Raw genomic sequence first — 56,802 nt, 5'->3', positions numbered from 1 at the left:
GGGGTGACCACGGTTGGCACCGCCACTGTTTTTGGCGCAATTTCGGGGTCAAGCGCGGCCTCGGTTGTGTCGGTCGGCAAGGTAATGCACCCTGCGATGACGGCAGACGGGTATCCCAGTTCGTTTTCCGCAGGGATGATCACGTCGGTCAGTGCAATTGGTATAATTATCCCCCCCTCCATCCCGATGATCATCTACGGCGCCTCTGCCGAGGCCTCTATTCCGCGTCTTTATGCAGCGGGAATTGTGCCAGGTCTGATCCTTGCGATCATGCTGTCCGCCTACATCATGTTCCGCGCCCGCAGCGGTAAGTTCGGAACTGCCGAAAAGCCATCGGTGACGCAGATTTTTGCCACTTTGGGTCGTGCCGCATGGGCGCTTGGCGCGCCGGTTATTGTGCTGGGCGGCATTTACGGCGGGGTGTTCTCCCCGACCGAGGCAGCCGCCGTTGCCTGTGCCTATGCCCTTGTGGTCACACGATTTATCTACCGAGAACTGACTTGGTCCGAGATTCTGGATGCCGCATCTTCGACCGTGTTTTTCACCGCGCAAGTGTTGATCATTATCGCTGCGGCTGGGTTGTTTGCATGGATTCTAACGGTCAACCAACTGCCGCAAAATCTGGTGGCATGGATTGCCCAGATGGAAATTTCACCTTGGCAGTTCTTGCTGGCGGTGAACATTCTGCTGTTGATTGTAGGCTGTTTTATGGACCCGTTATCGGCCATTTTGTTGCTGACACCGCTGCTTATTCCGGTGGTCGACTCCCTTGGGATCGACAAGGTGCATTTCGGGATTGTGATGACGCTGAACCTTGCCATCGGCCTGTTCACGCCCCCGTTCGGGATCAATATTTTTGTGGCCCAATCCGTGCTGAACATGAAAACCGCCGATATTTATCGAGGGGTGATGCCTTTCTTCCTCGTCTTTCTGGCTGCCCTGCTTTTGATCACCTTTGTCCCTGCGATCACGCTGTGGGGCATGAACCTGTTCCTGTTCTGAAAGGCCATTATGTCACGTCTATCCAATCGTACCATTATCGTAACCGGCGCTGCGCAGGGCATTGGGGCAGTCTATGCCAAAGCCTTTGCCGCCCAAGGCGCACGGGTTGCTGTTTGTGATGTCACCGACCCAAAACAAGTGGTGGCTGACATTCAGCAAACCGGCCAGCAGGCGATGGGCGCGGTGTGTGATATTACCGACGCCAAGGCGATCGCGGATTTTGTTGCGGGGGTGCAAGACCAGTTCGGCCCCGTGACTGGTTTGGTCAATAACGCCGCGATTTTTGCCTCCCTGCGGCCTAAGCCGTTTGAACAGATTTCGTCCGAAGAATTCGACCGTGTGTTGCAGGTCAACGTGCGCGGCACCTTTGAAACGATCCGCGCCGTGATGCCCGGAATGCGGGCCGCGGGCTATGGCAAGATCGTCAATATCGCCTCTGGCACCCAGTTCAAAGGCACGCCCGGCCTGTTGCATTATACCGCCTCCAAAGGGGCGGTGATCGCGTTGACACGGGTTATTGCACGGGAAGCAGGGGCTGACGGGATCAGGGCGAACTGCCTGACACCCGGTTTCACCCTCAGCGACGGGATCGCGGGTGCGGATGAAACGGCGGCAATCAATAAAATGACCGTCGCCTCGCGGTGTTTGCCGCGGGACCAGATGCCCGATGATCTGAACGGCGCGGCGATTTTCCTTTTGTCCGCCGACAGTGATTTCATGACCGGCCAGAATATCGTCGTGGACGGTGGTTCGGTGATGAACTGATCCGCCCGCCCCTAATTGCCAGCCGTGAACGCGCTGGCCAGACCCTTACGAAAACAGGAACAGACTATGCCTCTCGCAGTATTTACGAAAAATTCGGAACCCAGACTTGGGAAAGTGTTCGACGCGGGGTTGATTGACCTGTCTGTGGCCGCGCCAAGCCTGCCGCAAACTGTAGTGGCGTTTTTAGAAGGCGGCGCCGAGGCCCGCGCGGTTTACAACGCAATCACCCCCGAAAGCGGGCCGCTGATCCCGCTGTCTGATGTTGTTTTGCAAGCGCCCGTGCCGCGTCCTGAAAAATACCTCGCCATCGGGATGAACTATGCAGATCACGGGGATGAGGCCCGCAAGCTGGGGATCGACGTGCCGCAGTACCAACTGTGGTTTAACAAACAAGTCAGCTGCATCAACGATCCGTTCGGGGATGTCGTGCTGCCCAAAGTATCCGAAAAGCTGGATTATGAAGTTGAACTGGCCATCGTGATCGGCAAAACCTGCCGCTCTGTCTCAGAGTCCGATGCTGCTTCGGTTGTGGGCGGGTATATGGTCGCCAATGATGTTTCAGCACGCGATTGGCAATTGCGCACCGGCACCATGACACTGGGCAAATCCTTTGACACCCACGGCCCGATTGGCCCTTGGCTGACGCTGCCGGATGAAATTGAAAACCCCCATGACCTGAACCTGCGCACGCTGGTGAACGGCGAACTTCGCCAAAACGGTAACACGCGCGATCTTATTCACAGCCTGTGGCAGCAGATTTCTTATCTGTCACAAGTGATGACCCTGAAACCTGGCGATATTCTGGCAACCGGCACCCCAAGCGGTGTGGGCGTCGCGATGGACCCGCCGCAGTTCTTGCAGGTTGGCGATGTGGTGCGTGTTGAAATCGACGGGCTGGGGCATCTGGAAAATCGGGTGGTCGCGGACCGCTGAAATACAGCCCAAACACAAAGGAGGAATGACCATGACCGACCAAGCAACCACTTGTTTTACCCAGACAATCAACGTGCAAACCTGGACTGGAAAGCTGGCCCGTGGCGGCAATGGTGATCTGCCAGTACTTTTGGCGATCCATGGTGGCACCTATAATTGTGATTACTTTGATGTGCCGAACTATTCCTTGATGGATCGTGCCGTAGCACAAGGATTCGATGTGCTGGCGGTGGATCGGCCGGGGTATCGCGGGTCAACTCCGCTGGCGGACACACCCACAATGATCGAGGCGAATGCAGCCATTCTGAATACCGATTTGCCCCTATTGCTGGTCCAGCTTGGATTGCAGGATCGTCCGGTTTTCCTGATCGGTCATTCTATCGGCGGGGCGATTGCACTGACCCTTGCAGCGCATCATTCGGGGTGGCAACTGGCAGGCGTGGCAGTGTCTGGTGTGGGGGATTTAACACCACCCGAAAGTGCCGAAAACTACGCCCATCTGCCGCAACAGTATTTTGTCGAACTGCCCACCCTGATGAAAGACACTTTGATGTTTGGCCCCTCTGACAGCCATGCCGCCGATATGCCAGCGGCAAGCCATATGGCCAATACGCAGGTTCCGCGATCCGAACTGCTGGACATAACCAGCGGCTGGCTGGACCGTGTTGCTGGGATAGCCGCGCAAATCGCGGTGCCTGTCCACTATCGGCAGGGCGAACACGAAAAGCTGTGGGTAAACGGGCAGGACAGGGTTGATGCCTTTGCACAGCTTTTTACCGCCAGCCCCTGGGTGGATGCAGCACTGGTCCCAAACGCCGGACATTGCATAGATTTCCACAACGCCGGTGCGAATTTCCAAAGCGCACAACTGGATTTTGCAGCCGCCGCACTGTCGAAGTGACAGGACTCAGGCCAGCGCCCCCGTTACCACTACTGAAAGAGAGTTCCCCGTGATCATCGACATCTACACCCATATCTTTCCCCAAGCCTATTTTGACAGTCTGACCCGCGAGACCAGCGGGTTGGGCAGCCTTGGCGCGCGGATGAAAGGGGTGCCCTCAGTCATCGACCTTGATGCCCGTTTTCGTCAAATGGATGCGGTGGGCGATTATCGCCAAGTGATCAGCCTGCCTGCGCCGACTTTGGAAGAAGTTGCCGATCCAGAACTGGCCACACGTCTGGCACGGATTGCCAATGACGGTCTGGCCACACGTCTGGCACGGATTGCCAATGACGGTCTGGCAGAACTGGTTGCCAAACACCCTGACAGGTTTCCGGCCTTTGTCGCAGCGGTTGCCTTGAACGATGTAGCAGGGGCGGTGGCCGAAGCGAAACGCGCAGTGGGCGAACTGGGTGCAAAAGGCATCCAGATTCACACAAATATGTGTGGTCGCCCGCTGGACGACCCTGAATTCCTGCCGATCTTTGACGCCGCTGCCGCCCTTGGGGTGCCGATCTGGTTGCATCCCACACGCAGCGCCGCCATGACCGATTACGCTGCCGAGCAAAAATCACGCTTTGAAATGTGGTGGTGTTTCGGCTGGCCTTATGAAACCTCAATCGCCATGTCGCGGCTGGTGTTTTCGGGCTTGTTCGACAGACACCCCAACCTGCGGATCATCACCCATCATCTGGGCGGTATGATTCCCTATTTCGACGGGCGGATCGGCTATGGGATGGAGGTTCTGGGATCACGAACGCCGGATGAGGATTACAGCAACGTCCTGCCTGCCCTGAAACGCCCGCATCTTGAATATTTCCGCGAGTTTTATGGCGATACAGCCTTGATGGGCGGTACTTCGGGCCTGCCAGCAGGGTTGAAATTCTTTGGCGCGGATCATGTGGTGTTTGCCACAGACACCCCTTTTGCGCCGATCCACGAAACCATTGCGGCCATTGATCAACAGAACCTCAGCGACACGGATCGCACAAAGATTTTCAGCGGCAATGCGGGGCGGCTATTAGGGATGGATTTCACATGAACATAACCTCAGGCAGCGTTTGCGCCCCCAAAAAACAACTGGCAAAAGTCTGCCGTCAAACCGTGATCGCGGGGCTATTGGCGGGGCTTCCCAGTCTTGGCACGGCGGATACGATTATTCAGAATGTCACGGTAATTAACACCGCAACGGGTCAGAAAACCCCCGAAATGTCAGTGGTGTTCGAAGGACCTGTGATCAAATCGGTGCGCCCCGTGGCAGAGGATAAAGGCGCGCAAACTGATACAATAATTGACGGCAGCGGCCTGTTTGTGGTGCCGGGGTATAATGACATGCACAGCCATGCGCTGACCTCGGGGGATGCTGAAACCAACCTGCGCGTGATGTTGGCCAATGGCATCACGGGATTTCGCCAGATGAGCGGATCACCCGAATTGCTGGCCAATCGGGCGCAAGTTGACAGCGTGGGGCCGGACCTGTTGGCCCTGTCTGGAGACATCTTGACAGGGGGCAATGCGCGCACAACGGAACAGGCTGTGGCTGAAATTCTGGCGCAAAAAGAGGCGGGTGCGGATTTCATCAAAATCCTGATTGATAACCCGCAGGTTTTTGTGGCCGCTTTGGACGCCGCGCAGGCCGAGGGCTTGCCGGTTGCAGGGCATTTCCCGCCCGGTGTTTCCGCAGAAACCGCCGCTGCCCACGGGATGGATTCAATGGAGCATCTTGGCCCCCGTGAATCCCTGCTGCTCAGTGTATCAACCCGCGAGGAAGAGTTTCGCACGGCAATTGCAAACACGCCGCCGCCACCCCCACCCGCTGCGCCGCCTACGCCCGAATTTTTTGCCCGCGTCATTGCCAATCCGATCCCCTTCACAGCGCCAGCGCAATTTGAACGTATGTTTGCCATGGCAGACAGCTATGACCCTGTAAAAGCGTTGAAACTGGCGCAGATGTTAAAGCAGAAACAGGTTTGGCAAGTGCCAACGCTGATCCGTTTGCGCACCATGAATCACGGCGACGATCCGCTTTATAGCCAAGACCCGAACCTGTCGTATGTCACCGATCGCCAGCGCGGTCTGTGGCAGGATATTGCAGACAGTTTCGCCACTAGAATTCCCGAAGGTGCAAAGCCCGCGCTGGATCGGATGTATGGCGCACAGATGCGTCTGATACGGCAAATGGCGGATGCGGGTCTGCCCCTGTTGGCAGGGTCGGATTACGGTGGGCAATGGCTGGTTGCGGGGTTTAGTTTGCATCAGGAATTTGCGGAACTGGCCAAGGCTGGCCTGACCCCCTTGCAGGTTCTTCAGGCATCAACCTTGAATGCAGGGCTGTTTTTGAACCGCGAAATCGGTCAGGTGGCGGCTGGAATGTCGGCTGATCTGGTGCTGCTGGACGCAGATCCGCTGCTGGATGTGGCCAATCTGGCGCGGATCGTCGGGGTTGTGGACTCTGGCCGCTATCAGGACCGTGCAGCCTTAAATGCGCTGTTGGAACAATGATTGCGAAAGCCGCCAATCCAGCGATGGGCTGGCGGTTTTCTCGTCGCAGGATGGATACGTCAGGCCGAGGCCATCAAGGCGACCAGCTTGTTCAGGCGTTCCCCGAAAGCGGCGATGAATTCACGCACGCTGTCATCGGCAACATGCCCCGCGTCATCAATCATGTCTGGCGACTTAAAAGTAATATAGGTTTCACCCGGCATCACAATCGCATGCTGAATGGCCAGAATCTGGCGCAAATGTTGCTGCCCGATAGCAGTGCCTATCCCCCCCGGAGAGGTTCCGGTCATGGCAATAACCTTGTCCTTCCAGATGTTTTCAGCTGGTGGTTTAGAGCCCCAGTCGATCGCATTTTTAAGCACTCCGGGAATGGAGCGGTTGTATTCCGGCGTTACCATACAAACCGCGTCGCACTGGCGGATCGCGTCTGTGAATGCGTTGACCGAGTCGGGTCGATTAGATTCAAGATCACCGTTGTACCACGGCATGTCTTCCATGGTGACAGGGGTGAATTGCAAGGAGTCAGGGGCCGTTGTTTCAATCGCGCGGGCCAGTTTCTGGTTGATCGAACCTGTGCGTGTGCTGCCCACAAGCATGGCAATTTTATATTTTGTCATCAAAGCACTTTCCTGTTGGGTGCCCGCGCAAATCAAGAAGCGATGTTTGAAAACCCCGCGTTTCAAAAGCAGGGTCTTGCAGCACATGCGCCAAAAAGGGGGCGCGCCCCTATCCCTGCACGGGCAAGTTTCCTGACTGATCTAGTGCGGTTGCAGGGATTGGTCAATAATAATACATTATATTATACTAAATCTATTGTTGCCTGCGCCGGGGCTGCTATAATTTCAACCCAGACACAGCCGAAAACAGCATTGCACCACGGGAGGAAGCAGCCATGAACACACAGAGCCATCAAACAGACTTCAACGATCTTTTTAATAAATTCCCCGGCGTGATGGTGGGCACAGAAGCCGCGCCTATTTACCATTTTTTCCATGCGCCCAATTCCATCTGCTCGCAAAAAGTGCGGGCGGTTTTGGCTTTCCACCAAATTCCCCACAGCTCTCATCTGCTGGATATATTTACGGGTGAAACCTATGATCCTGATTATGTTCGGATGCGGATGGTGGGCTGTGCCAGTCTTGGCGGGCCGATGGCGGATCAGCATCTTGGGACCACTTCGGTTCAATCCGGCGGCTGCGACGGCTGCGTTGTGCCAACTTTGGTTGAGGCCAGTACAGGCGCTGTGACGGTGGATTCCTTGCGGATTTGTCTGGCATTGGATGGCGGTGTTGCGGGTGATAAGCTGATACCTGCGGCTTTGAAAAACGCGATCCTGGGTGAATTGGCCGTGGTCGATGACTTGCCGAATTACCAAAATCTCGCGGTTCGGGTGGTGCCAAAAACAGCCCAGGACAATGCCTTTGCGGCCAGCAAAGTCGCACGGTGTGACGCTCTTTTGGCGACCCATGGGAACGATCCTGTGTTGCGCGCCGCGTACGCAGCAAAGCGCGCCAAAGAGCAATATGCCGCTGAAAAATTGTTCGACCAGCCCGCTTTAAAACAGGCCCGCCAAGCCGTTATTGACGCGCTGAATGGTTTGGAAAGCCGCCTTGCAGCTGGCACAGGCCCGTGGCTGTTCGGTGCCTGCGTGACCATGGCTGATCTGTTTTGGGGGGCGGAACTGATCCGCACCGAAGACGTGGGGCAGGGGCATTTATGGCAAGAAAATCATCTGCCAAATGTGGCTGCTTATTACGCGCGTCTGTGTGAAATACCAGCCTTGCAATCCGCCATTCTTAACTTTCCCTCAGCACGGCTTGCGCCGCAAAAACCCGCGGGTGTGTGATGCAAAATGCGAGTCTTTTACCTGTCCAAAGTACGAGACAAACCCGCTTTTACTCGGCGCAGCGGGATCGAGCTTTCGATGGAAGCGACACCGGGAACCTTGGTGAAAGATCCGGTCAGGAACCGTTCGAAATCCGCAGGCCCGCGGGTGGCGATGCGCAACAGGTAATCGCGGTTTCCAGTCATCAGCCAGCAGTCTACCACCTCGGGGAAACTGCGCACGGCGGCTTCGAATTGGGCCAATGCGTCATCCACTTGGCGGTCCAGTTTAACCGAAACAAAGACCGAAAATTCATAGCCCAAAGCGGCCTCGTCGATCAGGGCGGCGTAGCCTGTGATGATGCCGTCTTCTTCAAGAATCCGCAATCTACGGGCCACCGGAGAAGGGCTAAGATTGACCTGTTCGGCAAGGTCATTGATCGAGGCGCGTCCGTTGGTTTGAAGCGCGTTGATGATGCCGATATCGTAAGAATCCAGCTTGGCGATTGTCATTATGATTCCCTCAGTTCTTGACGATTATCACCATAGTTTATCCAGAATGGCGATGGATATAGTGAAAAACTTCAAAAGATTGGCTGTAGTGTCGCGCCAAATGCACCACCGGAAACACACAGAGGTTCGCTTATGACACATGCCGACACAGCCCATTTAAAGACTCTTGAAACCCGCCTTTTGTGGTTGTCCCACTGGATGATCCACCACGCAAATCACATTCGGCCCAAAGAGGACGGGATTAAGGTTGGGGGACATCAGGCCAGTTCTGCCTCTATGGTGTCAATTCTGACGGCGCTGTATTTTTCGGCGCTTAAGCCAGAGGACCGCGTGGCGGTAAAGCCCCATGCCTCGCCGATTTTCCATGCGATGCAATATCTGATGGGCAATCAAACACTGGAAAAGATGAAGAACTTTCGCGGCTTTGGCGGGGTGCAGTCCTATCCCAGCCGGACCAAGGATGTGGACGATGTGGATTACTCTACAGGTTCGGTCGGGCTGGGGGTTGCGATCACGGCCTTCGGTTCGATCGTACAGGATTATATTGCCGCAAAAAGCTGGGGCAGTGATCTGAAACTTGGCCGCCATGTGGCCCTTGTGGGTGATGCTGAACTGGACGAAGGCAATATCTACGAGGCCCTGCAAGAGGGTTGGAAAAACGATCTGCGCAATTGCTGGTGGATCATTGATTACAACCGCCAGTCCCTTGACGGTGTGGTGCGTGAAGGTCTGTTTGAACGGATCGAAAAGATATTCGAAGCCTTTGGCTGGACTGTGATCCGCATCAAATACGGGGCCTTACAACAGGCGGCTTTTGCCGAACCCGGCGGGGCTGCGTTGCGGGACTGGATCGACGCCTGTCCGAACCAGCAATATTCCGCATTGACCTATCAGGGCGGCGCTGTCTGGCGCAAACGTTTGATGGATGATCTGGGCGATCAGGGGCCAGTGACTGCGCTGGTGGACAGCCGCACGGATGACGAACTGGCCGCATTGATGGAAAACCTTGGCGGCAACTGTGTGGACACAATGGCACAGGTTTTTGCCAGCGTGGTCGATGACCGCCCCACCTGTTTTCTGGCCTATACGATCAAGGGTTGGGGCACGCCGATTGCAGGGCATAAAGACAACCACGGCGGGTTGATGACCAAGGCGCAGATGGCGGATTGGCAGACCCGCATGGGCGTGCCTGAAGGGGAGGAATGGGAAAAATTCGCGACCGTAGAGGATGTGTCAGGGTTGCAAAATTTGCTTGATAAAACCTCGTTTTTTGCCAATGGCCGCCGCCGCTATTCTGACAGCCTGCTTCCAGTGCCAAACATCGCATTGACCTCGGATCGCGAGATTTCGACCCAAATGGCCTTTGGTAAAATCCTCGACGATCTGTCCAAAGGCAGCAGCGATCTGGCAGAGCGGATTGTCACCATGTCGCCCGATGTGACGGGCACAACCAACCTTGGCCCTTGGGTGAACCGCCGCAAGCTGTTCGCCCGCAAGGCGCAGGCGGATGCCTTTATTGAACATCGCATACCGTCGACCGCGAAATGGGAATTCACCCCCGAAGGCCAGCATATAGAACTGGGCATTGCCGAGATGAACCTGTTCCTGCTGCTAGGGGCTGCGGGGCTGGCGGAATCCCTGTTTGGCAAACGTCTGATTCCTATTGGAACGCTGTACGATCCTTTTGTTGTGCGCGGCTTGGATGCGTTGAATTATGCCTGTTATCAGGACGCGCGGTTTATGGTTGTGGGCACGCCCTCGGGGGTGACGCTGGCCCCTGAAGGCGGGGCACATCAATCCATCGGGACGCCGTTGATCGGGATGAGTCAGGACGGGCTTGCCGCGTTTGAACCAGCATTCGCAGATGAACTTGCCGCGATTATGGAATGGGCCTTTGGCTATCTTCAGCGGGACGGTTCGGGGGAACCGGATGCGCGGACATGGTTGCGCGACGAAACGGGTGGCTCGGTCTATTTGCGCCTGTCCACCAACCCTGTGGAACAACCCACACAACGCCCCGATGAGGACTGGCGGCAGGGTGCAATTGACGGCGCGTATTGGCTGCGCAAACCCGGCCCGAACTGCGAGTTGGTGATTGCCTATCAAGGGGCTGTCGCCCCCGAGGCAATTCGCGCAGCAGGCACTATAGGCGAGCACCGCCGCGACATTGGCGTTCTGGCTGTCACCTCGGCTGATCGTTTGAATGCAGGCTGGACAGCGGCCCAGCGTGCGCGGGCCCATGGTCAGGCGGATGCCTCTAGCCATGTGGAACGGTTGCTGGAAACCCTGCCGTCCCATTGCCGTTTGTTGACCGTGATCGACGGCCATCCCGCAACGCTGTCTTGGCTGGGTTCGGTTCACGGCCACCAGACCATTCCGCTGGGTGTCGAACACTTTGGTCAGACCGGAACCATCACCGATCTCTACCGTCACTTTGGCATAGATGCCGATAGTATCATTCATAAAATCAACGGGTTAACTCCGGGGCGCAGAAGCGTGCCCAGATAACCCCCAAGTAAGGACTCCCTATGACTTTGCCCCTAATTTTCAGTTATCCCGGCGTCTGTTCGCGGGTCACAATGACAGCCCTTGAAGAGATCGGCGCGCCCTATGAGGACCGCTGGATCGACATTATGGCACAGGCGCAATATGCGCCGGACTATCTGGCGATGAACCGCAAATCCAAAGTGCCTGCACTGGCGGTAGGGGCGAAAACCCTGACGGAAAACGCAGCGATCCTGCACTATCTGCATCTGGAAAATCCAACGGCAAAACTGTTGCCTCGGACAGGGCAAGCCATGGACGATGCGCAAGGGCTAAGCGATCTTATCTGGTGTGGCGGCATGCTGCACCCGATGGTGCGCCAGATACGGGCGCCGCACAAATGGACCACTGCGACGGACCCTGCGCAAACCGCCAATATCCGCACCGATGGTATCCAGAAACTGACCAAGGAATGCGACTATATAGAAAGCCGCCTGTCTGGTGGTACGTGGTGGTATGGGGCGGATTGGTCGATTGTGGACACCTATCTGTACTGGGTGGTGGATACGGCGAAAAAGGGCGGTTTTCCCGCGGATAATTTTCCTGCAATTGCCGAACACGCCAGCCGCGTGCGGGCGCGTCCGTCGTTTCAGCGGATGCTGGAACGGGAAATTTCCGCGTTGACCAGCGCAGGGCTTTCCATCGACCCCACTAGCCTTTGATCAGACCGGAGAAGATGATGACACATGCACCTGCGTTCCGCACAACCCACTTCATCAACGGCCAATGGTCGCCCGAAAGTGACAACACGTTTGACGACTGTAATCCTTTGACAGGCGAAGTGATTGCCAGCATCGCTGCGGGGGGCCGTGCGGAAGGGGATGCTGCGGTGGCCGCGGCCCATGCCGCCTTTCCTGCTTGGGCCGCCATGACCCCGGGAGAGCGCCAAAGCCTGTTTCTGAAAGCCGCCGACATTACCGAACGCCGCCATGATGACGCGGTGCATTTGATGGCGGTCGAGGCGGGTACCGCCCGTGCATTTGCGTCTTTTCAGGTGCGTCTTTCGGCCAATCTGATGCGGCAGGCCGCGTCTTGGGGCTATCTGCCCTACGGGGACTTGCTGAAAAGTGACACGCCTGGCCGAATGGCTATGGTGGCCCGCAAACCGCTGGGCGTGGTGGCGGGGTTCACCCCTTGGAACGGTGCGTTTTATCTGGGCTGGCGCACCTTTGTGCTGCCGATGGCTTTTGGCAACACGGTGGTAATCAAACCCTCGGAAGAGGCCCCTTTGTCGGCGGGTCTGTTACATGCTGAAATACTTGAAGAAGCCGGCTTTCCCGCTGGCAGTTTCAATGTTGTGACCCATGCGCCACGTCAGGCCGAACCGATTGCGGATGCGTTTTTCGAAAGCCGTGCGGTGCGCAGCATCAACTTCACCGGCTCGGATAAAACCGCACGAATACTTGGCGCGAGGGCTGGGCAGACGCTGAAGCGGATGGTGCTGGAATTGGGTGGATTCAACCCGATGATTATCTTGGCGGATGCGGATCTGGACGAAGCCGCCAAGGCGGTGAATTTCGGGGCGTTTTTCCATCAGGGTCAAATCTGTATGAACACCCGCAAAGTCTATGTGGCGCGCGAAATCCACGATGCGTTTCTGGATCGTCTGGCCGCGCGTACCAATAGCCTAAAGGCCGGCGATCCGCTGGAAGCGGGCGTCGTGATCGGCCCGCTGATCAATGACCGCGCGGTGGCCCAGACCAAGGAACGTCTGGCCGAAGCCCTATCAAAAGGCGCGCGTTTGGTGACGGGCGGCAGCTGTGACGGGCGGGTTTTCCAACCGACCATTCTGGCGAACGTCCCCCAAGATGTGCTGGCCACCCAAGGCTGCGACGAAACCTTCGGCCCGCTTTTGGTGGTCGAAGCTTTTGACGATCCTGAACAGGCGTTGGCCGATGCGCAAGACACGCCCTACGGGCTAAGTGCAGCGATCATGACAGGCAATGCGGCAAGGGGATTGGACATGGCGCAGCGGTTTGACACAGGCATCGTTCATGTGAATGGCGCAACCATGGCCGGCGAGGCCTCATTGCCCAATGGCGGGGTGAAGGATTCAGGTTGGGGGCGTTCGGGCCACTATGCGGTTGAGGATTTCACAGAAATCCGTCTGACAACCGTCACCAGCAAACCGGGACACTATCCGTTTTAGCGGCCTGTCAAACACGGGTAATGCGCCACACCGCAAACCCGTAAATTCAGTCGCCGCGTCAAAAGGAATGCCTTGACGCGGCGATGCTGTGAAACGCGGCGCGGGCACGGTGTGGACACGGTGCCTTTCTTAGACAGGTATTTCATATCTGGGCTTTGTCAGGTTGTATTTTATGATTAAACCCACAGATCTTGCGGTGAACGATTTTAGTAAGGTTGAACTTCTTAGGTCGGCGTAAGGCTTTAAGGCCTAGTTATTCCCCTGCATTCCGGTCCATTGTTTTTGTGATAAAGGCTGCAAAGGGTTCGATGTTTTCTTCAACGCTGGCGGTTTCCAAACTGGCCATATAGGCGTCGCGGTCATTGACGTGGATCACCGTCCAAGGCCGCCCCGCCGCAGCCATCATCACATTCATCAAGAAACGCGCCATGCGTCCGTTCCCGTCAATATAGGGATGGATGAAAACAAAAATTAAATGGCCTAGAACCACCCGCACGTTGGCATCCTGTTCCGCGCGCAGCAGTTCAAAGAAAACCGGCATACATTCGCGCACCGCTTCGACGCCCATTGGCACATGCTGGGATTGGCGGATGTAGACAGGGGAGTTGCGATATCCCGCCAGATGGGAGGCTTTCAAGATGCCCGCTGCCACGGATGGTGCGAATAAACTGCGATACCAATCACTGAGATCAGCTTCGACGCTTTCGCCCGCGTCCCTGCCTTGCAAAACGGTGCGCACAGTTTCGCGCACCCGCTGAAAGGCCTCCCAATAGCCCCGCGCGGCAAGGGTGTCCTTTAATGCGCGGTCTTGGGGATCATCGTCAGGGTTCCAGTTGCCGTGGCGCACCTTTTCAATCAGGTCTGGTGACACCCGATAGCCTTCGATCGACAGGGAATGATAGGCATCGGTCACATAGATGTCGTCCATCGCTTTCAGATAGATATCAGGGTCGTTTGAAAGAGGCTGGGCTGGGGGCATCAGTGCGATAACCTGCGCGCGCATCTTGTCCCATTTCAATCGGATGCGATGCACATGGGGTGATGTGACCCGACCTGCATGGGCCACTTTTATGGACTGCGCGAATGGATTGACCTCTCGGACGTCATGATCCGCAGCTTTCATTGCCGACAGGATTTCATCGGCAATTTTCGGGCTGCCAATGCTGCGAAACGCACCTGAAAGACGCCCGGCCGCGCGGGTGTGCCCGCCGTCCAGAAGTTTGGCCAGAAGAGCCGAAGCATCCGGAATAATCGCCAGTACTGTGCGGGCTTCGGTTGCATTGTTCTTGAAGAACGCCTCTGGGACAGTGATAAGCGCGTCTTCCAACGCAAACAGACGCAACCCGTCCTTCAGCGTCAAGGCTTCGCCGTTTGCAATTGTCGTGCGGCTTTCAAAGAGCGAGGTGTTGTGGGGGAAATCGGTGTTCTTGTTACCAGCCTTCAAAGCCCGCACCAAAAGCTGCCGTGGCACAGTTGTGTCGCCTGCGTGCAGCATCAAAGATTGTTCTGGGGATAAGGACCAATCCTCCCCGAAGCGTTCCGTCAGATACTGCGCGCAAAATCCCCAAAATGAGGTATACCAAGCCGTGCTTTCCCCCAGCCGTTCATCGGGGCGGGAGGGAATGTACCAGCCCTTAATAATTTCTTTAAGAAAGCCTGCTTTCATCAACCGCTCACGATGGGTCCGCGAAAGATCTGCCGAACGTATGGCGACTTGTCCTGAATCTTGCAGCGCATTCAGGGCTTCAAGGGCGTCGGCGAGCTTTTCAGATATTGTTGCCATATCGGGTTCAATTTTTATGGTATTGCGCTGATCATTATTTATCTTTTAGAGCTGTACATATATTATCTTATTATGTCGATCACTATTTATCTTATTGCGCGAACTTTGTTTTCCCAAAGATATGAATTGTGAAGATAATTCTTATTAAAATCACTCAATCACCAAAGAAGGGATGGTCACCGACGGGGGCAGGTTCAGAATAAAAAGGATCGCTTCAATCACCTCGCGGCAGCAAAGTTGATGGTCTGGCAGGGCAGGGGCGGTCCAGGCCGGATCAAGGGGCGAAAGGTTGTCAAAGTCGCCAGGGAAAACGGCAGTGACCCGGACATTTGTGTCCGCCAGTTCATCTGCCAAGCCTTGCACCAGTCCTGCCTGTGCGAATTTGGCGGCTTTGAACGGCACTGACACGCTATCCAATGGCAGGTTTAGCAATCCGCTGGTCGAAACCACCATGTGAATGTCGGCACTCTGTCTTGCGACAAGGTTTGGCAAAAGATGGCGGGTCAGGATCAACGACCCGATGGCCGCTGATCCGATGCAGGTTTCAATTTCAATGTCGCTAAGGTGCTCCATTGGGCCGGACAACCACATGGCACCGTTGTGGATCACGCCATCCAGATCAGGATGCGCGCGGGCTAAATGTTGACCCGCAGCAGAACAACTGTCCCGATCGGCAAGATCACAGACAACCGTTTCAAACTGCTGTCCGCTTCTTTGCAGGATTGCGTCTGCTGTGGTTTGAAGTGCTGGTTTTGCACGCCCTAGCAGAACAAGCTGCGCCCCTTCGTCGGCCATGATGATAGCCAGAGCAGCCCCAAGCCCGCGCCCGGCACCAGTAATGGCATATTTCCGTTTTGAAATTCGCATTTTGATATCCTGAAATGGTAAAACTGGCTCTTTGATACGAGTTCAAGTTAACTTGAGGTCAAGAACAAATTTCACGCAAACATATTGCGATAGTCGCTTAAATGAACGCCGAACCGCCGTTGGAATGCCCGCCGCATGCGCTGGAGGTCGCCAAAGCCGCTGTCAACCGCCACTTGTTTTAAGGGCTGTTTCCCTGACAGAAGACTGCGGGCGTGATCGACGCGTACTTTTTCCACGAACTGGGCAGGGGTTTCATTGGTGTCGCGCTTGAACCGTCGGGTTAGCGTGCGCGCATTCATCCCCGCCTCCTCCGCCAAAGCCTCAAGCGTCCAATCCAGATGCGGGGCTGCTACGATCTTTTCAATAAGCTGGGTCAGGACCTCTCCCTTTGCGAATTGCCCTGCCAGATGGAACGCATATTGGCTTTGCCCGCCCGTGCGCCGCAGTTGCACAACAAGTTCACGGGCAACTGAAAGGGCCACGCTGGACCCACAATCTACCTGAATAAGAGCAAGAGCCAGATCAATGCCCGTGGTAACACCAGCAGAGGTATGAAACTTGCCTTGGGTGATGCTGATGCGATCTAAGTCCCAAGAAACATTAGGGTAATTTCGGGTGTCTTCTGCCCGTGACCAATGTGTCGTTGCACGGATACCGTCCAGAACACCAGCCGCTGCCAAGACTAAAGCTCCAGAGCAAACCGAGATCAACCGTCCTTCAGACCTTGCGCGGTTCTGGATGATGTGATGCAGAGAGCTGTTGTCGATCAATGCATCAACGCCCTGCCCGCCGGGGATCAAAAGGTCAGCACCTTTGGCAGCAGGGGCGAGTTTGGCATCTGCAATCAGCCGCATCCCACACGATGCACGCACGGGCTGCCCGTCAAGGGATAGAAAACGGGTCTGGTATCGGTTGTGACCCCCGAAATTCGCAGCTTCAAAAGCCTGCACCGGCCCCGCTACGTCCAACAGGTTCACCCCGTCAAAGAGTAGGATATCAATTTTACGGGGGCCGATGGAGTTGTCCATTTTTGATACTCAATTGTCATTTTAGACATAAACGTTCGGCCCTATAGATGAATGTGTCAACCCTGACAAAGAGGAATTTAACAAATGCCAATTGCGATGTTCAGCAGAAACGGGAATTTTATCGGCCTGCTTCTGGCCAATACAATTCTTGGGTTTGCTATGCCAATGTTGCTTATTCTGGGTGGCTTGACCGGATTGCTCTTGGCTCCGAATACGGCGCTGGTCACGCTGCCCGCTTCGGTTCAAACGCTTGCCGGATTGTTAGCCGCCGCGCCTTTTTCGGTGCTGATGGGACGATTTGGTCGTAGGGCAGGCTTTGCCGGGGGCGGTATATTGGCGCTGATCGGCGCGGGGATTGGTGCTGTGGCCCTGATCACGGGCAGTTTCGCTTTGTTGTGCTTGGGGCATTTTATTCTTGGGGCAGCGTTATCCTCGTTCCAATATTTCCGCTTTGCTGCCGCCGAGGTGGTCAGCCCTGACTGGCAACCGGTTGCGATTTCGCTGATGCTGACCTCAGGCCTAGTGGCCGCTATCGGCGGGCCGCAGATATTTATCATGGCCAAAGACGCGCTTGCGCCGATTCCATTGGCGGGGGCTTATCTGGCCCTTATTGCTGTGATCTGTGTTGGATTGGGGCCGCTGGCACTGGTGCGAATCCCAAAGCCACCTGTGGCGAAAACTGGCCCGCGTGCCAGACGATTTGCGTCCTTTGCCGTGTTGCGGCGTGGACCGGTGCGGCGGGCCGTTGCCATCGCGGCGATTTCCCAAGGCGTGATGATTTTCATGATGATCCCGACACCGGTTGCGATGTTGGGCTGCGGGTTTAGCGAAACTGTCGCGGGCGATGTGATCCGCTGGCATGTGGTTGCAATGTTCGCCCCAAGTTTTGTGACGGGATTTTTAATCAAATGGTTGGGAACAGAGCGTATTGCGATGTCAGGCTTGGTGATCTTGGGCATTGCTGCACTTGCAGCCGTGGCGGGCCTGTCTTCGGCGCATTTTTACGGGTCGTTGATTTTACTTGGGGTCGGATGGAACTTTAGCTTCATCGGGGCCACAAACCTGTTGGCCACTGCGGTCACAGATACCGAGAAATCAGCGGTGCAGGGGGTGAATGACACGATCATCGCGCTTGTATCAACGGTTTGCGCTTTCGCGGCGGGATTGGTCGTTACAGGGCTTGGCTGGGCGGTTGTCGTCCTTGCGTCAATTGGCATCATAGGTCTGGCACTTTGCGCGCTTTTGGTGCGCAGGGCAGCACCTGCGCCCGTTTGAGGCGATCAGCACCAGCATTTCATATCGAACGTAACTTATGGAAAACTAAAAAGGACAGCAACGGCTTGGCCATGAATGGTGTTGCACAAAGCGATTAACTTGGCACGATTTCGGGTTTTGCAGCCAATCTGGATATTGAAATGCCTGATAGTATGATCAGGTTTGTGCTGAAAGGCGCTGACGTGATGAAACGCGCGGGCCTTGAAACCGGCCCGCGCGTTATTTCACTTAGTTAAAAGATGAAATCGTTCGCCGATAGATCGGTAATCGAGATATTCTCTAGGGTGATGGTATTGTCATCGTTGTCCGTGATAACGGCATCCCCGTCACCGTTTTCTGAAAGGTGATTGTTGTTCAGATCGCGGAAGTTTTTAATTTCGTTGATTGAAGACAGATCGATCTTTTCTCGCTTTCCAGCAGTTGAGAAGTCGGTGATGGTGTCGTCGCCAAAGTTGCCCTTAAAGACGAATTTGTCCGCGCCGCCATCCCCGTTCAGAATATCATTGCCGGTTCCGCCGTCCAATTTGTCACGGCCCTGACCACCAAAAAGCACGTCCCTGCCGCTTTGACCCAGCAAGTTGTCATTTCCACCTTCGCCTTCCAGCTCATTCCTGCCGCCGTTGCCAATGATCTTGTCGGCGGATTCTGAGCCGCGGACATCTTCGAAATTTTTCAGCTTGTCGCGGTCACCAAAACCGTCAATTGCAAAGCCTTTGGCCAAATTGACAGTTACCCCGTCTGTCCCGCCGTAGCGGTCGTCCCGATCGTAGCGAACCTCGTCGCGGCCGCCTGCGCCATTTAGCGTGTCGTCACCCTCCAGACCACGAATGATATTGCGGCTACCGTTGCCAATCAGACTGTCGGCAAAGGACGATCCACGCAGCATTTCAATGCTTTTCAAGGTGTCGGTCTTACCCCAGCCATCGGTTGCTGTGCCCGACTTCAGGTTGGCAGTAACGCCACCAGGGTCATGATTAAAGGCCACTTGGTCAAAGCCTTTGCCGCCAATGTAGACGTCTTTACCGTCAGAGCTAAAGAAGTAATCGTCGCCAATCCCGCCGTTCAGACGGTCCTGACCAGAGGTTCCGATAAACTCGTCCTCTTCGGTGGTGGTCGTACCATCAATTGCCAAAAATGAAATGGTAGAGCCCTGACCGAAAGCACCCGAGGGATCGGCAAGCCCGGTAATCGTGTCATCAAAAGCGTTCCAGTCCGCAGGCGTTGTCACAGCAGGAAGGGCAGGGCCATCCAGAACAAAATAATACTCTGTGTCGGAATTATTACCGGTTTCAAAGCTGGCAATCAAAATAACGCTTGTGCCCGCGGACCAAGTCACTTTGGCAATCAGCATATCGGAGTCCTGCACCGATGGTGCATTTTCCAAGTCCTGACCGTCAAACAACACCTGTACGATCTTGTCTTTGATATCGATGATGGCAATACCGTCACTGCTGCGGCCAGTAATCGTGTAAGAAAAATTTGCAGCAGATGTATTTGGAACAATGAGTGAGCCTTCACCAGGCCCTACGGCGGATGGATCGCCATTTACAAAATCTACTCGGGTTCCTGGAATCGTTAAGGTTGTCATGTGTCCCTCTTGAAAAATAAGTTGATCCCACCCAAAGCGATAGCGGGAATTTACAGATTTACCTTAAGACTTCGTTCCAGTTCTGCAAGAGAAAGGGTTGATCTATTCCCTTGATAAGGGTTCAATTTTTATTCTACCAATGATAGTGGTTCAGGCTGCCAAAGGTCTAAATCCATAGTGTGATAATTTATGCGGCGGCTCTGCGTTGCTTTGGTCTATTTAACATAAGTTATATTATGCGAGGTGGGTGACGTTAACGCCTCTTTACAATTGCGCCTCTTTTTCCAATGACCTCTAGGGCGCAGTTATGGCCCGTTTTTAGTGCCGTTGGAATATCCCCATTCTGTAGAAATTCCCCAAGAAACGCGCCGTTAAAACTGTCGCCAGCCGCTGTGGTGTCGATGACTGAAGCGGCTTTTTGATAGGGTTCGGAAATCACGATCCCCTTGTCCAAAGGCAAAGGCCCCGCAGCCCCCCGTTTCAACGCGCCGCAGGTGAGGCCCCAGCTATTCAAACGATTTAGGACCGCTTGTTCGCTGTTTTCCCCAAAAAGCGCCATTTCATCGTCCACGGACGGAAGCCCAATGTTAGTGCGCAGCCAAGCGGCTTTGATGGCGGATTGTGCCGTTGCAACATCGGGCCAAAGTTTCGGGCGATAATTTGAATCAAAAACAACTATTTTGTCAGAGGTGTCCAGCCAACTTAAAAATGCGGTTCTGATGTTTTCCGGCAGAATGGCCAGTGTGATCCCCGAGAAATAGATCACATCAAAGGGGGCAAGGCTGTCAAAGCCATCGGCAAACAACGCCCGCGCCGCTGAATTTTCGCGCCAATAAAGGAAAGAGCGCTCGCCGTCTGGTGCTGTGTCAATTGCATAAAGTCCGGGAATTAGGCTGGGATGTCGGGTAACGGCGTCAACCCCTACCCCCTCGGCGGAGATAAAATCTAACAAGCGATCAGAAAAACTGTCTACGCCCACCGTGGTAACATATGAAACCGCGTGTTTTATGCCAAGATTGCGGCGCAGATAGATGGCGGTGTTTAACGTGTCTCCGGCGAAATTGACACAGGGAGTGGCCCCGTCGAAAGACAGTTCGATCATGGCCTCGCCGATGCAGGCGATTTTTAAGGGGTCAGGCAAGTTAGGCTCCGCTCAAAGGGGGATAGGGTCTGTTCTGGGGGCCAAAGCTGTCAAAGCCGCGTGGCCATTGCTTGTGCTTGGATCGCCAGTTCGCAAACTCTGAAGGTGCGGGATTGCGGACAGGCGGTTTCAGATCGTGCGCTCATATCGACCAGAAGATCGTGGAAATACGGTAACGGGGCATCCGAACAGTCGATGTGTTTACAGTCGTCATTTGTCACTAAAAACAAATGATTATCGCCAGTACGACCGTCCACATCCACATATTTACGCAGCTCGATCGTGCCCTTTGTTCCCGTGATGAACAGACGTCCGTCCCCCCAATTGGGCAATGCATCGGCGGTATACCAATCAACGCGAATGAAACCCTGTGCGGTGCCAGATCGCAGTGCAAGAGTGCCGAAGTCTTCGAATTTCGGGTGATCTGGATTGGCATAATTCCCGACCGTAGCCAGTGTGATTTCGGCGTCTTCATTACCCGTCAGATGCAAAAATTGCTCAATCTGATGCGAAGCGATATCGGTTAAAATGCCGCCATAGCTGGCTGCATCAAAAAACCAGTCCGGACGGGTTGGTGCGTTCAAGCGGTGCGGGCCAAGACCTGTGGTGTGGATCACTTCGCCAATTGCACCCTCGGCCACCAGATTAGAGGCAACGGTGACGGCGGGGACTTCAAAGCGTTCAGAAAAATTAACCGACCAAATCCGCCCGGTTTCGCGCACAGCATCCCGCAATCGTGCGACTTCATCCAAGCTGATGCAGCCCGGTTTATCCACCATCACGTCCTTGCCCGCGTACATGGCTTTGATCGCCAAATCGGCCCGTTTATCCGGTCGGCAGGCAATCAAAACCAATTGGATGCTGGGATCGCTCAAGATCGTTTCCAAATCCTCTGCGCGGCGGACTTCGGGAAAGCGTTTTATGAAACCCTCTATGGGTTGGGGGTCGCCTTCGGTCCACCATCCGGCCAGTTCTGCCCCTGCGTCGATCATACCTTGGGACATGCCATAGATGTGGCGGTGATCCATCCCAAGGGCGGCGAAACGCGGCTTTTCCATCAATACTCTCCGACTTCGGTCGTTGTGCCTGATGCACCTGATCGGATCAGCGCATCAATCAGCGCGTGTACCCGCAAGGCTTCGCGTCCGGAAATACGCGGCGGGCGTTTGTCACGAATGGCGGTGGCAAAGTCTTCGATCAGATCGCGGTGCCAGTCACAGGGAAAGGCCATCGGATCGGCCCCGCCGCCTGTGCCTGAAACATCGCCCACAGTTTCGCTACGACCATCCCGCCACGTTACCGCCAGATGACCACCTTTCAACACTGCCGTTCCCAAGGTTCCATCCAGCACCAACCGTTCTTCTTCGCCCGGATAGGTGGCGGTGGTGGCTACCGCAGAACCGACTGCACCGCTGGCAAACTGGATGCCGCCCACCGCAAAGTCTTCGGTTTCCATTTGGTGCATGCGGGTTGTTGCGGTGAAAGCCTGTACCGATTTGGCGGGTCCAGTCAGGCTGAGCATCAGGTCAAGAACATGGATTGCCTGTGAAATCAGAACACCGCCCCCATCCCGCGCAAGCGTCCCACGCCCCGGAACATCGTAATACTCTTGGTCCCGCCACCACGGAATTTCGGCACGTATCAGCGCCAGTTCCCCCAATGCACCTTCGTCGATCAGGGTACGCAACCGCAGTGCAGCCTTGCGAAATCTGTGTTGAAAGACGATGCCAAGAAGAACGCCCTGTGCTTCGCATTCCGCCACAATATTCTGTGCAGCCTTTAATGTGCGTTCAATCGGCTTTTCCATCAGAACATGTTTGCCCGCAGCCGCCATTTTGCTGACGATCTCGGCCCGCTGGTTTGGCGGGGTTGCGATGATCACACCGTCCGTGTTCGGGTCCGCTGCGATGGCATCAAGGCTGTCAAACACTGGAAATCCGAACACCTGTTCCACCGCTTCTGCTTTGGCGCGGTTGCGGTTGTAGACGCCCGAAACGGTAACGCGGCCCCGAAGTTCGGCTAAAGCGTCGAGATGGGGTTTGGTGGCCATGCCAAGGCCGATCACGGCAAGGCGGGCAATTGGTTTATCTGTCATATCGCGTTCCTTAAGGACCGAACCACTGGATCGGCAGCAGAGTAATTTGCGGGATCATCGTCACCAGAATCAGCACGATCAGTTGTGCGCCGATAAAGGGAAGGATTGCCCGAAAGACCGAGGTTGAAGGTGCCCCGCCCACACGGGCTGTGGTAAAGACAAGAACCCCCAAAGGCGGTGTCAGCGCGCCGATGACAAGGTTCATCACCATGATAATCCCGAATTGCAGCGGATCGACACCAGCGGCAATAACCACGGGCACAAGAATGGGCACCAAGATCACCATGGCGGCAATCATTTCAATGAACAGACCCACAAAGATCAGGAACAGATTGATCAGCAGCAGCAGGAAGAATTTGTTGCCAGTCAGCGCCGCCAGCCATTCTGCGATCTTTTGTGGTGTTTGTTCAAAGGTCAGTATCCAAGCAAAAGGCGATGCAGCGGCGATAATGACGGCAACGGCAACTGTGTCTTCTACGGCCTCACGAAACGCTTCAGACAGGTTCGCGGCGGTCAGGCCACGATAGATAACGGCGCCGCAGAACAAGGCAAAGACAAAGGCCATCGCGCCCGCTTCGGTGGCTGTGAAAATACCAAAGCGCACACCGCCAACGATCATAACAGGCAGGCATAAAGCAGGGGTTGCCAGCCAGAAGGACCTCCAGCGCGTTGATCTGTTCGACCGCTCTTTGGTGCCGCCGAACCCTTTGCGCACGGAAAGGATCCAAGCCACAAAAGACAGCGCCAGCGCGACCATCAGGCCGGGTAAAATGGTTCCAACAAACAAGGCACCTACAGAAACAGAGGCAAGCGCCGCGTAGATAATCAGGCCAAGCCCCGGCGGGATCATATTCGCCAAGGTTGAGGATGCCGCTGTCAAAGCGCAGCTAAAGGAACGGCTATAACCGTGCTTTTCCATTTCGGGCACCAGCAGTTTAGCCGTGGCCGATGCATCCGCAGTAGACGAGCCAGACACCCCTGCCAGCATGACGTTTGTTACGATATTGGCCTGCGCCAGACCGCCGCGAAAATGGCCGACCAGATGATAGGCCAGATCCACGATCCGTACGGTAATCCCGCCCACATTCATCACCGCAGCGGCCAGAATAAAGAAAGGAATTGCCAGCAATGTGAATGAATTCAGTGCGCCCGACATGTTTTGCGTGATCGTAACCAGCATCAAAGGTGGCAGCGGGGTCAGACCTGCGAATGATCCAATGACCAGCGCATAGACTATTGGGACCTCCGCGAAGATCAGGAACATAGTCACAATCATCAGGATGGTTGTGCTGCTGGCCTCGCCAAATAATGCGCCGCCTGCTTCACGCAGGGCATAATACCCCACAAGCCCTACGATCAGGGTTGCAGCACCGCTCCACCAAGCAAATCCGCGCACAGGGGCGCTTAGGAATACCAGCCCGATTGCACCACCTACAGGAACCGCCATAAACAAATAGCGCAAAGGCACCCGCAAAGCGGGCATCACCTGCATGGCGCGGTTCATAAAATCAATGCCGTGAATCACAAGGATGATACAGGCGATCACGGTCATCACTTTCAGAAACAGCCCGTGGAACGCCTGTGTCTTAAGCGACATCTTTGGTACAAATAATGAAATTGCAATGTGACGATCGCGAAAGCTTAGCACCGCCATGCCAAGGAAAACGGCCCACACAAAACAGAACTGCGCAGCCTCCTCGGGCCAAGGCAATGAGGCGTTCAAAACATAGCGGCAAAACACCTGCAACACGACCACACAGGTTGCGCAAAGCATCAGCACAACTGCGATTGTTTCCAGCGTTTTATCAAGCATGCGATACAGGCGCGCTGGCGCGCTTCCTGTCGGGGTCACGTGGTCCAAAACTCTCTCCTCTTTGTTTTCTGCCCCGCAAATTGCCCTGCGGGGCAGAAACAAAACCAATTAACCAAGCGCGCGGATCTTTGCGATCATTGCGGCTGTTTCTGGGCTGGTGGCGCCGAACTCGTCAAACAGACCGGCGGATTTTTCTTCCCATTTGGCTTTTTCGGCGGCGGGGAACGGATTGACGATACACCCGGCGGATTTCAGATCTTCAAGCGCTTGATCCGCCCCTGCACGGTTAATGGTGCGCTGTTCTTCAAAGGCTTCTTTGGCTGACGCGCGGCACAATTCTTGCAGATCGGCAGGCAGGCTATCCAGCCAGGCCGCGTTCATGCGGATCGCTTTGGGCAGGAACCAGTGATAGGTCGGCAGGATGTATTTTGCCTGCTCGTGCCATTTGAACCCGAGAACCGAGAAGTAATCGGAATCCAGACCGTCAATCACACCTGTGGAAAGGGCTGAATATTGCTCTGAATAGGGCAGCGGTGTCGGGTTTGCGCCAAGGGTTTTCCAGAAATCCACCCAGATACGCACTTCGGGCACACGCAGTTTGACACCTTGCAGGCTGGCCAGATCTGTTACCGGAACTTTTGTCAGCAAGTGGCGGAAGCCGACTTCGCCGTAAGCAATAAATTCAACGCCGGTTTTTTCCCGTGCGATCTGGCTGATTTCACGCCCGATGTCACCTTGCAAAACGGCATCAACATGGGCTTCGTTTTTGTAGATAAAGCCGGGCGCACCTGCTGTTGCGGCGATTTCGGGGGCGATGGCTTCTTCACTGTCAGGGCCTGCGGCGGTGACTTGGATTGTTCCGATGCGGCTCATTTCAAGAAGCTGTGCTAGGCCACCCAACTGGCTGGCAGGAAAGTGCTGGGCATCAATGCGCCCTTCGCTGCGTTCGTTCAGCATGGTGGTCCATTTATCGAACGCATTGGTGAACGGTGACCCGATGGCTTCGGAGTGGGCAATTTTACAGACGAATTTATCCTGTGCCCAAGCGGTGCGCATCAATGCCGGTGTCGCAAGCGCTGCGGCCCCAAGTTGAAGCACGCTGCGGCGTGCGAAAGTAGTTTTAGTGGTTGTCATGTCTCTCTCCCTTGGTTTTTGCGCACCGGCGTAATGTCCGGTTCCACAAGTGTTTGGTCGCACCGAAGCGCAACCGCGATTAATCTGTCAAAGTCGGTAAGCCTGTTTTGCCAAACCGTGTGCCAACAGTGGCGCAATCTCGAACGCCTCGGCCTCCTCAAGCCGATGGGTTACGATCATTTCAGCCAGCCAGCCGCTGTCCACACGCCGCGCCACATCGTGGCGGGCCGGAATGGAACACAACGCCCGCGTGTCATCGTTGAAACCAACCGTGTTATAGATGCCCGCCGTTTCCATCGCCATTTCGCGAAAGCGGCGCATGCCTTCGTAGCTGTCGTGAAACCACCACGGCGGGCCAAGGCGTAGGCAAGGCCAAACCCCTGCCAATGGGGCCAGTTCGCGGGAATATGTGGTCTCGTCCAAGGTGAACAAGATCAGGGTCAATCGCGGGTCCAGCCCGACGGCATCGAGCAAAGGGCGCAGAGCTTCGGGGAAGCTGACAGGCACCGGAATATCAAAGCCGCGATCCGGCCCGTAATCCCGCCGTGTTGCGCTAGAATGCCCCCGCAAAGACCCTGAATGAAGCTGCATCACCAGCCCGTCTTCAACCGACATCCGCGCCATTTCGGTCAGCATCTGTGCGCGGAATAGCTCGCTATCCCCATGTTCCAGCTTGTCCGAGCGTACCCGTTCAAAAAGCGCGCGCGCTTCCGTCAGGGGTAAATCTGCCGTGCGGGGTGTCGGGTGGCCGTGATCGGTGGCCGTAGCCCCCATTGCCTGAAATGCCGCGCGGCGGGCGCGGTGGGCATCCAGATAACCATCCCATGTGCTGGTATCACAACCTGAAACTTCGGCCAGATGTTCCAGATTGGCGCTGAAATCAGGGGTATCCGGATCAATCACTGCATCAGGGCGATAGGTGGGCACAACCCGTCCCTGCCAGTCGCTTTCACGCGCCATGGCATGAAACGCCAGATCATCCAAAGCGCTGTCGGTGGTTGCAATAGCGTCAATTCCAAACCGGTCATAGAGCGCGCGGGGGCGGGTATCGGGCTCGGGCAAGCGTTCCGCAATAGCATCATAAATGTCATTTGCCGTTTTCGGCCCAAGTCGCTGTGTGACACCAAACAGACGGGACAGCGCATCGTCTACCCAGATCCGCGAGGGTGTTCCTGCAAACAGATGGTAATGATCCGCAAAGGTTTGCCAGATTTTACGGGGGTCTTTTTCACAGTTGGCACCGATGCCAAGCGCTTCAAAGGGGATGCCCTGACTGGTCAACATCCGCGTGACATAGTGATCAGGTGTTACGAACAATGCTGCCGGATCGGAGAACGCAGGGTTTTCGCCCCACCAACGGGGATCGGTATGGCCGTGGGGCGAAACAATCGGTAAATCGGCAACCGCATTATACAATGTGCGCGCCAGTTTGCGGGTTGCCGGATCAGCAGGCAACAAACGGTCAGGATGCAAAAACGCGTTCCCCATTAGGACGGCTCCGCAATGAAGAACGCAGGTTTGGCGGCGGCGACAACAGGCACATCATCCAGAATGCGGCGCAGATGCAGACGCATTTTTTCCTCGGCGGCGCTGGCGTTTCCAGCTTTGATTGCATCGACGATCTGTGTGTGCTGCTCTACCAGAATACTTCGGGGGAACTGGCTGGCACTTAGGTGACGCACTCGGTCCATCTGGCTTTTCAGGGGTTGCAGAAAATCCCAACCCGCCCCCTGCCCTGCAATATCGGCAAGTTTGCGATGAAAGGCTTCGTCCAGATCAATAAACGGTTGGGGATTGTCGATCCCAGCGGCGTCTACCTGTAATCTAAGGATTTCATCAAGCTCTGCCAGCATCTGTGCATTCGCACGCGCAGTGACCGCGCGTACAATATCCGCCTCAACCGCTTCACGTACAAATTGTGCAGCCAGAACCGATGCTATGTCGATGCGGCTGACAAAACTGCCTCTTTGGGGGCGGATGTCGATCAAGCCAGCCTCAGAAAGTTTGATGAATGCCTCGCGCACTGGTTGGCGGCTGGTGTCGTAATAAGATGCCACATCAACCTCGGACAGGCGTGTCCCCGGTTCCAACTCGCCGCGCACAATGCGCAGCCGCAAGCGGGCATAAAGCTGCGCCCCCACCGGCCCACTGGCTTCGAGTTGATCACTCACTTTGGAAAAGATGTTTGAAGTCTCAGGCATTTTTTCTCCTCGTCCTAACTGTGCAAGACTACTACCATACTAGTCAACACAAAATTTGTATGCTACTTCTGATCCAGGCTTTAAATGGTATCCGCAGCAATCGGAAGGAATGCACATGAAACAGACTTGGCGTTGGTTTGGACCGGAAGACCGGGTTTCGGTCGATACAATGTTGCAGGCGGGGGTCGAGGGTGTTGTCTCGGCCTTGCACCACATCCCCACCGGCGCGGTCTGGTCTGGCGCAGAAATCGCAAAGCGCCAAAAGGAAATTGCAACCAGACCGGCGGGTGGCCCATCGGGTTTGAAATGGGATGTGGTCGAAAGCCTGCCTGTGTCCGAAGACATCAAGCGACAAACTGGCGACTGGCGTAACCATCTGGAGGCATGGAAAGAATCTCTTCACAACCTGCATGCAGCGGGTTTGAATGTGATCTGTTATAATTTCATGCCAGTTCTGGATTGGACCCGCACTGATCTGGCGTTTCAACTGCCCAATGGGGCGACTTGCATGCGGTTTGAGCTGCCGGTTTTTGCAGCTTTTGACATTCACATTCTTGGTCGCGACGGCGCTGTGGACAGCTATTCTGACGAAACGGTACTGGCGGCCAATCAGGTTTTCAAAACTCTGCGACAGGACGATATACAGTCTCTTGTGCGCAATGTTGTGTTTGGTTTGCCAGGGGCCGCCGAGAATTTTTCACTCGAAGATCTGCGCTATCATCTGTCCGCCTATGCGGGCCTGGGTGAGGACGGTTTGCGCGCGAATCTGATTGATTTTCTGTCCGAAGTCGCCCCTGTTGCCCAAGATCTGGGGATGCGTTTGTGTTGTCATCCAGACGATCCGCCGACCCCCCTGTTGGGGCTGCCGCGGATCATGTCTACCGAAGCGGATTACAAACAGGTTTTGGATACAGTTGACGTGATGTCCAACGGTGTGACCCTGTGTTCCGGCTCGCTTGGTGCGCGGCCCGATAACGACCTGCCCGGCATGATGGAACGTTTGGGCGATCGGGTGCATTTTCTGCATTTGCGCAATGTTAAGCGGGAAACTTCTGATATTTGCGGCAGTTTTCACGAGGCGGCCCACCTTGAAGGTGACACCGATATGGTGGCTTTGATTGCTGCGGTTCTTAAGCAAGAAGCGCACCGTCGAGCCGCTGGCCGAGAGGACGCCTCGATACCGTTCCGCCCCGATCACGGTCAGGATATTCTAGACGATCTGGGCCGCAATGCCCAGCCGGGGTATCCGTCAATCGGGCGGTTGAAAGGTCTGGCTGAATTGCGCGGGATCGTCACTGCCCTATCGCATCCCACTGTTGCCAACGGGTTAAACCATTGAAACGTCTAAGCCAGATAACGGATATTTCCGGCGCTGCCCTGCCCCCGGATTATGACCCCGCCGCACACGGGGCAGGCATTGTGCATTTGGGCCTTGGTGCTTTTCACAGGGCCCATCAAGCCGCGATGACCGATGCCGCCCTTGCCCATGCGGGCGGTGACTGGCGCATTATCGGCGTCAGCCTGCGCAATCGTGACGTTGTCGATGCGTTAGCCCCGCAAAACTGCCTGTATACGCTGATTGAACGGGATGAAACGGGGGTCTCGGGCCGTGTGATTGGCGCGATTTCCCAAGTGATTGCAGCCGACCCGCAGGCCACGTTACAGGCACTCTGTGATCCTGCGATCCGCATTGTGACGCTGACCGTGACGGAAAAAGGCTATGGGATTGAGCGCAGCACGGGCCTTCCTGATCCGCAAAACCCCGTCATTGCAGCGGATTTAACCGCGCTGGATGCGCCCAAAGGCGTGCTTGGCCTGTTATGTGCCGCACTTGGGAAACGCAAAGCCAACGGCACAGCGCCGTTTACCGTTTTGTGTTGCGACAACCTTCCGAACAACGGCCAGTTTTTGCAAAAGGGGCTTGTCGGATTCGCCCGATTGCACGATGCTTCCCTAGCAGATTGGATCGCCCGAAACGTGGCTTTTCCATCCTGCATGGTTGATCGTATTACCCCCGCCGCAGGGCCTGAAACCCGTGCCGAGGCAGAGCGCTTGACCGGATGCATCGACCTTGGCGCGATTGAAACAGAATCTTTTACACAATGGGTCATCGAAGACCATTTCCCACAGGGCCGACCCGCTTGGGAGCAAGGTGGCGCGATCTTTGTTCAGGATGTCGATAGCTATGAACGGATGAAGCTGCGCATGTTGAATGGTGCCCATTCCATGCTGGCCTATTCCGGCTTTCTGGCGGGGCACCGGTATGTGCGTGATGTGATGGTCAATCCCGCCTTGGAACGTCTGGTTCGCCGCCATTTAAAAGCCGCAGCCCAAACACTGGAACCGCTGCCCGCTTTCAGCTTTGACACCTATGCCAAGGATCTGGAGGCACGGTTTAACAACCCTTCAATCGCACATGAGACCTATCAAATCGCAATGGATGGCACGGAAAAATTGCCTCAGCGGATTTTTGCACCCGCTCTCGACGCGCTTGAAAACGGGTGCGCCTTGCGCCCGTTCGCCTTCGCAACAGCAATGTGGATGCGCTATTGTCTTGGCGTAACGGATGGCGGGGTTACCTATGCCTTGCGTGACCCCCGCGAAGCTGAAATCATCCGCGTTTTGCAGGGCATCCCCCGTGACGGAGAATTGATTTCAACGGCGCTACATGAACAGATCGCACTTGTTCCAAAGGCGCTGGTTGAAAGCTCTGCATGGCGGGATTGCGTGGCGGAAATCTTAAACGGCATCTTGGATTTGGGTATTGCAGGGGCGATAGACTTGGAAGCCACGGGCAAATACTGAACCGGAATTAAGAAGCGAGTATTCTAGACGGCTTTCAAGGTTCCCCCAAATCCTAAGGATTTTCAGGGTAAGTTTTGAGAGGCTTATACGTCTGAACTTTCTCGCTTCTTAACCGCCCGATTATATCATTTGGGGCTAGGACTAGGCTTCGCGTTTCCCGTATCGGGCTTAGTGGGCAACCATTTCTGACGCGATCTGCGCGGCTGACAAATCGGCAGGGTAATAGGTTGGCCAATTGGTCACTTCTTTGAGCAAAGCTGCCCGATCGTCGCCCCAATAAAGGTGGTAGTGATCAGCTATTGCGGGCGCAATTTTGTGATCGCTGAACTGGATGAAATTCGGCGCTTCCGCGTCACCACTTTGTTTTTCAAACACAAAACGCACCCCACGATTGCCTGCTTTGTAAGTCAAAATATCGTAGCCTGCATTTCCATATTGCGCCTGAACCGGTTTCCCGTTCCGAAAAAACGTCACACTTTCGCCTTCAAAAAGGATGCGATCCACATCTGTGGCATATCCGGTTTGGTAATATGTTTTGTACTCTTCGGCGGTCTTTTCCCCATGTTCGGCTTTGTGCTGCATAACGCCGTCCAATGCGCCACTTTGCAAAAGAGGATAGACAGATTGCCAGTCCCCCGCCCAATCCGACAAAGTGCGGGCTTTGATCTGACCGTCGTCGAAAATCCCTTTGTAGATGTCATCCGCGCTGTGGTCATGGGCATGGCTGTGCGCCTTGCTTTCAGAGGTGCTGGTTGTTTCGGCTAAGGCGGGTGCGGCAACTGTAACCAGTGCGGCAAGGGTTAGGGCGCTCAGTTGTTTCGGGATTTCCAAAAACATGTAAGTCTCCATTCAGAGGTTGGTTCGAATATTTGATTCGCAATGTAATAACATTACAATTAACTCACTACCCTAACTTCCCACCCACGGCAATTCCCATTCGCACCAGCCCGCGCAGAACGCGTGGCAAATGTTCAAATCCGGAAAAACCCACATTTGTCATTTGGCTGTTGTGATCCGGTTCAATCCAAATTAGCGTTGCAACTGAAATCCGATTGCGGCCCTGAAAATCCGCTCGGTAGAAATTTTATCCGTCGGGGAGCCTTTAGGGGCTGAGAGGTGCGCGCACCGACCCGTCGAACCTGATCCGGGTCATGCCGGCGTAGGGAACGGGTACACTGCGTCACTGCATTCGTAATGCGCAGGCTCATTCTTTCGCTGGTCGTCCCACAACCGATGGAGACACACCAGTGACTGGCAAACCCCCAATTGCCCTTACGATTGCAGGCTCTGACAGCGGCGGCGGGGCTGGCATTCAGGCCGACCTTAAGGCGATGTCGGCCAATGGCGTTTACGCGGCAAGTGTAATCACCGCAATTACGGCGCAAAACACACGCGCTGTCACGGCGGTGCATGAAGTTCCGACTGATGTGGTTGCCGCGCAAATAACGGCTGTGCTGTCTGATATTCCGGTTCAATCCATCAAGCTGGGAATGCTGTTTTCCCCTGTTATTATTGATGCGGTTGCGCGATGTCTGGTCAATTTCAAAGGCCCCGTTGTCGTGGACCCTGTGATGATCGCCAAATCCGGTGATGCCTTACTGCAAGAGTCCGCCGTTAAAGCAATGACAGCGCAAATTCTGCCGTTGGCCACACTTCTAACCCCAAATCTGCCCGAGGCCGCCCGTTTGTTGGGCATCCCAGAGGCCGGATCAACCGTAGAAATGGCCACGCAGGGCAAACGTCTTTTGGACATGGGGCCACAGGCGGTTCTGATGAAAGGTGGCCACGCCATAGGGGGGACTTGCACGGATGTTTTGATAGACGCCTGTGGTGTGGTCACCACATTGTCAGCACCTCGGGTGCTTACGAAAAACACCCATGGAACAGGCTGCACCTATTCCGCAGCCATTGCCGCGCATTTGGCGAAAGGGCTGAACCTTCAGGCCGCCGTGACCGCAGCACACGGGTATTTGCAGGGTGCTATTGCGGCGTCTGACCAGTTACACATCGGCGCGGGCCATGGGCCAGTCCATCACTTTCACGGGCAATGGTAATGGTTGAAGTGACCATCATCGGCGCAGGCGTTGCGGGCCTGTGTGTGGCCCGCACCCTGCTGGATCGGGGGGCATCCGTCACTCTTGTGGATCGTCAGGCCGATCTAGGCCCGGCGGCTTGTTCGTGGTGGGCGGGCGGTATGCTCGCCCCGTTTTGTGAAGGCGAAAGCGCCGTGGAACCCGTGATCCGTCTGGGGCAAGAGTCTGCGATGTGGTGGGCGGCAAAAACCCGCGCCGTGCAGCAACGCGGCTCGCTTGTGGTGTCACCGGCACGGGATAAGGCAGAACTGATCCGTTTCGCTCGCCGCACTTCCCAGTACCGAGAGGTCGGGGCTGATGAAATTTCCGATCTTGAACCGGATTTGGGCGGGCGGTTTTCCAAAGGTTTGTTCTTTGAATCCGAGGCCCATCTGTCCCCACGTGATGCTCTGGCCCAATTGCGGGCCAGCCTTGTGGCCGACGGGGCAGAGTTTCAGCAGGCGGATGCCGATCCTGACAGCTATGCACAGCACGGGCTGACTGTGGATTGCCGCGGGTTTCAGGCGCGCGCACAGCTTTCGGACCTGCGCGGGGTCAAGGGCGAAATGTTGGTGTTATCCTGCCCCGAGGTCACGCTGCACCGTCCCATCCGCCTGCTGCACCCGCGTATTCCGCTGTACATTGTGCCGCGCGGTGACGGGGTTTTCATGCTGGGCGCTACCATGATTGAAGGGCGCGCAGGCAAACACATCACCGCCCGCGCCCTGTTGGAATTGCTCAGCGCCGCCTATGCCCTGAACCCCGCCTTTGGCGAGGCCGAGGTGCTGGAAATCGGCGTCGACAGCCGCCCCGCCTTTCCCGACAACCTGCCGCGCATCCGCCGCAGCGGAAACCTGATCCGCGCCAACGGTTTGTTCCGGCACGGTTTTCTTTTGGCCCCTGCGCTGGCGCGGATGGTGGCAGAGCTGATTTTTGACAACACAACACCGGAGGTGATGGATGAAACTGCAACTTAATGGCGCGACCTTGGATGTAGATGTCGCAACTTTGGACGGGCTGCTGACAGCGCAGGGTTTTGGCGGTGCAAAGGTCGCAACGGCTGTGAACGGCCAGTTCGTCCCTGCTCCCTCCCGCGCGGATCATCCCTTGGCCGAGGGTGATTTGATCGAAGTTCTTGCGCCCATGCAGGGGGGGTAGATCATGCGTGAATTTTACGGCACCGCCCTTGCCAACGGGTTCATGCTGGGTACGGCGCAATACCCGTCACCTGCCATTCTGGCGGATGCATTCCAGCGCAGTAAAGCCAGCGTTGCCACGGTTTCTTTGCGCCGCGAAAGCGGGCAGACCCGCGCGGGGCAGGATTTCTGGCAGATGATCCGCGATCTGAACGTGCATATCCTGCCCAACACCGCAGGCTGCCATAGTGTGAAAGAGGCCGTCACCACCGCCCATATGGCCCGCGAGGTGTTTGATACCAAGTGGATCAAGCTGGAGGTCATCGGCGAAGAGGACACGCTGCAACCCGATGTGTTCGGGCTGGTCGAAGCGGCGCGTATTTTATCCGAAGACGGCTTTCAGGTTTTCCCCTACACAACCGAGGATCTGGTGGTCGCGGACAGGTTGTTGCACGCAGGCTGTGAGGTTCTGATGCCTTGGGGCGCGCCGATCGGTTCGGGATTGGGGCTGAACAACCTGTTCGGCCTGCGGGCCATGCGGGCGCATTTTCCCGATGTGCCTTTGGTGATTGATGCGGGTCTGGGCCTGCCGTCACAAGCGGCGCAGGCGATGGAACTGGGGTTTGACGCAGTGTTGTTGAACACCGCAGTCGCCAAGGCAGGGGATCCAGCGGCCATGGCCGAAGCCTTTGCAACCGCCATTCGCGCAGGCCAATTGGCCGCCGCTGCCGATCCGATGGAACCCCGCGACATGGCCGCACCCTCTACCCCTGTTATCGGAAAGGCGTTTTTACAATGAAACTTGATCGCTTCTACCCGATTTTTGACAGTGCCGATTGGTTGGAACGGCTGGTTCCGCTGGGGATCAAGCTGGTGCAATTGCGGATCAAGGACGCCAGCCCTGCTGAAATCCGCGACCATATCCGGCGGGCAAAGGCGGTTTGTGCCGATCGGGGTTGCACGCTGATTATCAACGATTACTGGCAAATCGCCATAGACGAGGGCTGCGACTATATCCACCTTGGTCAGGAAGATCTGGACGACGCGGATATTGCGGCCATTCGCGGTGCCGGGTTGCGTCTGGGGATCAGCACCCATGACAAGGCAGAACTGGCCCGTGCGCTTGAATTAAACCCCGATTACATCGCGCTTGGGCCGATCTATCCCACCATCCTGAAAAAGATGAAATGGCATGAACAGGGTATTGAAAAGCTGACAACATGGCGCGAACGGATTGGCACGACCCCGTTGATTGCCATCGGTGGTATGAATATTGACCGCGCGGCGGGGGCGTTTGCGGCAGGCGCGGATGTGGTGGCGGCTGTCACCGACATCACCCTGCACGCCAACCCCGAAGACCGCATCCGCGCTTGGCTGGCGGCAACACGATGAACAGGTATGAACGACAAATGATCCTGCCCGAAGTCGGCACCGCAGGCCAAGCCGCGATCCACGCCGCTCGTGTTCTAGTGGTTGGTGTCGGGGGCTTGGGCGCACCTGTGCTGCAATATCTGGTGGGCGCAGGCGTCGGCCATCTGACCCTGGTGGACGGGGATCACGTGTCCTTGTCCAATCTGCACCGCCAGACCCTGTTTCGCGAAACCGATATAGGCCAGCCCAAAGCCGAAGCTGCCGCAGCAACCCTGCGCGAATTGAACGGGGATTGCACGATCACCGCAATTGCCGCGCCCCTTGACCCTGAAAATGCCAAAGCTCTTGTGGCGCAAAACACCTTAGTTCTGGATTGCGCAGATAGTTTTGCCGCCAGCTACACCCTGTCCGATCTGTGCCACGGGGCGGGCGTTCCGCTGATCAGCGCCTCGGCGCTTGGGTTTGCGGGCTATGTGGCAGGGTTTTGCGGTACAGCTCCATCATTGCGGGCGGTTTTCCCTGACCTGCCAGATCGCGCCGCCACCTGCGCCACAGCGGGTGTATTGGGGCCAGTTGTCGGGATGATCGGGGCGGCACAGGCGCAAATGGCTTTGGCGGTATTGATCGGGCAGGCCCCGTCGCCTCTGGGTCAGTTGATCAGCTTTGATCTGCAAAACTTCCGCACTGGCGGCTTTCGGTTTGATACGGCACCAGAGCCTTATGCCGACCTTGATTTCATCGCAGCAAGCCAGATCACTGGCAGTGATTTTGTCATAGACCTGCGTGATACCGTTGAAGCCCCCTCCCCCGTTACCCCGACCGCGCAGCGGTTAAGCGTTGCAGAGTTCACCCAAAATACCCCCAAACCATCCCCCGATCAAAGAGCGGTTTTTGCCTGTCGATCGGGCCTACGCGCTTGGAATGCCGCTGTGCATCTTCGGGCCTGCTGGGATGGAAAAATCTCTTTGATCGCCCTTGGCGACACGTCAAAAACTGAAAGGTAACCTAATGAAATTAACCTCCCTTGTTGCAGCACTGATGCTGACCGCCTCGCCCCTGTTGGCCGCCGATAAAATGACCCTGCTGCTGGATTGGTTTGTGAACCCCGATCATGGCCCGATCATTGTGGCGCAGGAAAAAGGCTATTTCGCCGATCTGGACCTAGAGGTTGAGATCATCGCCCCTGCTGATCCATCCGATCCGCCCAAACTGGTGGCCGCTGGCAAGGCCGATCTGGCAATTGCCTATCAACCCCAGTTGCATTTGCTGATCCACGAAGGTCTGCCGCTAAAACGGGTTGGAACGCTGGTCGCCACCCCGTTGAACTGTCTGCTGGTGCTAGAAGACGGTCCGATCAAATCCCCCGCTGATCTGGCAGGCAAAAAGGTCGGGTTTTCAGTTGGTGGCGTGGAAGAGGCAGTGTTGGGCGCGATCTTGCGCCACAATAACCTGTCTTTGGAGGACATCGAATTGGTCAACGTAAACTGGTCTCTGTCGCCGTCTTTGATGTCTGGCCAAGTGGATGCCGTTATCGGCGCATACCGGAACTTTGAACTGAATCAGATGGATATCGAAGGCGTCAAAGGCACTTGTTTCTTTGTGGAAGAAGAAGGTCTGCCCCCCTACGATGAACTGATCTATGTGGCCAATCCTGACACAATGGACCAAGATAAAATCGCGCGTTTTTTGGCGGCGACTGAAAAAGCCACCCAATATATCGTCAATCATCCCGAAGAAAGCTGGAAGACCTTTTCGGGCACTTCGGCAGAATTACAAGACGAGTTAAATGCCCGCGCATGGGCCGACACGATCCCCCGTTTTGCCCTGCGCCCCACCGCGATGGATGTGGGCCGTTATGCCACGTTTGAATCCTTTCTGCACGCGGCGGGCCTGATCCCAAGCCAAAACCCCGTGTCCGCAATCGCAATTGACGTGACAGCACAATGAGCACGCCAGATTATGGAAAAACCTTCGCGATCTGGCGCGAAGGGGCGGCAGGGGTATGGCAAGATTATACCAACCACCAGTTTGTCGCGGGTCTGGGGGATGGAACGCTGCCCCGTAAGGCGTTCTTGCACTATTTAATTCAGGACTATGTCTTTCTGGTGCATTTTTCCCGTGCATGGTCGCTGGGAGTAGTGAAATCCGAAACCCTCGAAGAAATGCGGGTGTGTGCCGGTACAGTCGATGCGCTGGTCAATCACGAGATGTCGTTGCATGTGAAAACCTGCGCCGCCGAAGGCATAGACGAAGCCACGCTGTTTAACGCCGCCGAAGACGTCGAGAACCTCGCCTATACGCGCTATGTTCTGGATGCAGGGCTACAGGGGGATTTTCTGGATCTGATGGCAACCCTTGCGCCTTGTGTGATGGGATACGGCGAAATCGGCCTGCGTTTGGGCCAAAACAAATCCGCCGATACGCCCTATACGGACTGGATTGAAACTTATGCGGACCCAGAATATCAAACCGTCTGTGCCACAGTGGGTGCGATGATTGACAACGCGGTTGCGCGCAGGATCGGTGATCTGGGCCTTTCGCCACGGGCAGGCGTTTTGCAGGACCGTTTCACAAAGGCCACAGCCCTAGAGGTCGGATTTTGGCAAATGGGGCTGAACGCGCGATGACACCTCCGCCGGGCATTACCCTGACAGGCCAGCATCGTTTGAACGGCAGCGTTTTGTTCGATGCAGACTTGCACCTGCCCGGCGGGCGATGGACCTGTCTGCTCGGGCGGTCTGGCGTTGGAAAATCCACCATTCTGCGCCTGATCCTTGACCTTGAAACAGGCGGGCAATTCGCTGGGGGTATTGATGCGAGCGACGGAAAACCGCTTACGGGGCGCATCGGGTATATGGCGCAATCCGATCTGTTGTTGCCTTGGTTAAGCGTGCTTGAAAACATCTGTATTGGCGCCCGTCTGCGCGGGGAAACACCTGACCTGTCCCGCGCAAAAACCTTGTTAGAACGCGTAGGTCTTTCTGGGCAATCCGCGCAAAAGCCAAATGCCTTGTCGGGGGGGATGCGCCAGCGCGCGGCCCTTGCACGCACTTTGATGGAGGATCGCCCCATCGTGTTTCTGGATGAACCGTTTTCGGCGCTGGATGCAGGAACCCGTGCCGATATGCAAGAACTGGCCGCCGAGGTTCTGCGCACACGCACCGTGTTATTAGTCACCCACGACCCCGCCGAGGCAACCCGTCTGGCAGATCAGATCATCGTCATGTCCGCAAAAGAAGCCAAAATCTGGCCCGTACCGGACACCCCCGCCCTGCGCGAAATCAACGACCCACAAACGCTAGACTGCCAATCCCGTCTTCTGGCCCATTTGCGAAACGCGACCCTATGAAAAACCGCGACACCGTTTTTGCCGTTCTTTTGGGGCTGGCCCTATGGCAGGCCCTTGTGGTCCTGACCGCAGCACCCCATTATATTTTACCATCGCCTTGGCGCGTTGCGCAGGCGGCCTATCATAGCCGCATCATCATCCTTGAAAACGCTTGGGTGACTGGCATCGAAGTTCTTCTGGGGCTGGTATTGGGCACGGTTCTGGGAGCGATTACCGCCATTCAACTGGCCTTGTCCAAAACCGCAGAGCGGCTGATGCTGCCGATCCTTGTGTTCACCCAAGCCGTGCCGGTCTTTGCCCTTGCGCCGTTGCTGACGCTTTGGTTCGGCTATGGCATGGGGTCAAAAATTGTGATGGCGATCCTGATCATCTATTTCCCTGTCACATCCGCCTTTCACGACGGTCTGACCCGCGTAGATCAAGGCTACCGCGATCTGGCGGTTGCGATGGGGGCGGGCAAGTTTCAGTTCATGCGCCACATTCAAATCCCGAATGCCCTGCCAAGCCTTGGCACAGGATTGAAATTGGCCGCCGTTTATGCCCCAATCGGGGCGGTTATTGGCGAATGGGTGGGGGCGTCCAAAGGGCTGGGCTATCTGATGCTGCTGGCCAATGGCCGCGCAAAAATCGACCTGATGTTTGCAAGCCTGATCGTGCTGGCCTGCCTTACCGTGGTTTTGCACCTAGCGGTTGGCCGACTGGCGGATCGTGTGTCGCGTTATGCCCAAGGTCGCGCCACACCATTTGAAAGCTGACCCAATCCGCTACCTGCCCCCGCTTTGCCAGGCTGTTAGGCGGGGTGATCCCATTGTCGCTGCGCTGTGTATTGTCGGAATAGGTCGCCCTGCGCGCCCCAAGACATATTGGTCTGATTACACAAAACGACTCGCTCAGGACACACTGGAAATAAAACCAACCCCCTACGCTTGACATTCATTGTGGTCAGGGCAAAAGCATAGAGTACAGGCGGGTGGCGTAAGTTTCGCCAGTGTTTCCAACGAATTGAGGCCAAAGTTAATTGGTCCGGGCAGATAAATAATGATGACAATCATCTCGTGTATTACGGTCGAGCACGACATTACTTTGGTCTTGTTGGCCGGAATTTTGTGTGGGTTTGGCAGCTGGGTCACGTCCAAACTTTACAGACATGGACGCAACAGATCAGAACGGCAGGCCATTTCCTGGCATTTGCTTTCTGCTGCAACAGCCGGTGTAACGATCTGGTGCACCCATTTCGTGGCTATGCTTGGTTTTCGGCCCCCTGTTCCGGTGAATTTTGATCTGGCGCTGACATTTGCATCTTTGGCGATTGCGGTGATTGGCAGTGCGATCGGCGTCATGTTTGCGGCCATGGTCAGGATGCGTTTTGCACCGGCCATCGGGGGGGCGATCCTTGGCTTGGCGATTGCTGCCATGCATTACGCAGGGATGATTGCCTACCGCGTACAGGGAATTGTGGATTGGCAGGAAGGCTATTTGATCACCTCGGTTCTATTGTCCGTTATTCTTTCTTCGATTGCCTTATACTTTGGCAGCAAGTCCGATAAATGGGGTGAATATCAGATGGCAGGGGCGCTGACAGTTGCTATTGTCTGCCTGCACTTCATTGGTATGACGGCCTTTCGGGTCGCACCACTTGAAATTTCCGGTGATTTTGTAAATCCCGAGGCCTTTAAAATGTTGGCCCTGACCGTTGCGGGAACGGCGCTGCTGATCGTGATGTGCGGTCTGTTCAGCTATGCCATCGAAAATCGTGCGCGGATGGAAAGCATTGTTGAACTCACCGCCGCGCGCAACGCTGCTGAAAATGCCAGCCGCGCCAAATCGGAATTCCTAAGCATCCTCAGCCATGAGCTTAGAACGCCTTTGACGATTGTCTTGGGTTACGCTGGCATCCTGACCAAGCTGAAGGAAAGCCACGCCAATAAACTGCGTAAAACCGGTGAACCGATTGATCTGACAACCAACCTGCTTGGCGATCAGGCAGAACTTTACGGCCAGAAAATCAGCTTTTCAGCCAACCACCTGCTGACGCTAATCAATGAAATTCTCGATTACACCAGCATGGAACTTGGGGATGCGAAACTGGATAGATCCTCTTTTCCGATTGAGGAACTTCTGGCCGAGGTCGAAGACCAGTTCCAAGTTCTGGCCCAAGAGAAATCAATCAAGCTTCTGGTCGAGTGTGACGACATTATTGCCTTTGCCGATCGCGGACGCTGTTTGCAAATCCTCATCAATCTGGTCGGGAATGCGCTGAAGTTTTCCAAGGGACAAGAGATTACCTTGCGGGCGCGCCGCGAAAAAACCGGCTTCCGGATCGAAGTCGAAGACAATGGGCGCGGTATTCCTGAAGAGCACCTTGATCTTATCTTCGAAGCCTTCAAACAACTTGAAGACCCCGACAACCGATCTGAAGGCGGAACAGGGCTTGGGCTGGCCATTTGTAAGAAACTGTCGATTGCCCATGGCGGTGACATTTCGGTGCAAAGCGCCGTTGGTACAGGGACTACGTTCACTGTGTCCCTGCCAAAATCCGCGATTGATACCAAAGCGCGCCGCCCTGCCAAAACCTTGCGGGTGGCCGGATAACAGGCGCAAGGTTTTGCGATAGCCGTCAATGCGTTTGACGCGTGCGCAAGAACCCTGCTCCGAAGGTATTCCGCTGGACTAGTCCGTGCTTAGATCACCCCAGCGTTGCGCAGGTGCGCAAGGCTGCTATCGTCCAGCCCCAAGTCCCGCAAAACCGCATCTGTATCCGCCCCAAGTGTTGAGGCACTGGTTTTTGGCACCACGTTGTTGCCATCGGCCTTAAAGCTCATGCTTGGGACATGGATGGGGCCGGTATGGCCGTCTACATGTATTTCGCTGGTCAATCCGCGTGCTGTGATTTGCGCTTCGCCCAGCACTTCTTCCAAGCCACGCACACGGGCAGCCGGGACGGTTGCGGTTTCAAGCAGGGTTTCCCAATGGCTGGCCGTCTGGGTTCGGAAAGTGTCTTCCAATGTGGCGCGCAGGCTGGCGGCGTTTTCCGTACGCGCAGCGGTCGAGTGCCAGCGGGGATCGGATAGAATATCCATGCGGCCAATCGCTTGACACAGCTTGCCAAATTGTACGTCATGGTTGGCTGCCAGCATCAACATTCCGTCACTGGTGTCAAAGGCCCCCGACGAGGGGCTCTGGCTCCAGGCTTCATTGCCGTTTTGCGTAGGGGTCCAGCCTGTTGTCAGGTGTTGGCTGACCAAAGATGCCATTAACATCAAGGCTGTATCGAGCATTGCCACATCCACCTGAACGGCTTTCCCCAGACGATCTACTTCGCGCAGACCCGCCATAACGGCCATCGCGGCGTTCATTCCTGTGGCGTAATCCACATAAGGCGCGCCCACTTTGGTTGGGCCGTCCCCAGGTTTTCCGGTGGTTAACATGATACCGCACATGCCTTGGATCACGTGATCATAAGCAGGCCGCCCGCGCATCGGGCCGTCTTGGCCATAGGCGGAAATCGAACAGTACACAATTTTCGGATTAATCTCGCGCAAGGCCTCAAATCCGAGGCCAAGACCCGCTGCGACGCCGGGTTTAAAATTCTCAACAAAGACATCCGCGCTGGCGATCAGCTTTTTGGCCAGTTCTAACCCTTCGCGGGATTTCAGATCCAGAGTGACAGATTTTTTACCCGCATTATGGGCGATATAACCAAGGCCCATCTGCTGATCTGACAAATGTGGAATGCCGCCGCCTTTGCGGGTCCAATCACCCTCGCCGGGTTTTTCGATCTTCAGAACCTCAGCACCCATCAGGGACAATTGATAGGTGGCGTAGGGGCCTGCCAGAACTTGGCTAAGATCCACTATCCGAACGTCTTTCAGGGGCTGAAACATGGCGGCCTCTCGTGTGTATTATTGGGGATGGGTGGTGGTTTCGGCGGGCGTGTGTCACCCGCCGAAAAACGGAAGTTTATTTCGGCTCGATGCCAGCGGCTTTCATGATCGCGCCGTTATTTTTGTAGCTGGTTTCAATTTCCGCGTAGGATTGATCTACATCCAGATACATGATCGGAATGTTTGCGGTATCGACCACAGTCTTAAAGGTTTCGTCGGTCTGCGCCGCCTTCAATGCGGTGGCCAGCTTTTCCAGAATGGGGCGCTCTGTGCCTTTGGGCAGGATAAGCGTGGTACGTGAATCCATCGATAGCGTGTAGCCTTCTTCGTCGATGGTTTTCACATCAGGATCAGAGGGATGGCGAAAGGTTGTCAGGGCTGAAATCATCTTCATCTCGTCGGGAAATTTCTTGTGAATCCCGCCTGATAGGGCCAGCGTTACCTGTTTGCCAAGGATCGCATTGATCATGTCGCCGCCGCCTTTCAGGGGAACGATATTCACTTCCAGCCCCTCTTTTTTGGCGATTTCGTCCATATACATCCGCGAGGTGGGGCTAAGCGCGCCATACCGGAAACCAGGGTTTTCTTTGGCCCAAGCGACGAATTCCGGCAGGTTATCAAAAGGCGCATCCTTTTGCGTGGCCAGACCGACCTGATAGGCGGTGATCATCCCCGCATATTCAAAATCTTCCGGCTTGAAATCCACCCGCTTCAGCAAGAAGGGTTCAGTGTTGATGACCGAATTTGCGTGGAACAAAACGGTGTATCCGTCTGGCGTGGCTTTCTTCAGTTCATGGGCCGCCAGAACACCGCCGCCCCCTGGTTTGTTCACCACATTCACCGGCACACCCAACTGGTCGGACAGCACTTTGGCAGAGGCGCGCGCCACCAGATCGGTCTGCCCGCCTGCCTTATATCCCACCAACATTGTGATCGGCTGTGTCGGGTAATCCTGAGCCATAACGGGCGTTGAGTGTGCCCCGACCATCCCCAGCGCGACCGCGAAAATGGCCGCTAAGGTATTTCTTCTGTTTAGTTTTTTCATAGTATCCTCCCTATTGAGTGTGCAGTTCTGTTTGATGTGTGTTCTGACGTTGCACGATCGCTGCACGGCGATGGCTGCGTCCGATCATAAATACCGTCACGGCAGTCAGAACGATGAAGAGTATGGCGATGGGGTGACTGACCAGATTGGCGGGGCTGCGATCCAGGATCTGGATGGACTGCCGAAAGGTCAGCTCCAGATTTGGACCGATCACAAAGCCGATCAGAAAGGTCACGAAAGAAAATTCCAGCTTGCGCGCCACAAAGCCGATCACGGCGAAAAACAGCATGACATAGATGGAAAACACGCTACTGGTTTCCATGTAAGCACCAAGGCAGCACAGAAACAAAACCACTGGAATAATCAGGCGGATTGGTACGCGGATCACCAGTGCAAAAATCCTTTGACCCGCGTAGCCAACAATCAGCAGGATCACACTGGCGCAGAGCATGGCCGCGTATAGATCAGCCACCATCTGGGGCTGCTGTTTAAACATCAAAGGACCCGGTGTAAGCCCATGCAAGGTTAACGCTGCGATCAGGATTGCGGCGATCACACTGCCCGGAATGCCAAGCGCAAACAGCGGGATCAGGCTGGATGGAACCACGGCATTATCGGCACTTTCAGCGGCAGCGATGCCTTCTATCATACCCGTGCCGTATTTTTCTGGCGTTTTTGAGGCCCGTTGCGTGGCCCCATAAGACAGGAACGACCCGACACTCGCCCCCAAGCCGGGTAAAATACCGACCACAGAACCGATTAACGATCCGCGTAGGATAACGGGTACGCAACGCCGCCATTCCGATCCCAAAATCACCCGATCCTCGCGTTTGGATCCATGCACAATATTTGCCGTTTCAGCGTCTAGCTGGCGCATGTTCCCGGCCTGAACCACCATTTCAGCCACAGCCAACATCCCAATCGCCATCGGCACCAATGAAATCCCCTCGTCCAGTTCCAACAGCCCGAAGGTCAGGCGCGGAATGAAGGTTTCGGTTTCAATCCCGACAGTGGCAAAGCAAACGCCAAAGGCCCCCGCAATCAATCCTTTGGTCATGGAATTTCCCGACAACCCACCTATGAAGGTCAGGGAAAACAACAGGATCGTGCAAATTTCGACGGGGCCGATCAACAGGGCATAGCGGGCCAAGGGCGCCGCGAGACAGATCAGAACGACCGTCGATAAAAAGTCGCCACAAACCGAGGCAAACAACCCCATCTTTAACGCTTTTTGCGCCTTGCCTTGTCGCGCCAATGGATAACCATCGAGCGCTGTCGGGGCTGATGACGGCTCTCCGGGGGTGTTGAGCAAGATTGCCGAAACCGCACTGCCCGCCGCGCTGCCTTTGGCGATGCCGATCAGCATGGCGATGGCCGCCACAGGGCTTAGGTAAAAGGTTAACGGAATGGTCACCGCCACGCCCGTGGCCTTACCCAGACCAGGCAAAGCGCCCAAAACATAGCCAAGGGAAACACCCACCGTGACCCATAACAGGGTCATCGGGGTCAGGACGTGCTGAAATCCGATCAAAAGATGTTCAAACCCGCTCATAGTATTGCGGTGCCCAGAACACGGTAAAACAGGAACCAGACTGCAAAAATCAGAACCGAAGGCATAAGCACGAGGGTGAGGATATTGCGCTCTCCCAATGCCAATAACGTGCCTGAAACCAACACCACCCCTGCTAACAAAGGGGAGACCCACAGAAAACTGCCCAGTGACACGGCGAATACGGCGCTGATTTTCACCAGCGCTGCAAGTTCGGATCGTTGAAAACTGGCGGCGCCTGACTGCGGGTCGGGATCACTGCGCAGCGCGTTGACGACCATCAGCATCGACAACCCAACCACCAAAATCATCGTGATATTGGGAACCAGTCGGGGCGAGACAAAACCGTCTGGCGCCGCATCTATCTGGGCTGGTATAACCACCAGCAACATCAGCAGTCCAAATGCGCCCATAACCAAGCCGGACGCGATATTCGCGCGTTTCATAAATCCTCCCCTGCCAAAGTATCGCCCAATAAGGGGTCTGCTTGGCTTTCTGCCCCCAAAACGTGGGGCATCTCCTCGGGGTCAGAATTACCCCACTGCGGTTAAAACAAATAGTCAAAACTTTCTTAAACGTGATAAGCACAGCTTATGAGCTATTCACCCCAACACCTAGATCGCCTGCGTTTACGCCATTTCCGTCTGCTAGAGCTGATCGACCAGCTTGGCTCTCTGCGCTCTGTGGGGATGGAATTGAACGTGACCCAGCCGGCGGTTTCGCAAATGTTAAAGGATCTGGAATTTGCCCTTGGCGTTGGCCTTGTAGAGCGGTCCGCCCGAGGTGTAACGCTGAACCCTGCTGGCGTCTATGCCTTGGAACGGGCCCGCGCCAGTCTTGCGGCGATAGATAATCTGGCAACCGAACTGTCTACCGAACAGCCAGTGCAACTGCGCATCGGCACCAATCCTGCGGTATTGTATCAAATGCTGCCAGACGCGATTTCCCGTTTAGATCCAGTATCATCCAAATTGCGTTTCAGCATCCGCATCGGAATGGTGGATGAAATGGTCCATGCGCTGCTGGATGGTGAAGTGGATTGTTATGTGGGCCGGATCAATTGGGAGAATTTGCCCAGAAGACAAGCCAGCGCTCTGCGCTCAGCCCCGTTGTTTAACAGCGAACTTGTCTTTGCCTGTGGCGCGTCCCACCCGCTTGCCGCGCAAGAAACCGTGTCTATCAATGATCTTTGCACCGCTGGTTGGGCTTTGTCGTCGCCAGAAACCAACAACCGCGGCGCATTTGATACGTGTTTTTTGAATGCGGGCCTGAAACCGCCGATTCCTGTGGTTGAAATTACGGCGGGGCCCAATTCCTTGATGACGGTTTCGCAAAAACTCGGCGTGTTAACCTGCGTGCCACGCATTGCGCTTGAAACCGAAATTGCGGCGGGAGCCATGTGCGCCCTAACGGTTCCCGATTTGGATATATCTGTAATTCAGATCGGCTTTGTAACCTTGGCCGAAACAGAAAACCTGCCAGGCCTTGCCGCATTAGAAAGCGCATTGGTCGCGGCTGCGGCCAACTGGGCAACACCAGACTAAGGGCCATGGTCCTTGTTCGGAAATCGACCTCAGTTGCTTTGCCCCCCTCTTGACGGATGTCACCCAGTCGGTTAGCCCTTCGCTAGGCTCCCGACGCCTGCCACCCGCTGACGTTTTGTCTTGGTAAAGTTCTGCATACGATTGTCTTAGTAATCCTCTCCGCATATCGCGCGGATGGTAATGTGGGTCCCCGTCCTGAATTTGCGCGATCCTTGTACGAGGACTATTGGGTCATGTCTGACACCCCGAATAACACGTTTCTTACAGCGCCCTTGGGCGTCACTTATGCTAAAACCGCCCTACCTATTATTTTTGTAATGGGGATGAACGGCCTGCTTGCCGTCGCGGATGCGCTGTTTCTGGGGCACTATGTTGGCCCCGAGGCTTTGGCCGCCGTCACCTTAATGTTTCCGATCTATATGCTGATCGTCGCTTTGGCCACTTTAGTATCCAGCGGACTGTCGAGCCTGTTGGCCCGCCATCTAGGAGGCAACCGCCTGTCAGAGGCCCGTGCGGTCTTTGCAGGGGCCCATGGATTGGCACTGCTGGTCGGGGCGGTGCTGATAGTGCTGTTTATGTTATGTGGCGCGGCCCTTGCCAAATTGGCCGCAGGCGGATCAGAAAGCCTTGCGCATATGGGCGGGGTCTATCTTCGGATCACTGTGTTGTTTTCACCGCTGCTGTTTGTGCTTTCGGTCAATTCAGATACCCTGCGAAATGAGGGTCGCGTCGGCTTCATGGCCAGCATGAGCCTGTTGGTTTCCGTGGCGAACATGGGCTTCAATTATCTGCTGATTGCGGTAATGGATCTGGGGGTGGCAGGGTCGGCCTATGGCACTGCCATGGCGCAACTGCTTGCCCTTGCGATCATAGTAACGTTTCGGATGCGCGGCAAAACCAGATTGCCCCTATCCGCCTTGCGGCATCACAGTTTGATCCATGACTGGGGGCGCATCTTGGCCTTGGGCGCACCCCAAAGCCTGAACTTCATCGGTATTGCGCTTGGATCAGCGGCAATTATGGCGGCTTTGCAATTGGCCCACAGCCCGCATTTTGAATCCACGGTTTCGGCATATGGTATTATTACACGGGTGCTGACCTTTGGTTTTCTACCGCTGTTGGGGCTGTCCCATGCCATGCAAACCATCACCGGTAATAATTACGGTGCGGGTCAGTGGAGCAGATCAAACAACAGCCTGAAACTGGCATTGGCCACGGCTTTCACTTACTGCGCCTGCGTGCAACTTGTGCTGAGCGTTTTTGCGCAGCAAATAGGACAGGTTTTTGTGGATGATCCCGCTGTCATTGCCGAGGTAAAACGCATCCTTCCCATCATGGTCACTTTATTATGTCTTTCAGGGCCGATGATGATGATCTCCACCCATTTCCAAGCCATCGGAGACGCAGGCCGCGCCGCGCTTTTAGGTCTATCCAGACCCTATCTGTTTGGGATTCCGATGACGTTTATTTTGTTTGCGAGCTTTGGGGAAATCGGCATTTGGGTCGCTGGTCCTATCGCAGATGGCATGTTGCTGATGCTGACTGTGGGGGTGCTTGTTTACACGGCAAGGAAACGATCCCTGCGCTGGGGCATATTCCATTCAACACGAGGAGTGCGCGCATGACCTCGCATCGTCCCACCCTGTTTCAGGCGAAAGAACAAGCAAAACGCCTGCGGGCGAAACGCGCCGCTGAAGGGGTGCAGATCGGCCATGCCAAAGCGCTTGAAGCGGTTGCACAAGAATATGGTTTTCGCGACTGGAATACGTTTCACGCCGCAATCGCAAACCGTCCTCCCGAAGGGTGGTCGTTGGGGGGGCGTGTTAAAGGACGTTATCTTTCGCAACCCTTTCAGGCCACGATCATTGCCCTGAAAATGCTCCGCCCGGGGTGGTATCAGCTGACCCTTGACCTTGATGAGGCTGTGGACGTGGTCACATTCGACAGTTTTTCAAACTTCCGAAAACGGGTTCACGGGGTTGTTGGGCCTGCTGGAACCACGCAGGAAAAAACATCAGATGGAACGCCCCACCTGAGTATTGATCTGTAAAACTCCCAAAGCCTACCGGTTTTCAAGGAACTGGTAGGCGTCAAGGATAGTTGCAGTTAGTCCGTCGAAAAAGCCTGCAACCGTAATATCAATAAGACCGGAAGGTGCGTCAGTTTGATCGGCGCTGACATCGTCGCCTGTTTTCACATCAAACAGCGCACTCGGGGTATCACGCAATTCCCGATAGCTTGCGCCTTTGCCGTGTTTCAACACGTTGATGGCTAGATAATACTGATGAACCCGATGGGCGAGATCACTTTGCCCATCGTCCAACAATACTGCGGTCAATTTGCGTGAAAACGGGCCGCGTTTGAAATGGTGCTGCATCCGCGCCTCAAAAGCCGAAAACACATCTAACGCCGCAGCTTCAAGCGCAACCGTCGCCGCGCGCAGATCATCCAGTTCAACCTGTGACGCCTTTTGATCCTCGACAAGTTTCAGAATTTCGGAAACACGATCATCCGCCGCCTTTATATCGGCCTTCGCCGCCGCGACCAGTTCAGGCACGGTTTGTTCAGTTTCCATCATTCTTTCTCCTTATGCTGCCCCCTCCTTTAAGCTATGCACGAGGGAATGATAGTGGTGTCTGACGTCAGCCGTTCACCTGTTTGACTTTGTTTATCGTGAATCCGCTACTTTATGGGAAAGCAGCCCGCGCCAGACTACACTTTTTGTAAGATATGCTGCCGCATCAGGCTGGCCAGGCGCATGCTGTCGTCCATTTCAACCGCCAGAACCATTTCAAGATGTTCCTGCGCCGAGCGTTCGATCCGCGCGCGATCCATCCATTGCGACGCCGGTGCCGGAGAGGTGCGCAGCCGCAGGTCATCTACAAGATTTACCATATGCAGATTGCCCGTACACAGCAGCAGCTTTCGGTGAAAAGCAAGGTTTGTATCATAAAGCCGCTCGAACGGACCATCTCGAACAATACGGGCAAATTGCTCGGCCAAGTTTCGCAATTCGGCGATTGCATCGGGGCGTGCACCTGCGCAAATTTCTTCGGAAAAACCGGTTTCGATAGCCAGACGAATGGCAAGCACTTGCGCCGTTTCGTCATTATCCGTGGGGTGCACCGAGTAGCCGCGATTTTTTTCGTATCTGATCAACCGCCGCCCCGCGAGACTTTCGAGCGCCTTTCGCACTGGCGCGCGTCCGACAGCATAACGGTCTTGCAGGTCCACTTGTTTCAACCAAGAACCGGGTGTGAACAGACCCGCTCGCAAATCCTCGGCCAAACGGTCAGTGATGGAATCAGAGTCGTCAGACATAAAGTTAATCTTCCCTTTGCGGCCTTAATACCGCACATGGCGGCAGAGTGGAATTCGTTCTCGCAACGTCGCCATTGATTAATTATTAAGCAATTATTACGGATTTTTACAAAATATTCCAAATACCGTACCTCTTCCCTTGCTTTATCAGATTATTGGTGCCAATTTTGTTACCAATAATACGCAGCGGCAGGAGTACCCAGAGAAATGAGCGGAATCAACCAAGATAAAATCTGGGATCATGTGGACGACAGACAGGATGCCTTTACCGCCTTTTCCGATCGGGTCTGGGAAACACCAGAGTTGAACTTTGCAGAGCAAAAATCCTGTGAAACCCATTCTGAAATGCTTGTGTCCGAAGGCTTTCGCGTCACCCGAAATGTGGCGGGCCTGCCCACTGCGGTGATGGGGGAATTCGGCGAAGGCGGGCCGGTGATTGCCATTCTGGGGGAATATGACGCCTTGCCGGGGCTTAGCCAACAGGCTGGCGTCGCTGAAAAACGCCCGGTTGAAACTGGTGCGGCAGGACATGGCTGCGGGCACAACCTGCTGGGCGCAGGCTCCATGTTGGCGGCCGCTGCTGTTAAGGCATGGCTGGAAGAAACCGGCCAACCGGGCCGCGTGCGTTATATCGGCTGCCCTGCCGAAGAAGGTGGATCAGCCAAAGGTTTTATGGTGCGCGAAGGTTTGTTTGACGATGTAGATGTGGCGCTGTGCTGGCACCCTGCCCCGCTGGCCGCTGTGAACACTCCGATCTCGCTGGCGTGCAATGAATTGCTGTTTGAATTTGAAGGACGTTCCTCCCATGCGGCGGCGGCCCCTGAATTGGGACGCTCGGCGCTTGATGCGGTGGAACTGATGAATGTGGGTGTCAATTATATGCGCGAACACATGCCTTCATCGGCGCGGATTCACTATGCGGTTATTGATGCGGGCGGCACGGCGCCCAATGTGGTTCAGGCCTATGCAGCGGTGCGTTATCTGGTACGGGCCCGTGAATTGGATGACCTGATCCCACTGGTGGAACGTGTGCGCAAAGTGGCGCAGGGGGCCGCCCTGATGACTGAAACAAAAGTACAGGATCGGGTGCTGTCAGGGGATGCCAACCTGATCGGGAATACCCCGCTGGAAACCCTGATGCATGCTCAGTTGGAACGGCTTGGCGCGCCTGAATTTGACGATGCCGACCGCGCCTTTGCCGCAGACATCCGCAAAACACTAACACCCGAGGAAATCCGCGCCGCTTTTGCCCGTTTCGGGGTAGAACCGCGCATGGATGTGCCCCTGTGCGACTTTGTTGTGCCTCTGACCCAAGGCACTGGTGCAAGTGTCGGGTCCACCGATGTTGGCACCGTCAGTTGGGTGGTGCCAACCGTACAAGTACGCGGCGCGACCTATGCCATTGGCACCCCCGGTCACAGTTGGCAGTTGGTCGCCCAAGGCCAATCAGGCATCGCCCACAAAGGCATGATCCATGCCGCCAAAGTGATGGCCGCCACGGTGCGGGACTTGTTCGAAGATTCCTCAAAAATTGACCAAGCCAAGGCGGATTTCACCCGCCGCCGCGCTGGACGCCCGTTCATCAACCCGCTGCCCGACGACGTGCAGCCGGATTTCCCAAAGGCCGCTGAATAAGCCTTGATCCTGACGGGTTAGCACCCAAAACACCGCGAACGGCCCGCGCGCCACCCCAAACCTTTACCGAAAGTGCCCCATGGACAGACCCGGTTTCTTTGACCTGATGAATTTCGGCCCCGAGGGCTGGGCCCCCGCGTTGTTGCGCGCCGCTTTGATGACATTGGCGGTGGCAGGCAGTGGCTATGTCATCGGCTCCACACTTGGCATCCTGCTGGCTTGGGCCAAAATTTCTGGCGGGCGCATTTTGAGTATGTTCGCCGAAACCTACACTACAGTATTGCGTGGCATTCCCGATTTGTTGGTCATCTACCTGTTCTACTTTGGCGGTTCGATCCTGTTGACCCGCATGATGCGGATGTTCGGCCATGAAGGTTTTGTGGATTTGCCCGGATTTGCCGCGGGTGCCATGGCGATCGGCATTGTATCCGCCGCCCAACATACCGAGGTGTTTCGCGGCGCCTACCGCGCTGTCAGCACCGGCGAAATTGAGGCCGCACAGGCCGTTGGCATGTCGCGCATCACCCTGTTCCGCCGTATCATCCTGCCCCTAACCGCCCGCCACGCCCTGCCTGGCATGGGCAATGTCTGGCAAATCACCCTGAAAGAAAGCGCGCTTGTGTCTGTTACTGGCGTGGTCGAACTGGTGCGCCAAGCCCAGATCGGCGCGGGATCGACCCGCCAGCCTTTCTACTTTTTCTTCGCGGCGGCCATCTTGTTTTTGGTCATCACATGGGCTTCGGGCTTGATCCTTAATCGGGCCGAACGACACGTCAACCGTGGCATTCGGAGATAAACACGATGGATTTTCCCTTCTTTCTTGAGACCCTGAAAACCCTGTCACGCGGCATCCCGCTGACCCTGCTGCTGGCCAGCCTGTCTGTGGCCATCGGGGTGTTTATTGCCATCGCCATTGCCTCTGCGCGGCTGTGGGGCGGGAACTGGCTGCAACGGATTGCACAGTTCTACGTCTTTGTGTTTCGCGGCACCCCCCTGCTGGTGCAGTTGTTTTTGATCTACTACGGCATTGGCCAGTTCGAAGCGGTGCGCGACAGTTTTCTGTGGCCTGTGCTGCGCGAGCCGTTCTGGTGCGCGATCCTGTCGCTGGCCCTGAATACAGGGGCTTACGGGTCAGAAATCGTGCGCGGCGGGTTACTTTCTGTCCCCCAAGGCCAGGTCGAGGCCGCCCGCGCCTGTGGCATGTCCCCCAGACGCGCGTTTATGCGTATCGTGTTACCCCAAGCCGTACGCCAAGCCCTGCCCGCCTATGGCAACGAATTGATATTGCTAGTGAAAGCGACTTCTTTGGCGTCAATCATCACCCTGATGGAAATCACCGGCATCGCGGCGAAACTGATCTCGGAAACCTACCGCGTGATCGAGGTGTTTACCGCAGCAGGCGGCGTTTATCTGGCGATTAACTTTGTCCTCACCCGTTTGGTGGCAGCGCTGGATTACCGCCTGACCGCCCATCTGCGCCCCCGCGACCCGTCGTCCACTTCCCGCCTTACCGGAGCCGAAAAATGACCCAGCCTGCCATCCGCATGCGCGATTTGCGCAAATCTTTCGGGGCCCATGAGGTGCTTCGCGGCATTGATCTTGATGCGTTTGAAGGGGATGTTGTATCGATCCTTGGGTCTTCGGGGTCAGGAAAATCCACCATGCTGCGCTGCATTAACCTGCTGGAAACCCAGTCAGGGGGCGAGGTCTGGATCGGCGCGGATAAGATCGAGCTGGTCACGGATCGCGCAGGCCGCGTGAAGCTTGCCAATCCCAAAAAGGTTCAGGAATTGCGCGCGCGGGTCGGGATGGTGTTCCAATCCTTTAACCTGTGGTCCCATAAAACCATCCTTGAAAACGTGATGGAAGCCCCGATCCACGTGCAAGGCCGCGCCAAAGCGGATGTACAGGACGAAGCTCTTGCCATGCTGGAAAAAGTCGGCATCGCTGAAAAGCGCGATGCTTACCCCGCCCATCTGTCAGGCGGCCAGCAACAGCGCGCCGCGATTGCGCGGTCTTTGGCGATGAACCCCGATGTGCTGTTGTTTGATGAACCGACCTCTGCGCTTGACCCCGAACTGGTGGGCGAGGTTTTGCGCGTGATGCGGGGGCTGGCCGAAGAAGGACGCACGATGCTGGTGGTCACCCATGAAATGGGCTTTGCCCGCGATGTATCCAACCGCGTTGTCTATTTGCACGACGGTCAGATCGACTGCGAAGGCGCGCCCTCTGACCTGTTTAACGGCGGCGGATCCGATCGGTTCCAGCGGTTTGCCACCTCGTAATTTTCCACCCCAACCAACGAAACCACACCAAAAACCAACAAGGAGACTTCCATGAAACTACTCACCCTCGCAGCGGCTTTGGGCCTGTCAGCCCTGACAGCCAGCCCGATGATGGCAAAAGACTGGTCCAAAGTGACCATCGCCACCGAAGGTGCCTTTGCCCCTTGGAACTTTACCGCAGCGGATGGTACGCTCGACGGGTTCGAGGTGGATTTGTACCACGACATCTGCGCCCGCATGGCTGTTGAATGCACCTTGGTCGCGCAAAACTGGGATGGCATTATTCCGGGCCTTCTGGCTGGGAAATACGATGCGATCATGGCAGGCATGTCAGCCACGGCCAAACGCGAAGAAGTCATCGCTTTTAGCCAGTCCTACGGGTCAACAGGGCAAAGCTTTGGCGTGCTGAAAGACGGCCCCTTGGCCAGCCTGCCCATGCAAGACGAACTGTTTTCACTGGTTAAAAACCCGGAAGGCGCTGAAAAAGCAGTAGAAGCCCTGCGCCCATTGCTGAAAGGCAAAGTGATCGGCGTGCAAGGATCGTCAATCGGTGCAAAATTCATCGAACAAAGCTTTGGCGACATTGCAGACATCCGTGAATATAAATCCACCGAGCAACATGATCTGGACCTGAAAGCAGGCCGCATCGACGTGATCATGGCTTCGCCGGCCTATTTGATGACAGCAGTGAAAGCCGACCCTGAATCCGGCATGATCATGGCTGGTCCCCGCTTTCAAGGCGGCATTCTGGGCCGCGGCAGTGCCGTTGGCCTGCGCCAGGAAGACACAGAATTGAAAGCCATGTTCGACAAAGCCCTGACAGCGGCCAAAGACGACGGGACGATGAAAAAGCTGTCCGAAAAATGGTTCGGCTTTGACGTGACGGTTTATTAAGCCAAGCGATTTGACCAACTAAGCTGGCAGCGGGATCGCTGCCAGTTCTTGTTTCAGAGCAAATCTTTTAGCCCTTTAGGGTGGCGTATTTACAGCCCAGCGATGTGACACGGGCGAAATTCTGTGTATATCGCAGCCATGAAACGCCTTCACCCGCTCTATTTCGCCTTAAATCAACACGCCTTTTTGCAGGCCAAGCCAATGGCTGCGCTGTGATGGCCTATTTGGGTTTGTTTCTGTCAGCCCTGATCGCCGCAACCATTCTGCCGATGCAGTCAGAGGCGGTTTTGGTCGGCCTTTTGCTTAACGCAAACCACCCTGCACTTTTGTTGCTGCTGGTGGCCACCTTTGGAAATGTCTTGGGGTCGGTGATAAACTGGTATCTGGGGCGGTTTTTGCTGCGCTTCAAAGACAAACGCTGGTTCCCCAGTTCAGACGCGCAACTTGCACGGGCGCAACACTGGTATCGACGGTACGGCCGCTGGTCCCTGCTGGCAAGCTGGCTGCCAGTGGTGGGTGATCCGCTTACCATTGTTGCAGGGCTGATGCGCGAACCCCTGGGGCCGTTTTTGCTTCTTGTTACACTTGCCAAAGGCACAAGATACGTGATTTTGGCCGCTGCGGTTTTGGCATGGGTGTAGAGGAACGGGACAATCGAGCCACCCCGCCTCAGCCCCTTTTGCGACGGCGGATAAATGACCACAGCAGGGTCAGAACAATGATTGCCAGCAAGGTCGCGCTGATCGGGCGGGTGACAAAAACCGTGGCGTCCATATCATTGGCGGTCAGCCCGTTGCGCAGGTTGGTTTCGATAATCGGCCCTAATACCAGCCCGATGACAATCGGCGCCATTGGAAAGCCGAAACGCACAAAAATATAGCCGATGATCCCCAGCACCGCGATTACACCCACTTCAAACGGAGAGTGGCTGATCGCAAAGCCTCCCGTGGCACATAACACCGCGATGACGGGCAGTTGGATGCGAATGGGCACGTCCAAAAGTTTTGGCAAAACCCGCCGCGCGGCCAGCCCGATGATCACCGTAAACCCCGCTGCCACGAACAGAATAACCAGAATTTGTGCAAACAGATCGCTGTTTTCAAAGATGAAAAACGGGCCGGGATCAATGCCTTGGATCAGCAATGCCCCGATCAGAACTGCCGTCACCGTATCCCCCGGAATCCCAAGGGTCAGCAAGGGCACCAGTGCGCCGCCCGTGACTGCATTATTGGCGGATTCAGATGCGATGATACCACGGATTGATCCTGCCTCGGCGTCTTTGGCCTGCGCACTGCCGGACTGCCCATATGCAATCCACGAGGCAATTGTTGGGCCTGTTCCCGGCAAGATCCCGATCAGCGTACCGGTGATAGAGCTGCGCGCCAACAACCACCCGTGCCGCATCATTATGCCGGGCAGCTTGGCGATCGGGTGTACTGTTTGGGCCACCGCAATGCCCAGACCCGTCTTGCTTGAGGCTTGTTGCAACATCTCGGCAACGGCGAAAAAGGCGATCAAAGCAGGGACAAGGGGGATGCCGCCCTGCAACTCTGGCACCCCCATGGAATACCGCATCATGCCGCCCACATCGTCTATGCCGACAGTCCCTAGAAACATCCCGAAGCTGGCCGCGATGATCCCTTTAATGGGCGATCCGCCGGAAACCGCCGCCACACAAATCAGGCCAAACAGCCCAAGGGCGAAGTATTCAACCGATGTGAATTGCAGTGCAAAATTTGCTAGATTGGGGGCCGCAATCATCAAGGCCGCAATGGAAAACGCCGCCCCAAAGCCCGAGGCCACAACCGCCAGACT

General features: G+C 55.6%; 54 protein-coding genes and 1 riboswitch (2 of these 55 running past the window's edge). Of the genes, 33 read left to right on the top strand and 21 right to left on the bottom strand.

The features are described from left to right. The 6 genes from GGE09_RS19125 to GGE09_RS19100 form a co-directional block, all read left to right on the top strand. Positions 1–1,002 carry the 3' portion of a TRAP transporter large permease gene (locus GGE09_RS19125; protein ID WP_309747791.1) on the top strand. The gene continues 276 nt to the left of window position 1, outside the view, so only the last 1,002 of its 1,278 coding nucleotides appear in the window; its start codon lies off the left edge, out of view; it ends in the stop codon at positions 1,000–1,002. Positions 1,003–1,011: 9 nt separating this feature from the next. Further along, positions 1,012–1,767, top strand: a complete 756-nt coding sequence (locus GGE09_RS19120) for an SDR family oxidoreductase (protein WP_309747790.1) — start codon at positions 1,012–1,014, stop codon at positions 1,765–1,767. 66 nt (positions 1,768–1,833) lie between these two features. Beyond that, positions 1,834–2,700, top strand: a complete 867-nt coding sequence (locus GGE09_RS19115; protein ID WP_309747789.1) for a fumarylacetoacetate hydrolase family protein — start codon at positions 1,834–1,836, stop codon at positions 2,698–2,700. Between the two features lie 31 nt (positions 2,701–2,731). Continuing rightward, on the top strand, positions 2,732–3,601 hold the full coding sequence (locus tag GGE09_RS19110) for an alpha/beta hydrolase (RefSeq protein WP_309747788.1): 870 nt from the start codon (positions 2,732–2,734) through the stop codon (positions 3,599–3,601). A 49-nt stretch (positions 3,602–3,650) separates the two neighbouring features. Next, complete coding sequence (locus tag GGE09_RS19105) at positions 3,651–4,682, top strand: amidohydrolase family protein (RefSeq protein WP_309747787.1); 1,032 nt, start codon at positions 3,651–3,653, stop codon at positions 4,680–4,682. Next, positions 4,679–6,142, top strand: coding sequence for an amidohydrolase family protein (locus GGE09_RS19100; RefSeq protein ID WP_309747786.1), 1,464 nt, complete (start codon positions 4,679–4,681; stop codon positions 6,140–6,142). The genes GGE09_RS19105 and GGE09_RS19100 overlap by 4 nt, the downstream gene beginning before the upstream one ends. A gap of 59 nt (positions 6,143–6,201) precedes the next feature. On the opposite strand, the gene GGE09_RS19095 is transcribed toward GGE09_RS19100, so the two are convergent. Next, positions 6,202–6,759: an NADPH-dependent FMN reductase gene (locus tag GGE09_RS19095; protein WP_309747785.1), complete on the bottom strand. Its 558-nt coding sequence runs from the start codon at positions 6,757–6,759 to the stop codon at positions 6,202–6,204. A gap of 275 nt (positions 6,760–7,034) precedes the next feature. On the opposite strand from GGE09_RS19095, the gene GGE09_RS19090 reads away from it, so the two are divergent. Beyond that, positions 7,035–7,988, top strand: coding sequence for a glutathione S-transferase family protein (locus GGE09_RS19090; protein WP_309747784.1), 954 nt, complete (start codon positions 7,035–7,037; stop codon positions 7,986–7,988). A 17-nt stretch (positions 7,989–8,005) separates the two neighbouring features. On the opposite strand, the gene GGE09_RS19085 is transcribed toward GGE09_RS19090, so the two are convergent. Further along, positions 8,006–8,479: an Lrp/AsnC family transcriptional regulator gene (locus GGE09_RS19085; protein WP_309747783.1), complete on the bottom strand. Its 474-nt coding sequence runs from the start codon at positions 8,477–8,479 to the stop codon at positions 8,006–8,008. Between the two features lie 132 nt (positions 8,480–8,611). On the opposite strand from GGE09_RS19085, the gene GGE09_RS19080 reads away from it, so the two are divergent. Genes GGE09_RS19080 through GGE09_RS19070 form a run of 3 tightly spaced genes read left to right on the top strand, consistent with a single transcriptional unit; the run spans position 8,612 to position 13,172 of the window. Further along, entirely contained in the window at positions 8,612–10,987 is a 2,376-nt protein-coding gene (locus GGE09_RS19080; protein ID WP_309747782.1) for a transketolase, read from the top strand. A gap of 20 nt (positions 10,988–11,007) precedes the next feature. Then, the gene (locus GGE09_RS19075) at positions 11,008–11,685 is read left to right on the top strand and encodes a glutathione S-transferase family protein (RefSeq protein WP_309747781.1); all 678 of its coding nucleotides are present in this window, start codon (positions 11,008–11,010) and stop codon (positions 11,683–11,685) included. Positions 11,686–11,702: 17 nt separating this feature from the next. After that, positions 11,703–13,172: an aldehyde dehydrogenase family protein gene (locus tag GGE09_RS19070; protein WP_309747780.1), complete on the top strand. Its 1,470-nt coding sequence runs from the start codon at positions 11,703–11,705 to the stop codon at positions 13,170–13,172. Between the two features lie 253 nt (positions 13,173–13,425). Here the strand turns inward: GGE09_RS19070 and GGE09_RS19065 are convergent, their stop codons facing one another. The 3 genes from GGE09_RS19065 to GGE09_RS19055 all read right to left on the bottom strand — a co-directional run bounded on the left by GGE09_RS19065 (position 13,426) and on the right by GGE09_RS19055 (position 16,850). Further along, positions 13,426–14,955, bottom strand: a complete 1,530-nt coding sequence (locus GGE09_RS19065) for a Fic family protein (protein WP_309747779.1) — start codon at positions 14,953–14,955, stop codon at positions 13,426–13,428. Between the two features lie 150 nt (positions 14,956–15,105). After that, positions 15,106–15,822 (bottom strand): SDR family oxidoreductase, encoded by a 717-nt coding sequence (locus GGE09_RS19060; protein WP_309747778.1) that lies wholly within the window; start codon positions 15,820–15,822, stop codon positions 15,106–15,108. Between the two features lie 71 nt (positions 15,823–15,893). Next, positions 15,894–16,850, bottom strand: a complete 957-nt coding sequence (locus tag GGE09_RS19055) for a DJ-1/PfpI family protein (RefSeq protein WP_309747777.1) — start codon at positions 16,848–16,850, stop codon at positions 15,894–15,896. 84 nt (positions 16,851–16,934) lie between these two features. Between GGE09_RS19055 and GGE09_RS19050 the strand changes: the two genes are divergently transcribed. Further along, positions 16,935–18,125, top strand: a complete 1,191-nt coding sequence (locus GGE09_RS19050) for an MFS transporter (protein WP_309747776.1) — start codon at positions 16,935–16,937, stop codon at positions 18,123–18,125. Positions 18,126–18,357: 232 nt separating this feature from the next. Here GGE09_RS19050 and GGE09_RS19045 read toward each other — a convergent pair whose 3' ends face one another. From GGE09_RS19045 to GGE09_RS19010, 8 genes are all read right to left on the bottom strand, one after another. Beyond that, complete coding sequence (locus GGE09_RS19045; protein ID WP_309747774.1) at positions 18,358–19,713, bottom strand: calcium-binding protein; 1,356 nt, start codon at positions 19,711–19,713, stop codon at positions 18,358–18,360. A 253-nt stretch (positions 19,714–19,966) separates the two neighbouring features. After that, positions 19,967–20,854, bottom strand: a complete 888-nt coding sequence (locus GGE09_RS19040; RefSeq protein WP_309747773.1) for a sugar kinase — start codon at positions 20,852–20,854, stop codon at positions 19,967–19,969. Positions 20,855–20,904: 50 nt separating this feature from the next. Continuing rightward, positions 20,905–21,912 carry a Gfo/Idh/MocA family oxidoreductase gene (locus GGE09_RS19035; protein ID WP_309747772.1) on the bottom strand — a complete coding sequence of 336 codons (1,008 nt, stop codon included), beginning with the start codon at positions 21,910–21,912 and terminating at the stop codon, positions 20,905–20,907. Continuing rightward, positions 21,912–22,949: a Gfo/Idh/MocA family oxidoreductase gene (locus tag GGE09_RS19030; protein ID WP_309747771.1), complete on the bottom strand. Its 1,038-nt coding sequence runs from the start codon at positions 22,947–22,949 to the stop codon at positions 21,912–21,914. Before GGE09_RS19030 ends, GGE09_RS19035 begins: the two co-directional genes overlap by 1 nt. Positions 22,950–22,959: 10 nt before the next feature. Then, positions 22,960–24,801, bottom strand: coding sequence for a TRAP transporter large permease subunit (locus GGE09_RS19025; protein WP_309747823.1), 1,842 nt, complete (start codon positions 24,799–24,801; stop codon positions 22,960–22,962). Between the two features lie 69 nt (positions 24,802–24,870). Next, positions 24,871–25,896 carry a TRAP transporter substrate-binding protein gene (locus GGE09_RS19020; protein ID WP_309747770.1) on the bottom strand — a complete coding sequence of 342 codons (1,026 nt, stop codon included), beginning with the start codon at positions 25,894–25,896 and terminating at the stop codon, positions 24,871–24,873. Positions 25,897–25,983: 87 nt separating this feature from the next. Next, positions 25,984–27,384 carry a glucuronate isomerase gene (gene uxaC, locus GGE09_RS19015; protein ID WP_309747769.1) on the bottom strand — a complete coding sequence of 467 codons (1,401 nt, stop codon included), beginning with the start codon at positions 27,382–27,384 and terminating at the stop codon, positions 25,984–25,986. Next, positions 27,384–28,097: a GntR family transcriptional regulator gene (locus GGE09_RS19010; RefSeq protein WP_309747768.1), complete on the bottom strand. Its 714-nt coding sequence runs from the start codon at positions 28,095–28,097 to the stop codon at positions 27,384–27,386. Before GGE09_RS19010 ends, uxaC begins: the two co-directional genes overlap by 1 nt. A gap of 115 nt (positions 28,098–28,212) precedes the next feature. Between GGE09_RS19010 and uxuA the strand changes: the two genes are divergently transcribed. Both uxuA and GGE09_RS19000 read left to right on the top strand, forming a co-directional pair. Beyond that, positions 28,213–29,436: a mannonate dehydratase gene (gene uxuA / locus GGE09_RS19005; protein WP_309747767.1), complete on the top strand. Its 1,224-nt coding sequence runs from the start codon at positions 28,213–28,215 to the stop codon at positions 29,434–29,436. Next, a complete protein-coding gene (locus GGE09_RS19000) occupies positions 29,433–30,902 on the top strand; it encodes a mannitol dehydrogenase family protein (RefSeq protein ID WP_309747766.1) in 1,470 nt (489 codons plus the stop codon). Before uxuA ends, GGE09_RS19000 begins: the two co-directional genes overlap by 4 nt. A gap of 168 nt (positions 30,903–31,070) precedes the next feature. Here GGE09_RS19000 and GGE09_RS18995 read toward each other — a convergent pair whose 3' ends face one another. Further along, a complete protein-coding gene (locus GGE09_RS18995) occupies positions 31,071–31,739 on the bottom strand; it encodes a metal-binding protein ZinT (RefSeq protein WP_309747765.1) in 669 nt (222 codons plus the stop codon). Between the two features lie 245 nt (positions 31,740–31,984). Then, positions 31,985–32,085: riboswitch (TPP riboswitch) on the top strand. Positions 32,086–32,149: 64 nt separating this feature from the next. Here GGE09_RS18995 and thiD point away from each other — a divergent pair. The 11 genes from thiD to GGE09_RS18940 all read left to right on the top strand — a co-directional run bounded on the left by thiD (position 32,150) and on the right by GGE09_RS18940 (position 41,422). Then, positions 32,150–32,956 carry a bifunctional hydroxymethylpyrimidine kinase/phosphomethylpyrimidine kinase gene (gene thiD / locus GGE09_RS18990; RefSeq protein WP_309747764.1) on the top strand — a complete coding sequence of 269 codons (807 nt, stop codon included), beginning with the start codon at positions 32,150–32,152 and terminating at the stop codon, positions 32,954–32,956. Further along, a complete protein-coding gene (thiO, locus tag GGE09_RS18985) occupies positions 32,956–33,951 on the top strand; it encodes a glycine oxidase ThiO (protein ID WP_309747763.1) in 996 nt (331 codons plus the stop codon). The genes thiD and thiO overlap by 1 nt, the downstream gene beginning before the upstream one ends. Further along, on the top strand, positions 33,935–34,132 hold the full coding sequence (gene thiS / locus GGE09_RS18980) for a sulfur carrier protein ThiS (RefSeq protein WP_309747762.1): 198 nt from the start codon (positions 33,935–33,937) through the stop codon (positions 34,130–34,132). Before thiO ends, thiS begins: the two co-directional genes overlap by 17 nt. 3 nt (positions 34,133–34,135) lie before the next feature. Further along, positions 34,136–34,909 (top strand): thiazole synthase, encoded by a 774-nt coding sequence (locus GGE09_RS18975; protein ID WP_309747761.1) that lies wholly within the window; start codon positions 34,136–34,138, stop codon positions 34,907–34,909. Further along, positions 34,906–35,502 (top strand): thiamine phosphate synthase, encoded by a 597-nt coding sequence (locus tag GGE09_RS18970; protein ID WP_309747760.1) that lies wholly within the window; start codon positions 34,906–34,908, stop codon positions 35,500–35,502. Before GGE09_RS18975 ends, GGE09_RS18970 begins: the two co-directional genes overlap by 4 nt. Next, entirely contained in the window at positions 35,499–36,485 is a 987-nt protein-coding gene (locus GGE09_RS18965; RefSeq protein WP_309747759.1) for a ThiF family adenylyltransferase, read from the top strand. The genes GGE09_RS18970 and GGE09_RS18965 overlap by 4 nt, the downstream gene beginning before the upstream one ends. 4 nt (positions 36,486–36,489) lie before the next feature. Continuing rightward, positions 36,490–37,428: an ABC transporter substrate-binding protein gene (locus GGE09_RS18960; protein ID WP_309747758.1), complete on the top strand. Its 939-nt coding sequence runs from the start codon at positions 36,490–36,492 to the stop codon at positions 37,426–37,428. Continuing rightward, positions 37,425–38,108 carry a thiaminase II gene (tenA, locus tag GGE09_RS18955; protein ID WP_309747757.1) on the top strand — a complete coding sequence of 228 codons (684 nt, stop codon included), beginning with the start codon at positions 37,425–37,427 and terminating at the stop codon, positions 38,106–38,108. The genes GGE09_RS18960 and tenA overlap by 4 nt, the downstream gene beginning before the upstream one ends. Beyond that, entirely contained in the window at positions 38,105–38,830 is a 726-nt protein-coding gene (locus GGE09_RS18950; RefSeq protein WP_309747756.1) for an ABC transporter ATP-binding protein, read from the top strand. Before tenA ends, GGE09_RS18950 begins: the two co-directional genes overlap by 4 nt. Beyond that, positions 38,827–39,585 (top strand): ABC transporter permease, encoded by a 759-nt coding sequence (locus GGE09_RS18945; protein WP_309747755.1) that lies wholly within the window; start codon positions 38,827–38,829, stop codon positions 39,583–39,585. The genes GGE09_RS18950 and GGE09_RS18945 overlap by 4 nt, the downstream gene beginning before the upstream one ends. 283 nt (positions 39,586–39,868) lie before the next feature. Next, a complete protein-coding gene (locus tag GGE09_RS18940) occupies positions 39,869–41,422 on the top strand; it encodes an ATP-binding protein (RefSeq protein ID WP_309747754.1) in 1,554 nt (517 codons plus the stop codon). A gap of 89 nt (positions 41,423–41,511) precedes the next feature. Here the strand turns inward: GGE09_RS18940 and GGE09_RS18935 are convergent, their stop codons facing one another. The 4 genes from GGE09_RS18935 to GGE09_RS18920 form a co-directional block, all read right to left on the bottom strand. Further along, a complete protein-coding gene (locus tag GGE09_RS18935; protein ID WP_309747753.1) occupies positions 41,512–42,714 on the bottom strand; it encodes a CoA transferase in 1,203 nt (400 codons plus the stop codon). Positions 42,715–42,790: 76 nt separating this feature from the next. Beyond that, positions 42,791–43,759, bottom strand: coding sequence for a tripartite tricarboxylate transporter substrate binding protein (locus tag GGE09_RS18930; protein WP_309747752.1), 969 nt, complete (start codon positions 43,757–43,759; stop codon positions 42,791–42,793). A 10-nt stretch (positions 43,760–43,769) separates the two neighbouring features. Next, positions 43,770–45,311, bottom strand: a complete 1,542-nt coding sequence (locus tag GGE09_RS18925; RefSeq protein WP_309747751.1) for a tripartite tricarboxylate transporter permease — start codon at positions 45,309–45,311, stop codon at positions 43,770–43,772. Then, a complete protein-coding gene (locus GGE09_RS18920) occupies positions 45,308–45,754 on the bottom strand; it encodes a tripartite tricarboxylate transporter TctB family protein (protein WP_309747750.1) in 447 nt (148 codons plus the stop codon). Before GGE09_RS18920 ends, GGE09_RS18925 begins: the two co-directional genes overlap by 4 nt. Before the next feature lie 147 nt (positions 45,755–45,901). Here GGE09_RS18920 and GGE09_RS18915 point away from each other — a divergent pair, with 147 nt between their 5' ends. The 3 genes from GGE09_RS18915 (at position 45,902) to GGE09_RS18905 (ending at position 48,902) form a co-directional block, all read left to right on the top strand. Continuing rightward, positions 45,902–46,852 carry a LysR family transcriptional regulator gene (locus GGE09_RS18915; protein ID WP_309747749.1) on the top strand — a complete coding sequence of 317 codons (951 nt, stop codon included), beginning with the start codon at positions 45,902–45,904 and terminating at the stop codon, positions 46,850–46,852. A 233-nt stretch (positions 46,853–47,085) separates the two neighbouring features. After that, positions 47,086–48,477 carry an MATE family efflux transporter gene (locus tag GGE09_RS18910; protein ID WP_309747748.1) on the top strand — a complete coding sequence of 464 codons (1,392 nt, stop codon included), beginning with the start codon at positions 47,086–47,088 and terminating at the stop codon, positions 48,475–48,477. Further along, the gene (locus GGE09_RS18905) at positions 48,474–48,902 is read left to right on the top strand and encodes a glyoxalase superfamily protein (protein ID WP_309747747.1); all 429 of its coding nucleotides are present in this window, start codon (positions 48,474–48,476) and stop codon (positions 48,900–48,902) included. The genes GGE09_RS18910 and GGE09_RS18905 overlap by 4 nt, the downstream gene beginning before the upstream one ends. Positions 48,903–48,914: 12 nt before the next feature. Here GGE09_RS18905 and GGE09_RS18900 read toward each other — a convergent pair whose 3' ends face one another. Beyond that, positions 48,915–49,430, bottom strand: a complete 516-nt coding sequence (locus GGE09_RS18900) for a hypothetical protein (RefSeq protein ID WP_309747746.1) — start codon at positions 49,428–49,430, stop codon at positions 48,915–48,917. Positions 49,431–49,564: 134 nt separating this feature from the next. Next, complete coding sequence (locus GGE09_RS18895; protein ID WP_309747745.1) at positions 49,565–50,173, bottom strand: GntR family transcriptional regulator; 609 nt, start codon at positions 50,171–50,173, stop codon at positions 49,565–49,567. Between the two features lie 207 nt (positions 50,174–50,380). On the opposite strand from GGE09_RS18895, the gene GGE09_RS18890 reads away from it, so the two are divergent. The 6 genes from GGE09_RS18890 to GGE09_RS18865 all read left to right on the top strand — a co-directional run bounded on the left by GGE09_RS18890 (position 50,381) and on the right by GGE09_RS18865 (position 55,628). Further along, complete coding sequence (locus tag GGE09_RS18890) at positions 50,381–51,808, top strand: M20 family metallopeptidase (protein ID WP_309747744.1); 1,428 nt, start codon at positions 50,381–50,383, stop codon at positions 51,806–51,808. Positions 51,809–51,887: 79 nt separating this feature from the next. Continuing rightward, a complete protein-coding gene (locus tag GGE09_RS18885) occupies positions 51,888–52,604 on the top strand; it encodes an ABC transporter permease subunit (protein WP_309747743.1) in 717 nt (238 codons plus the stop codon). A gap of 5 nt (positions 52,605–52,609) precedes the next feature. Next, positions 52,610–53,335, top strand: coding sequence for an ABC transporter permease (locus tag GGE09_RS18880; RefSeq protein WP_309747742.1), 726 nt, complete (start codon positions 52,610–52,612; stop codon positions 53,333–53,335). Continuing rightward, the gene (locus GGE09_RS18875) at positions 53,332–54,093 is read left to right on the top strand and encodes an ATP-binding cassette domain-containing protein (protein WP_309747741.1); all 762 of its coding nucleotides are present in this window, start codon (positions 53,332–53,334) and stop codon (positions 54,091–54,093) included. The genes GGE09_RS18880 and GGE09_RS18875 overlap by 4 nt, the downstream gene beginning before the upstream one ends. A gap of 51 nt (positions 54,094–54,144) precedes the next feature. Beyond that, a complete protein-coding gene (locus GGE09_RS18870) occupies positions 54,145–54,987 on the top strand; it encodes a transporter substrate-binding domain-containing protein (protein ID WP_309747740.1) in 843 nt (280 codons plus the stop codon). A 215-nt stretch (positions 54,988–55,202) separates the two neighbouring features. Continuing rightward, positions 55,203–55,628 (top strand): YqaA family protein, encoded by a 426-nt coding sequence (locus tag GGE09_RS18865; RefSeq protein ID WP_405048570.1) that lies wholly within the window; start codon positions 55,203–55,205, stop codon positions 55,626–55,628. Positions 55,629–55,656: 28 nt separating this feature from the next. Here GGE09_RS18865 and GGE09_RS18860 read toward each other — a convergent pair whose 3' ends face one another. Next, positions 55,657–56,802 carry the 3' portion of a tripartite tricarboxylate transporter permease gene (locus GGE09_RS18860; RefSeq protein WP_309747738.1) on the bottom strand. Its footprint extends 336 nt past the window's final position, so 1,146 of the gene's 1,482 nt are visible here — the last part of the coding sequence; its start codon lies beyond the right edge, outside the window; the stop codon is at positions 55,657–55,659.

Origin of the sequence: Roseobacter sp. N2S, assembly GCF_031454055.1 — a bacterium.
GTDB lineage: Bacteria > Pseudomonadota > Alphaproteobacteria > Rhodobacterales > Rhodobacteraceae > Amylibacter.
This window is presented reverse-complemented; position numbering and strand designations above follow the sequence as displayed.

Excerpts from the sequence above, each read along its gene's own strand:
- GGE09_RS19080 (WP_309747782.1), top strand. The coding sequence starts at position 8,612 with ATGACACATGCCGACACAGCCCATTTAAAGACTCTTGAAACCCGCCTT.
- GGE09_RS18975 (WP_309747761.1), top strand. The coding sequence starts at position 34,136 with ATGCGTGAATTTTACGGCACCGCCCTTGCCAACGGGTTCATGCTGGGT.
- GGE09_RS19110 (WP_309747788.1), top strand. The coding sequence starts at position 2,732 with ATGACCGACCAAGCAACCACTTGTTTTACCCAGACAATCAACGTGCAA.
- GGE09_RS19045 (WP_309747774.1), bottom strand. The coding sequence starts at position 19,713 with ATGACAACCTTAACGATTCCAGGAACCCGAGTAGATTTTGTAAATGGC.
- GGE09_RS18875 (WP_309747741.1), top strand. The coding sequence starts at position 53,332 with ATGACCCAGCCTGCCATCCGCATGCGCGATTTGCGCAAATCTTTCGGG.
- GGE09_RS18865 (WP_405048570.1), top strand. The coding sequence starts at position 55,203 with ATGGCCTATTTGGGTTTGTTTCTGTCAGCCCTGATCGCCGCAACCATT.
- thiO (WP_309747763.1), top strand. The coding sequence starts at position 32,956 with ATGGTTGAAGTGACCATCATCGGCGCAGGCGTTGCGGGCCTGTGTGTG.
- GGE09_RS19100 (WP_309747786.1), top strand. The coding sequence starts at position 4,679 with ATGAACATAACCTCAGGCAGCGTTTGCGCCCCCAAAAAACAACTGGCA.
- GGE09_RS18935 (WP_309747753.1), bottom strand. The coding sequence starts at position 42,714 with ATGTTTCAGCCCCTGAAAGACGTTCGGATAGTGGATCTTAGCCAAGTT.
- GGE09_RS18895 (WP_309747745.1), bottom strand. The coding sequence starts at position 50,173 with ATGTCTGACGACTCTGATTCCATCACTGACCGTTTGGCCGAGGATTTG.
- GGE09_RS19020 (WP_309747770.1), bottom strand. The coding sequence starts at position 25,896 with ATGACAACCACTAAAACTACTTTCGCACGCCGCAGCGTGCTTCAACTT.
- GGE09_RS19120 (WP_309747790.1), top strand. The coding sequence starts at position 1,012 with ATGTCACGTCTATCCAATCGTACCATTATCGTAACCGGCGCTGCGCAG.
- GGE09_RS18925 (WP_309747751.1), bottom strand. The coding sequence starts at position 45,311 with ATGAGCGGGTTTGAACATCTTTTGATCGGATTTCAGCACGTCCTGACC.
- tenA (WP_309747757.1), top strand. The coding sequence starts at position 37,425 with ATGAGCACGCCAGATTATGGAAAAACCTTCGCGATCTGGCGCGAAGGG.
- GGE09_RS18940 (WP_309747754.1), top strand. The coding sequence starts at position 39,869 with ATGATGACAATCATCTCGTGTATTACGGTCGAGCACGACATTACTTTG.
- GGE09_RS18885 (WP_309747743.1), top strand. The coding sequence starts at position 51,888 with ATGGACAGACCCGGTTTCTTTGACCTGATGAATTTCGGCCCCGAGGGC.
- GGE09_RS18905 (WP_309747747.1), top strand. The coding sequence starts at position 48,474 with ATGACCTCGCATCGTCCCACCCTGTTTCAGGCGAAAGAACAAGCAAAA.
- uxaC (WP_309747769.1), bottom strand. The coding sequence starts at position 27,384 with ATGGGGAACGCGTTTTTGCATCCTGACCGTTTGTTGCCTGCTGATCCG.
- GGE09_RS19065 (WP_309747779.1), bottom strand. The coding sequence starts at position 14,955 with ATGGCAACAATATCTGAAAAGCTCGCCGACGCCCTTGAAGCCCTGAAT.
- GGE09_RS18915 (WP_309747749.1), top strand. The coding sequence starts at position 45,902 with ATGAGCTATTCACCCCAACACCTAGATCGCCTGCGTTTACGCCATTTC.
- GGE09_RS19030 (WP_309747771.1), bottom strand. The coding sequence starts at position 22,949 with ATGACAGATAAACCAATTGCCCGCCTTGCCGTGATCGGCCTTGGCATG.
- GGE09_RS19050 (WP_309747776.1), top strand. The coding sequence starts at position 16,935 with ATGCCAATTGCGATGTTCAGCAGAAACGGGAATTTTATCGGCCTGCTT.
- GGE09_RS18970 (WP_309747760.1), top strand. The coding sequence starts at position 34,906 with ATGAAACTTGATCGCTTCTACCCGATTTTTGACAGTGCCGATTGGTTG.
- GGE09_RS19010 (WP_309747768.1), bottom strand. The coding sequence starts at position 28,097 with ATGCCTGAGACTTCAAACATCTTTTCCAAAGTGAGTGATCAACTCGAA.
- GGE09_RS18890 (WP_309747744.1), top strand. The coding sequence starts at position 50,381 with ATGAGCGGAATCAACCAAGATAAAATCTGGGATCATGTGGACGACAGA.
- GGE09_RS18930 (WP_309747752.1), bottom strand. The coding sequence starts at position 43,759 with ATGAAAAAACTAAACAGAAGAAATACCTTAGCGGCCATTTTCGCGGTC.
- GGE09_RS18900 (WP_309747746.1), bottom strand. The coding sequence starts at position 49,430 with ATGATGGAAACTGAACAAACCGTGCCTGAACTGGTCGCGGCGGCGAAG.
- thiS (WP_309747762.1), top strand. The coding sequence starts at position 33,935 with ATGAAACTGCAACTTAATGGCGCGACCTTGGATGTAGATGTCGCAACT.
- GGE09_RS19085 (WP_309747783.1), bottom strand. The coding sequence starts at position 8,479 with ATGACAATCGCCAAGCTGGATTCTTACGATATCGGCATCATCAACGCG.
- GGE09_RS19070 (WP_309747780.1), top strand. The coding sequence starts at position 11,703 with ATGACACATGCACCTGCGTTCCGCACAACCCACTTCATCAACGGCCAA.
- GGE09_RS18950 (WP_309747756.1), top strand. The coding sequence starts at position 38,105 with ATGACACCTCCGCCGGGCATTACCCTGACAGGCCAGCATCGTTTGAAC.
- GGE09_RS18945 (WP_309747755.1), top strand. The coding sequence starts at position 38,827 with ATGAAAAACCGCGACACCGTTTTTGCCGTTCTTTTGGGGCTGGCCCTA.
- GGE09_RS19095 (WP_309747785.1), bottom strand. The coding sequence starts at position 6,759 with ATGACAAAATATAAAATTGCCATGCTTGTGGGCAGCACACGCACAGGT.
- GGE09_RS18870 (WP_309747740.1), top strand. The coding sequence starts at position 54,145 with ATGAAACTACTCACCCTCGCAGCGGCTTTGGGCCTGTCAGCCCTGACA.
- uxuA (WP_309747767.1), top strand. The coding sequence starts at position 28,213 with ATGAAACAGACTTGGCGTTGGTTTGGACCGGAAGACCGGGTTTCGGTC.
- GGE09_RS19035 (WP_309747772.1), bottom strand. The coding sequence starts at position 21,912 with ATGGAAAAGCCGCGTTTCGCCGCCCTTGGGATGGATCACCGCCACATC.
- GGE09_RS18920 (WP_309747750.1), bottom strand. The coding sequence starts at position 45,754 with ATGAAACGCGCGAATATCGCGTCCGGCTTGGTTATGGGCGCATTTGGA.
- GGE09_RS19090 (WP_309747784.1), top strand. The coding sequence starts at position 7,035 with ATGAACACACAGAGCCATCAAACAGACTTCAACGATCTTTTTAATAAA.
- GGE09_RS19060 (WP_309747778.1), bottom strand. The coding sequence starts at position 15,822 with ATGCGAATTTCAAAACGGAAATATGCCATTACTGGTGCCGGGCGCGGG.
- GGE09_RS19075 (WP_309747781.1), top strand. The coding sequence starts at position 11,008 with ATGACTTTGCCCCTAATTTTCAGTTATCCCGGCGTCTGTTCGCGGGTC.
- GGE09_RS19055 (WP_309747777.1), bottom strand. The coding sequence starts at position 16,850 with ATGGACAACTCCATCGGCCCCCGTAAAATTGATATCCTACTCTTTGAC.
- GGE09_RS19115 (WP_309747789.1), top strand. The coding sequence starts at position 1,834 with ATGCCTCTCGCAGTATTTACGAAAAATTCGGAACCCAGACTTGGGAAA.
- GGE09_RS18910 (WP_309747748.1), top strand. The coding sequence starts at position 47,086 with ATGTCTGACACCCCGAATAACACGTTTCTTACAGCGCCCTTGGGCGTC.
- GGE09_RS18960 (WP_309747758.1), top strand. The coding sequence starts at position 36,490 with ATGAAATTAACCTCCCTTGTTGCAGCACTGATGCTGACCGCCTCGCCC.
- GGE09_RS18880 (WP_309747742.1), top strand. The coding sequence starts at position 52,610 with ATGGATTTTCCCTTCTTTCTTGAGACCCTGAAAACCCTGTCACGCGGC.
- GGE09_RS18965 (WP_309747759.1), top strand. The coding sequence starts at position 35,499 with ATGAACAGGTATGAACGACAAATGATCCTGCCCGAAGTCGGCACCGCA.
- GGE09_RS18995 (WP_309747765.1), bottom strand. The coding sequence starts at position 31,739 with ATGTTTTTGGAAATCCCGAAACAACTGAGCGCCCTAACCCTTGCCGCA.